General features: G+C 64.7%; 54 protein-coding genes, 1 tRNA gene and 1 pseudogene. 22 read left to right on the top strand and 34 right to left on the bottom strand.

The window, feature by feature from the left end; all coding sequences use genetic code 11:
* From CXY80_RS03720 to CXY80_RS03700, 5 genes are all read right to left on the bottom strand, one after another.
* On the bottom strand, nt 1–853 hold an 853-nt coding region (locus CXY80_RS03720; protein WP_146070666.1), incomplete at its 3' end, for a biotin/lipoyl-binding protein.
* Nucleotides 846–1,712, bottom strand: coding sequence for a DUF5666 domain-containing protein (locus CXY80_RS03715; protein ID WP_104131651.1), 867 nt, complete (start codon nt 1,710–1,712; stop codon nt 846–848). The genes CXY80_RS03715 and CXY80_RS03720, both read right to left, overlap by 8 nt.
* A gap of 34 nt (nt 1,713–1,746) precedes the next feature.
* Entirely contained in the window at nt 1,747–2,979 is a 1,233-nt protein-coding gene (locus tag CXY80_RS03710; RefSeq protein ID WP_104131650.1) for an ABC transporter permease, read from the bottom strand.
* The gene (locus CXY80_RS03705) at nt 2,976–3,695 is read right to left on the bottom strand and encodes an ABC transporter ATP-binding protein (protein ID WP_092448415.1); all 720 of its coding nucleotides are present in this window, start codon (nt 3,693–3,695) and stop codon (nt 2,976–2,978) included. The genes CXY80_RS03710 and CXY80_RS03705 overlap by 4 nt, the downstream gene beginning before the upstream one ends.
* Nucleotides 3,688–4,902: an efflux RND transporter periplasmic adaptor subunit gene (locus tag CXY80_RS03700; protein WP_104131649.1), complete on the bottom strand. Its 1,215-nt coding sequence runs from the start codon at nt 4,900–4,902 to the stop codon at nt 3,688–3,690. Before CXY80_RS03700 ends, CXY80_RS03705 begins: the two co-directional genes overlap by 8 nt.
* 181 nt (nt 4,903–5,083) lie before the next feature.
* Between CXY80_RS03700 and CXY80_RS03695 the strand changes: the two genes are divergently transcribed.
* Nucleotides 5,084–5,572 carry a YajQ family cyclic di-GMP-binding protein gene (locus CXY80_RS03695; protein WP_092448417.1) on the top strand — a complete coding sequence of 163 codons (489 nt, stop codon included), beginning with the start codon at nt 5,084–5,086 and terminating at the stop codon, nt 5,570–5,572.
* A gap of 141 nt (nt 5,573–5,713) precedes the next feature.
* Here the strand turns inward: CXY80_RS03695 and CXY80_RS03690 are convergent, their stop codons facing one another.
* From CXY80_RS03690 to ubiE, 3 genes are read right to left on the bottom strand one after another with little or no spacing between them, the layout of a single operon-like run.
* Nucleotides 5,714–7,096 (bottom strand): FAD-dependent oxidoreductase, encoded by a 1,383-nt coding sequence (locus CXY80_RS03690; RefSeq protein ID WP_092448418.1) that lies wholly within the window; start codon nt 7,094–7,096, stop codon nt 5,714–5,716.
* Nucleotides 7,097–7,143: 47 nt separating this feature from the next.
* On the bottom strand, nt 7,144–8,214 hold the full coding sequence (locus CXY80_RS03685; RefSeq protein WP_233194921.1) for a polyprenyl synthetase family protein: 1,071 nt from the start codon (nt 8,212–8,214) through the stop codon (nt 7,144–7,146).
* A gap of 22 nt (nt 8,215–8,236) precedes the next feature.
* Entirely contained in the window at nt 8,237–8,938 is a 702-nt protein-coding gene (ubiE, locus tag CXY80_RS03680) for a bifunctional demethylmenaquinone methyltransferase/2-methoxy-6-polyprenyl-1,4-benzoquinol methylase UbiE (protein WP_104131648.1), read from the bottom strand.
* Nucleotides 8,939–9,032: 94 nt separating this feature from the next.
* Between ubiE and CXY80_RS03675 the strand changes: the two genes are divergently transcribed.
* Nucleotides 9,033–10,265 carry an isochorismate synthase MenF gene (locus CXY80_RS03675; protein WP_233194919.1) on the top strand — a complete coding sequence of 411 codons (1,233 nt, stop codon included), beginning with the start codon at nt 9,033–9,035 and terminating at the stop codon, nt 10,263–10,265.
* Nucleotides 10,266–10,297: 32 nt separating this feature from the next.
* Here the strand turns inward: CXY80_RS03675 and menD are convergent, their stop codons facing one another.
* Both menD and CXY80_RS03665 read right to left on the bottom strand, forming a co-directional pair.
* Complete coding sequence (gene menD, locus CXY80_RS03670; protein ID WP_104131647.1) at nt 10,298–12,001, bottom strand: 2-succinyl-5-enolpyruvyl-6-hydroxy-3-cyclohexene-1-carboxylic-acid synthase; 1,704 nt, start codon at nt 11,999–12,001, stop codon at nt 10,298–10,300.
* Entirely contained in the window at nt 11,994–12,452 is a 459-nt protein-coding gene (locus CXY80_RS03665; RefSeq protein ID WP_104131646.1) for a PLD nuclease N-terminal domain-containing protein, read from the bottom strand. Before CXY80_RS03665 ends, menD begins: the two co-directional genes overlap by 8 nt.
* Nucleotides 12,453–12,524: 72 nt before the next feature.
* On the opposite strand from CXY80_RS03665, the gene CXY80_RS03660 reads away from it, so the two are divergent.
* A complete protein-coding gene (locus CXY80_RS03660) occupies nt 12,525–12,824 on the top strand; it encodes a DUF4229 domain-containing protein (RefSeq protein WP_092448422.1) in 300 nt (99 codons plus the stop codon).
* Here CXY80_RS03660 and CXY80_RS03655 read toward each other — a convergent pair.
* The 3 genes from CXY80_RS03655 to CXY80_RS03645 are packed head-to-tail and all read right to left on the bottom strand — an operon-like array spanning nt 12,798 to nt 15,941.
* The gene (locus CXY80_RS03655) at nt 12,798–13,829 is read right to left on the bottom strand and encodes a 1,4-dihydroxy-2-naphthoate polyprenyltransferase (protein ID WP_369828613.1); all 1,032 of its coding nucleotides are present in this window, start codon (nt 13,827–13,829) and stop codon (nt 12,798–12,800) included. The two genes, CXY80_RS03660 and CXY80_RS03655, sit on opposite strands and share 27 nt — an antisense overlap.
* The gene (locus tag CXY80_RS03650) at nt 13,784–15,028 is read right to left on the bottom strand and encodes an AMP-binding protein (protein ID WP_233194917.1); all 1,245 of its coding nucleotides are present in this window, start codon (nt 15,026–15,028) and stop codon (nt 13,784–13,786) included. The genes CXY80_RS03655 and CXY80_RS03650 overlap by 46 nt, the downstream gene beginning before the upstream one ends.
* 1 nt (nt 15,029) lies before the next feature.
* On the bottom strand, nt 15,030–15,941 hold the full coding sequence (locus tag CXY80_RS03645; protein WP_104131645.1) for a 1,4-dihydroxy-2-naphthoyl-CoA synthase: 912 nt from the start codon (nt 15,939–15,941) through the stop codon (nt 15,030–15,032).
* Nucleotides 15,942–16,158: 217 nt separating this feature from the next.
* Between CXY80_RS03645 and CXY80_RS03640 the strand changes: the two genes are divergently transcribed.
* From CXY80_RS03640 to CXY80_RS03625, 4 genes are read left to right on the top strand one after another with little or no spacing between them, the layout of a single operon-like run.
* Nucleotides 16,159–17,166, top strand: coding sequence for an RNA polymerase sigma factor RpoD/SigA (locus tag CXY80_RS03640; RefSeq protein ID WP_092448424.1), 1,008 nt, complete (start codon nt 16,159–16,161; stop codon nt 17,164–17,166).
* Between the two features lie 42 nt (nt 17,167–17,208).
* On the top strand, nt 17,209–17,541 hold the full coding sequence (locus tag CXY80_RS03635) for an ATP-dependent DNA ligase (protein ID WP_104131644.1): 333 nt from the start codon (nt 17,209–17,211) through the stop codon (nt 17,539–17,541).
* A complete protein-coding gene (locus CXY80_RS03630) occupies nt 17,538–17,795 on the top strand; it encodes a hypothetical protein (RefSeq protein ID WP_104131643.1) in 258 nt (85 codons plus the stop codon). Before CXY80_RS03635 ends, CXY80_RS03630 begins: the two co-directional genes overlap by 4 nt.
* A 35-nt stretch (nt 17,796–17,830) precedes the next feature.
* The gene (locus tag CXY80_RS03625) at nt 17,831–18,835 is read left to right on the top strand and encodes an o-succinylbenzoate synthase (RefSeq protein ID WP_233194915.1); all 1,005 of its coding nucleotides are present in this window, start codon (nt 17,831–17,833) and stop codon (nt 18,833–18,835) included.
* An 84-nt stretch (nt 18,836–18,919) separates the two neighbouring features.
* On the opposite strand, the gene ccsB is transcribed toward CXY80_RS03625, so the two are convergent.
* The 5 genes from ccsB to CXY80_RS03600 all read right to left on the bottom strand — a co-directional run bounded on the left by ccsB (nt 18,920) and on the right by CXY80_RS03600 (nt 23,694).
* Complete coding sequence (gene ccsB / locus CXY80_RS03620) at nt 18,920–19,936, bottom strand: c-type cytochrome biogenesis protein CcsB (RefSeq protein ID WP_104131653.1); 1,017 nt, start codon at nt 19,934–19,936, stop codon at nt 18,920–18,922.
* A 69-nt stretch (nt 19,937–20,005) separates the two neighbouring features.
* Nucleotides 20,006–21,676, bottom strand: a complete 1,671-nt coding sequence (locus CXY80_RS03615; protein WP_104131642.1) for a cytochrome c biogenesis protein ResB — start codon at nt 21,674–21,676, stop codon at nt 20,006–20,008.
* Nucleotides 21,660–22,421 (bottom strand): cytochrome c biogenesis CcdA family protein, encoded by a 762-nt coding sequence (locus CXY80_RS03610; RefSeq protein ID WP_092448428.1) that lies wholly within the window; start codon nt 22,419–22,421, stop codon nt 21,660–21,662. Before CXY80_RS03610 ends, CXY80_RS03615 begins: the two co-directional genes overlap by 17 nt.
* Nucleotides 22,418–23,053: a TlpA disulfide reductase family protein gene (locus CXY80_RS03605; RefSeq protein WP_092448429.1), complete on the bottom strand. Its 636-nt coding sequence runs from the start codon at nt 23,051–23,053 to the stop codon at nt 22,418–22,420. Before CXY80_RS03605 ends, CXY80_RS03610 begins: the two co-directional genes overlap by 4 nt.
* The gene (locus CXY80_RS03600) at nt 23,050–23,694 is read right to left on the bottom strand and encodes a histidine phosphatase family protein (protein ID WP_104131641.1); all 645 of its coding nucleotides are present in this window, start codon (nt 23,692–23,694) and stop codon (nt 23,050–23,052) included. Before CXY80_RS03600 ends, CXY80_RS03605 begins: the two co-directional genes overlap by 4 nt.
* Nucleotides 23,695–23,861: 167 nt before the next feature.
* On the opposite strand from CXY80_RS03600, the gene aspS reads away from it, so the two are divergent.
* Nucleotides 23,862–25,190, top strand: coding sequence for an aspartate--tRNA(Asn) ligase (aspS, locus tag CXY80_RS03595; RefSeq protein WP_104131640.1), 1,329 nt, complete (start codon nt 23,862–23,864; stop codon nt 25,188–25,190).
* Between the two features lie 7 nt (nt 25,191–25,197).
* Here aspS and CXY80_RS03590 read toward each other — a convergent pair whose 3' ends face one another.
* From CXY80_RS03590 to CXY80_RS03570, 5 genes are all read right to left on the bottom strand, one after another.
* Nucleotides 25,198–25,497, bottom strand: coding sequence for a Dabb family protein (locus CXY80_RS03590; protein ID WP_104131639.1), 300 nt, complete (start codon nt 25,495–25,497; stop codon nt 25,198–25,200).
* Nucleotides 25,494–25,763, bottom strand: a complete 270-nt coding sequence (locus CXY80_RS03585; protein ID WP_104131638.1) for a glutaredoxin family protein — start codon at nt 25,761–25,763, stop codon at nt 25,494–25,496. The genes CXY80_RS03590 and CXY80_RS03585 overlap by 4 nt, the downstream gene beginning before the upstream one ends.
* Before the next feature lie 46 nt (nt 25,764–25,809).
* Nucleotides 25,810–27,840, bottom strand: a complete 2,031-nt coding sequence (locus CXY80_RS03580) for an Ig-like domain-containing protein (RefSeq protein WP_158251557.1) — start codon at nt 27,838–27,840, stop codon at nt 25,810–25,812.
* A 372-nt stretch (nt 27,841–28,212) separates the two neighbouring features.
* Nucleotides 28,213–28,311, bottom strand: a complete 99-nt coding sequence (locus CXY80_RS03575) for a 30S ribosomal protein bS22 (protein WP_003792170.1) — start codon at nt 28,309–28,311, stop codon at nt 28,213–28,215.
* A 132-nt stretch (nt 28,312–28,443) separates the two neighbouring features.
* Nucleotides 28,444–28,899, bottom strand: a complete 456-nt coding sequence (locus CXY80_RS03570; protein WP_092448435.1) for a helix-turn-helix transcriptional regulator — start codon at nt 28,897–28,899, stop codon at nt 28,444–28,446.
* Nucleotides 28,900–29,312: 413 nt separating this feature from the next.
* Between CXY80_RS03570 and CXY80_RS03565 the strand changes: the two genes are divergently transcribed.
* The 3 genes from CXY80_RS03565 to CXY80_RS03555 all read left to right on the top strand — a co-directional run bounded on the left by CXY80_RS03565 (nt 29,313) and on the right by CXY80_RS03555 (nt 33,284).
* A complete protein-coding gene (locus tag CXY80_RS03565) occupies nt 29,313–30,632 on the top strand; it encodes a TrkH family potassium uptake protein (protein ID WP_233194913.1) in 1,320 nt (439 codons plus the stop codon).
* Nucleotides 30,633–30,842: 210 nt separating this feature from the next.
* Nucleotides 30,843–31,514, top strand: a complete 672-nt coding sequence (locus CXY80_RS03560; RefSeq protein WP_092448437.1) for a TrkA family potassium uptake protein — start codon at nt 30,843–30,845, stop codon at nt 31,512–31,514.
* A gap of 156 nt (nt 31,515–31,670) precedes the next feature.
* Nucleotides 31,671–33,284, top strand: coding sequence for a chromosome partitioning protein (locus CXY80_RS03555; RefSeq protein WP_233194911.1), 1,614 nt, complete (start codon nt 31,671–31,673; stop codon nt 33,282–33,284).
* A gap of 3 nt (nt 33,285–33,287) precedes the next feature.
* Here the strand turns inward: CXY80_RS03555 and proC are convergent, their stop codons facing one another.
* On the bottom strand, nt 33,288–34,136 hold the full coding sequence (gene proC / locus CXY80_RS03550; protein WP_104131636.1) for a pyrroline-5-carboxylate reductase: 849 nt from the start codon (nt 34,134–34,136) through the stop codon (nt 33,288–33,290).
* A gap of 92 nt (nt 34,137–34,228) precedes the next feature.
* Here proC and CXY80_RS03545 point away from each other — a divergent pair, with 92 nt between their 5' ends.
* Nucleotides 34,229–35,191, top strand: coding sequence for a cation diffusion facilitator family transporter (locus CXY80_RS03545; RefSeq protein ID WP_092448439.1), 963 nt, complete (start codon nt 34,229–34,231; stop codon nt 35,189–35,191).
* Between the two features lie 3 nt (nt 35,192–35,194).
* Here CXY80_RS03545 and tadA read toward each other — a convergent pair whose 3' ends face one another.
* Nucleotides 35,195–35,671: a tRNA adenosine(34) deaminase TadA gene (tadA, locus tag CXY80_RS03540; protein WP_206750280.1), complete on the bottom strand. Its 477-nt coding sequence runs from the start codon at nt 35,669–35,671 to the stop codon at nt 35,195–35,197.
* A gap of 34 nt (nt 35,672–35,705) precedes the next feature.
* On the opposite strand from tadA, the gene upp reads away from it, so the two are divergent.
* The 4 genes from upp to CXY80_RS03520 all read left to right on the top strand — a co-directional run bounded on the left by upp (nt 35,706) and on the right by CXY80_RS03520 (nt 39,281).
* Nucleotides 35,706–36,338 (top strand): uracil phosphoribosyltransferase, encoded by a 633-nt coding sequence (upp, locus tag CXY80_RS03535; RefSeq protein ID WP_104131635.1) that lies wholly within the window; start codon nt 35,706–35,708, stop codon nt 36,336–36,338.
* A 493-nt stretch (nt 36,339–36,831) separates the two neighbouring features.
* On the top strand, nt 36,832–37,533 hold the full coding sequence (locus tag CXY80_RS03530) for a winged helix-turn-helix domain-containing protein (RefSeq protein WP_104131634.1): 702 nt from the start codon (nt 36,832–36,834) through the stop codon (nt 37,531–37,533).
* A gap of 376 nt (nt 37,534–37,909) precedes the next feature.
* Nucleotides 37,910–38,317: a MarR family winged helix-turn-helix transcriptional regulator gene (locus CXY80_RS03525; protein ID WP_092448488.1), complete on the top strand. Its 408-nt coding sequence runs from the start codon at nt 37,910–37,912 to the stop codon at nt 38,315–38,317.
* 265 nt (nt 38,318–38,582) lie between these two features.
* Nucleotides 38,583–39,281, top strand: a complete 699-nt coding sequence (locus CXY80_RS03520) for an SDR family oxidoreductase (RefSeq protein ID WP_104131633.1) — start codon at nt 38,583–38,585, stop codon at nt 39,279–39,281.
* 3 nt (nt 39,282–39,284) lie between these two features.
* On the opposite strand, the gene CXY80_RS03515 is transcribed toward CXY80_RS03520, so the two are convergent.
* The 4 genes from CXY80_RS03515 to CXY80_RS03500 all read right to left on the bottom strand — a co-directional run bounded on the left by CXY80_RS03515 (nt 39,285) and on the right by CXY80_RS03500 (nt 44,452).
* A complete protein-coding gene (locus tag CXY80_RS03515) occupies nt 39,285–40,748 on the bottom strand; it encodes a cryptochrome/photolyase family protein (protein ID WP_092448444.1) in 1,464 nt (487 codons plus the stop codon).
* A gap of 855 nt (nt 40,749–41,603) precedes the next feature.
* Entirely contained in the window at nt 41,604–41,765 is a 162-nt protein-coding gene (locus CXY80_RS03510) for a methionine/alanine import family NSS transporter small subunit (RefSeq protein ID WP_092448445.1), read from the bottom strand.
* Entirely contained in the window at nt 41,762–43,372 is a 1,611-nt protein-coding gene (locus tag CXY80_RS03505) for a sodium-dependent transporter (protein WP_104131632.1), read from the bottom strand. The genes CXY80_RS03510 and CXY80_RS03505 overlap by 4 nt, the downstream gene beginning before the upstream one ends.
* 486 nt (nt 43,373–43,858) lie before the next feature.
* Entirely contained in the window at nt 43,859–44,452 is a 594-nt protein-coding gene (locus tag CXY80_RS03500; protein WP_146070664.1) for a putative transposase, read from the bottom strand.
* A gap of 171 nt (nt 44,453–44,623) precedes the next feature.
* Here CXY80_RS03500 and CXY80_RS20415 point away from each other — a divergent pair, with 171 nt between their 5' ends.
* From CXY80_RS20415 to CXY80_RS03490, 3 genes are all read left to right on the top strand, one after another.
* A complete protein-coding gene (locus tag CXY80_RS20415) occupies nt 44,624–45,205 on the top strand; it encodes a transposase (protein ID WP_255411825.1) in 582 nt (193 codons plus the stop codon).
* Nucleotides 45,206–45,364: 159 nt separating this feature from the next.
* Complete coding sequence (locus tag CXY80_RS20405) at nt 45,365–45,916, top strand: transposase (RefSeq protein WP_369828614.1); 552 nt, start codon at nt 45,365–45,367, stop codon at nt 45,914–45,916.
* A 69-nt stretch (nt 45,917–45,985) separates the two neighbouring features.
* Entirely contained in the window at nt 45,986–46,180 is a 195-nt protein-coding gene (locus CXY80_RS03490) for a hypothetical protein (RefSeq protein ID WP_104131630.1), read from the top strand.
* Between the two features lie 319 nt (nt 46,181–46,499).
* Here CXY80_RS03490 and CXY80_RS03485 read toward each other — a convergent pair.
* A tRNA-Arg gene (locus CXY80_RS03485) sits at nt 46,500–46,572 on the bottom strand.
* 373 nt (nt 46,573–46,945) lie between these two features.
* On the opposite strand from CXY80_RS03485, the gene CXY80_RS19380 reads away from it, so the two are divergent.
* Nucleotides 46,946–47,110, top strand: a complete 165-nt coding sequence (locus CXY80_RS19380) for a hypothetical protein (protein WP_158251556.1) — start codon at nt 46,946–46,948, stop codon at nt 47,108–47,110.
* 137 nt (nt 47,111–47,247) lie between these two features.
* On the opposite strand, the gene CXY80_RS03475 is transcribed toward CXY80_RS19380, so the two are convergent.
* Nucleotides 47,248–47,451, bottom strand: a complete 204-nt coding sequence (locus tag CXY80_RS03475; protein WP_092453201.1) for a hypothetical protein — start codon at nt 47,449–47,451, stop codon at nt 47,248–47,250.
* A 266-nt stretch (nt 47,452–47,717) separates the two neighbouring features.
* On the opposite strand from CXY80_RS03475, the gene CXY80_RS03470 reads away from it, so the two are divergent.
* Together CXY80_RS03470 and CXY80_RS03465 are read left to right on the top strand one after the other, a co-directional pair.
* Nucleotides 47,718–48,455 (top strand): flavodoxin family protein, encoded by a 738-nt coding sequence (locus CXY80_RS03470; RefSeq protein ID WP_092453204.1) that lies wholly within the window; start codon nt 47,718–47,720, stop codon nt 48,453–48,455.
* Between the two features lie 53 nt (nt 48,456–48,508).
* Complete coding sequence (locus tag CXY80_RS03465; RefSeq protein WP_104131629.1) at nt 48,509–48,907, top strand: DUF1294 domain-containing protein; 399 nt, start codon at nt 48,509–48,511, stop codon at nt 48,905–48,907.
* On the opposite strand, the gene CXY80_RS03460 is transcribed toward CXY80_RS03465, so the two are convergent.
* The 3 genes and pseudogenes from CXY80_RS03460 to CXY80_RS20005 all read right to left on the bottom strand — a co-directional run.
* Entirely contained in the window at nt 48,894–49,463 is a 570-nt protein-coding gene (locus CXY80_RS03460; RefSeq protein ID WP_104131628.1) for a hypothetical protein, read from the bottom strand. The genes CXY80_RS03465 and CXY80_RS03460 overlap by 14 nt on opposite strands.
* A gap of 364 nt (nt 49,464–49,827) precedes the next feature.
* Nucleotides 49,828–51,360, bottom strand: coding sequence for a plasmid pRiA4b ORF-3 family protein (locus CXY80_RS03455; RefSeq protein WP_104131627.1), 1,533 nt, complete (start codon nt 51,358–51,360; stop codon nt 49,828–49,830).
* 31 nt (nt 51,361–51,391) lie between these two features.
* A pseudogene (locus CXY80_RS20005) lies at nt 51,392–51,599 on the bottom strand (hypothetical protein); the annotation flags it as partial.

Genomic DNA, 51,599 nt, shown 5'->3' with positions numbered 1-51,599 from the left:
CGGTCGTGTCGGCGGTCGTGTCGGCGGTCGTGTCGGCGGTCGTGTCCGTCGTCGTATCCACCGTTGTGTCAGCATTCGTATCCGCGGTCGCTTCCGCGGTCTCATCCGCCGCAGCCTCGTCGAACGCGGCCTCTAGGAAGGGCAGGCAAACGTCGGTCGTCCACGCGATGGCGGCGTCGGTCGCGGCGAGCGCGGTCACGGCCACGTCGTACTGGGCAAGCAGGGCGGCTTGCGCGGCGCCGACCGCCGTGACGGCTTCCGCCATAGCGGCCGAGACCTCGCCGGTCGAAGCAGAGGTCGAAGCAGAGGAGGCCCCCGAGGTAGCGCCGGCACCCGACGCAGCAGACGTCGTCGAGGTGGCCACAGCATCCGTTGTCACTGTGCTCGTCGTGCTCGTCGCCGTCTGCGAGTCGAGGTCACTCTCGAGAGTGAGCTGGGCGCTCGCGATATTCGCCTCTGCCTCGGCGATCGCGTCGTTCAGGCTAGCAACGTCGAGGGTGGCGAGGGTCTGCCCGGCGGTCACCGTATCGCGCAGGCTCACGGCCACGCTGCTCACCGTGCCGGCGACCGAAAACGATGCGTCGCTGCGGCTGGCTGAGGCCAGGGTCCCGACCAGGTCGAGCGATTCGCTGACCGAACCGAGCGCGGCTGCGACCGTTCGGTAGTCGCCGCCCTCGGCACGGGTCAGGGCGTAAGCGACGCCGCCGCCGGAGGCGACGAGCACGGCCGTGACCGTTCCCACAGCGAGCAAGCGCCGGTGCTTCTGCCGGGCTGCCCGCAGCTTCTTCGCGGATGGCTGGTGCTGTACAGCGGATGCCGCCGCGCTCGTGTTGGTCGCGGTGCGCTTACTCATTTGCGTCGCCACCCATTCGGCCACCGGGGCCGGCCATGGCGCTCACGCAGCCGTCGTCGCCGGTCACCGAGAGTGCGACAGCACTAGCTGCAAAGCTTCCGGTGTCGTCGGCCTCGCCCTGGGCGCTCGCGCACAGTCCGACCGCAAGCGCCGACGCATCAGAAGCGGATGTCTTGGTGTAGCTGGTCGAGTCGTCGACCGTCACCGTTTCGCTCGCCACCACACCGTCAACGTCGGTCGAAGCGACCGTGATGGCGGTTGCGGTGACCGCGGTGACGAGGCCGGTCGTGCGGGTACCGAAGCCGCCGGCATCCGCTGGCAGATCGGTCGGGATACCAGTCGGGGCGGTCCCGTCGGCACCCATCGGCATATCCTCGGGCAGATCGGTTGGCATATCGGTCGGCATATCGGTCGGTGGCGTGCCACCGGGCATGCCACCGCCACCCAGTTCGCCCAGGCCCGACGCGCATGCGCCGTCGACCGCGTCGGTGACGGCGACGCTCGTCGGGACGGTTGCGGCATCCGTGCCGTCGGCCGCTGCCGCACTCGACAGATTCACGCACTGGCCAACGCTGACGTCGGCCAGTGTCGCGGCGAGCGTCGAGGTGAAGGTCGTGGCGTCGGAATAGGTCACCGCGGTCTGGGAATCACTGTCCTGCAGCTGAAAGGTTTGCCCGGTCAGAGCCGCGATCTCGCCGGTAAGGCCGGGCGCGACCCTGGCTTGCTGTTCCGTTGACGTGTCCGTCGTGCTGGCCGCGGCCGCCGTGCCGTCGGTGCCGGCGCAGCCCGAGAGCAGCAGCACGCCGCCGAGGGCGAGCGCCCCGCCCGCGAATGCCGCCCGGCGCTTGAGTTTCATCATGTCAGTGGTCTCATTTCGTTCGAAAGCATGGAAGTTATTCACTGCGCAGGGCGTCAATGGGAGCGAGGCGGGCGGCCCGAGCTGCGGGGTAGACGCCGAAGCTCAGGCCGATCACGATGGCGACGCCGATGGAGAGCCCGACCGCGGCCGGCGAGACGACGATCGAGCTGCCGATCACACCCGGCAACAGCAGGGCCGCGGTGACCCCGAGTATCGCGCCGAGCAGTCCGCCGCTGAGGCCGAGAATGGCCGCCTCGATCAGAAACTGCCGGCGGATGGCGCCCGGCGGCGCCCCGAGGGCCTTGCGGAGGCCGATCTCGCGGGTGCGCTCCGAGACCGAGACGAGCATAATGTTCATGACGCCGATGCCGCCGACCAGCAAGGACAGCGCCGCGACGCCGGTGAGCAGAATCGTGAGCGTCTCGTAAACGGCCATTGCGGTGCTCACCAGGGCGTCCGGGCTGCTGATGGTGAAGTCGGCGGCCGTGCTGTCGGTGATCGAGTGCAGGTTCAGCAACAGGGTTTCGGCCTCCTGATACGCGGCGGAAAGCTGAGTGTCGCTGGCGGCCTGCAGGTAGATGGTCGACACGGCGGAACTTTCGGTGCCGCCGACCAGCGCGCTCGCCGCGGTCGAGAACGGCACGATGGCCATATCGTCGAGGTTGCCCGAGGAATCCGACCCGGCGGAGTCGAGCACCCCGATCACCTGGAACGTTTTGTCGCTGATCACCACGGACTGGCCGACCACCCGCTGGGTGCCGAATAGTTCGTCGGCGGTCTCAGGGCCGAGCACCACGACCGCGGCCGAGGTTTCCTCGTCGTCGTCACTGATGAACGCGCCCATGCTGAGAGTGCGGGCGCGCACGTCCAGCCACGAGGTGGTCGTGCCGGTAACGGATGTCGTCCAGTTCGTATCATTCGCTTCGAGCGACAGCGACAGGGTCTTTTCGGCGGCGACCGCGGAAATATCGGGAGCGTTAACGCTCGACGTAAGCGCCTGCGCATCCGCTATGGTCAGCGTCGAAGTCGAGCCGAAGCCGCCGCGCAGGCCGGCGGTGTCGGTGCTGCTGCCGGGGGCGATGATCAGCAGGTTGCTGCCGAGCGAACTGATCTGCGCGCTGACGTCTTTCTGGGTGCCGAGGCCGAGGCCGACGGTGAGGATGACGGCGGCGATTCCGATCAGAATTCCGAGCACCGTAAGGATCGACCGCAGTGCGTGCGAGTAGACAGCGCTCCAGCTGGTGCGGAAGGATTCGAGCCAGCTCATGCGGCAACCTCCTCGGTCAGTTCGTCCCGGAGAATTTCGCCGTCGCGCACCCAGACAATGCGGGCGGCCCGGCGGGCGACCTCGAGCTCGTGCGTGATGAGCACGATGGTGCGGCCGCGGGCGTGCAGTTCGTCGAATAGGGCGAGCACGTCCTGGGTCGACACCGAGTCGAGGTTTCCGGTCGGTTCATCGGCCAGAATCATGGTCGGCTCACCGACCAGGGCGCGGGCCACGGCCACGCGCTGCTGCTGTCCGCCGGAGAGCTCGCCCGGCCGGTTCTCGAACCGGTCACCGAGACCGACCCGGTCGAGCGCCTGCTCGGCGCGGGCTTTGCGCTCGTGCCGCGGCACTCCCCCATAGATCAGCGGCAATTCCACGTTGCGCCAGGCCGTCAGCGACGACAGCAGATTAAAGCCCTGAAACACGAACCCGATCTGGCGGTTGCGAATCTCGGCGAGTTCGACCTCGTCGAGATCGTTCACGTCGGTGCCGCCGAGGCGGTATTCGCCGCGGCTGAGGGTGTCGAGGCAGCCGAGAATGTTCATGATCGTGGACTTTCCCGACCCCGATGGCCCCATGATGGCGACGTATTCGCCCTCATGAATGGCGAGGTCGATGCCCGTGAGCGCTTCGAATTCGATGCTGCCGGAGCGGTAGGTCTTGCCGGCGTTACGCAATTCGATGACCGGGGTATCCGATTTCGACTGCTCACCCATTGTCGGGACCTCCGGGCATCTGACCGGCCGGAAAGTCGCCGGGGGGCATCATGCCGGTGCGGTCGGTGCCGGTGTTGCCGCTGCCGCTGCCGGGGGTGAAGGATGCCATGACGACCTCGTCGCCCTCGGCGAGTCCCTCGGTGATCTCGGTGAGGTCGCCGATCGTGGCCCCGACGGTGACCGGCGTCGAGACCTCGTTACCGTCGGCGTCCAGTACGGTCACAACGGATGCCCCATCCACGCTGGTCACAGCGGCGCTGGCCACAGTCAGCACGTCGGTGCGGCGTTCGTACACGATGTCCGCGGTCACCGCGACGCCGTCATAGAGGCCCTCAGTGGATCCGGTGACCACGACGACGACCGGGTAGGCGGCCACACCGGTGCTCGTTGCGGGCAGCAGGCCGACCTCGGAGACGGTGCCGAAAAACTCAGTGCCGTCATCGAGCGCCAATTCGACCTGGTTATCGGCCGCGATGAGGGCGGCATCCGTTTCACCGACGGTGAAGTCGACGGTCCAGGAGTCGGTGCCGACGATGGTGAAGGCGGCGCTGCTGGCGGTGGTCGTCGCGCCGGCGCCGGTTTCCGCCGTTCCGGCCGCTGCGCCGCCGCCCGCTGCGCCGTCGGTCGTGCTTCCGCCCGAGACGGCCTCGCCGACGGCGACGTTGACCACGGTGATGAGTCCGGCGACCGGCGCGGTGAGTGTGACGGCAGCTTGCGCGGCCAGGGCCTCATCGACACCGTTCTGTGCCGTGGTCACGCTGGCCTCGTTGGCGGCGATCTGGGCCAGGTCGGCCGTGCTTGTGTCACTCGCATCCTCGCTGTCGGCCAGTTTCGCTGCAGCGGAGGCGAGGGTGGCGCGGGCCGCGAGCAGCTCGGCGTCGACGGTGAGGGTGTCGACGGTAGCGAGCACGTCGCCCGCCGAGACCACCGTTCCGGCGGCCACGTTCACCCCGGTGACGTTTCCGGATGCCGCGAAGGACACCTCCTCCTGCACGGTCGGGGTGAGGGTGCCGCTCACCGTGACGCTCTGTTGCATGGTCTCGAGACTCGCGGCAACGGTCTGGGTGGCCGGGGTGGCCTCGGCGCTGGTCGGCTGGGCGGCAATGAACCACCAGGCCCCGCCGCCGATCAGGGCGAGCACGATGACGCCGCCGCTGAGCACCCACCACCAGGCTTTCATTTGACGGATGCGTGTGCGCAGCTTCATTGTTCTCCTCAGATATTCACCTTCGGCACGTTGTTCCCTGTGCCGCTACAACGAACCTAAGGACGCTGTCTATGCCCGAGGCATCCGTGGCCTATCAAACGCCTATCAGTAACGCGAGAGCGCGTTTGGAGTGCCTAATCGCGCACTTCGTGCGCTCTCGCGGGTCAGATACCATGGGGGAATGGCAGATTCAACGTTCGACATCGTCAGCAAGGTCGACCCGATGGAGGTCGACAACGCCCTCAACCAGGCGCACAAGGAAGTCGCGCAGCGCTACGACTTCAAGAACGTGGGGGCCTCGATCGCGATGAGCGGCGAGAAGGTGCTCATGAAGGCGAACACCGAGGAGCGCGTCAAGGCGATCCTCGAGGTGTTCGAGTCCAAGCTGATCAAGCGCGGCATCTCCCTGCGCAGCCTCGATGCCGGCGAGCCGTTCGCCTCCGGCAAGGAGTACCGCATCGAGACGTCGATGAAGGCCGGGATCGACCAGGAGAACGCGAAGAAGATCAGCAAGATCATTCGCGATGAGGGGCCCAAGGGCGTCAAGAGTCAGATTCAGGGCGACGAACTGCGGGTCAGCTCGAAGAGCCGCGACGACCTGCAAGCGGTCATGGCCCTACTCAAGGGCAAGGACCTCGACGTGGCCCTGCAGTTCACGAACTTCCGCTAGCCGCGCGCCCACACCTCCCGCACCTCCCGCACCTCCCGCACCATTTTGGTCGCCGGGCCCACCTTATGGAACCGGGCCCATGATGGATCATGGGCCCGGTTTCCGGGCCCGGGCCCGGTCAGAAGAGAGGGGCGGCGCGGGCTACTCCGCGCGGGAGACCGCGACCATTTCGTCGCGATCGACGACCTTAATGCGGATGCGGCCGGCCGCCTCACCGAGCGCGAGCTCGTGCTGGTCCAGGTTGTGCCAGCCGTCAAGTCCGGTGTAGCGCACGCCGCGATCGGAGAGCAGCGCCACGATGCTCTCCTCCGACGGCGACTCGGGCCGCCACCAGTTCCCGAGGTCATTGATCAGGTGCTTGATGGTTTCCATCGCGTCGCTTTTGGTATGGCCGATCAGGCCGACGGGCCCGCGCTTGATCCAGCCGGTCGCGTAGACGCCGTACATCTGCTGGTTGAACAGCCCGCCGGTCCCGGCCGAGGGGTCACGCCGCAGCACCTGACCCTCGCGGTTGGGAATCACACCGCGCTTCTTGTCGAACGGCACGTCGGCCAGCTCCGACCCGAAGTAGCCGACCGCCCGGTACACGGCCTGAACCGGGATCTCGCGAATCTCACCGGTGCCGACGACGCCGCCGGCGGCATCCGTTATGGTGCGTTCCCAGCGAAACGCAGCCACCCGGCCGGTGCCGTCATCGACGACCTCGACCGGCTTGGCGAAGAAGTGCAGGTGCAGGCGGCGGCTGGCCGTGCCGGTCTCGCGGGCGCGCCACGCGTTCAGCGTCTTGTCGATCACGAAAACCTGCTTGTTGCTCGCGACGGCATCCTTGGCGGCTTCGTCGTAGTCGAAGTCCTCGTCGTAGACGATCATGTCGACGTCGTTCAACTCGCCGATCTCGCGCAGCTCAAGCGGCGTGAATTTAACGGATGTCGGCCCGCGGCGCCCAAACACGTGCACGTCGGTCACCGGTGACGCCGCGAGCCCGTCGTACACATTTCCGGGAATCTCGGTCGGAAGCAGGTCCTCGGCGTGCTTGATCAGCATGCGGGACACGTCGAGGGCCACGTTGCCGTTGCCGATCACGGCGATCTCGCGCGCCTCGAGCGGCCAGGTGCGCGGCACATCGGGGTGACCGTCGAACCAGCTGACGAAGTCGGCTGCGCCGTAGGAACCGTCGAGCGAGGCGCCGGGAATGTTGAGGTCGGCGTCCTGCACGGCCCCGGTCGCGAAGATGACCGCGTTGTAGTGCTTCTTGAGGTCGTCGAGGGTGATATCGACACCGAACCGCACGTTGCCAAACACGCGAATATCGCCGCTGTCGAGCACCCCGCGCAGGGCGGTGATGATGCCCTTGATGCGCGGGTGGTCGGGCGCGACGCCGTAGCGCACCAGCCCATACGGCGCGGGAAGGTGGTCGAACAGGTCGATCGAGACCTCAAAGTTGCGCTCAGCCTTGAGCAGAATATCGGCGGCGTAGATGCCGGCCGGGCCTGCGCCGACGATAGCCAGTCTCAATTTGGTCACGGAAGTTTCCTTACTGCGCGAGCAGTCGGGGCAAGCCCCAACACGCTCTAGCTGGAGCGCTCGACGATGGTCTCGGCGAATCGGGTGAGAGCTTTCTTAACCGAGCCCTTCGGCAGCGGGGCGAGGGCAGCTACCGCGTCGCGGGCCCAGCCGTGCGCCTCGGCGAGGGTTTCGGCGGTGACGGCGTGCTCGCGCAGCGCGGTGATGGCCGCATCGGCAGCCTCACCCTGTTCAGCGCCGGCCGACATGACGTCGCGTTCGAGTCGCTGCAGCAGATCAGCGGATGCCCCATCGCTCACGGCGCGTTCCCGCAACCGAAGCAGCGGCAACGTCACCACTCCCGCCCGGAGGTCCGTTCCCGGCACCTTGCCGGTCTCCTGCGGCTGCGGCGACAGGTCGAGCACATCGTCGATGAGCTGAAAGGCCACGCCGATCTTCTCGCCGAAGTCGACGACGGGCTGCTCGAACTCGGCCGGAGCGTTGGAAAACACCACCCCGCCCTGCGCGGCTGCCGCGATGAGCGAGCCGGTTTTGCCGGCGAGCACCTGAATGTAATGCTCGACCGGGTCGTCGCCGGCGCGCGGGCCGACCGTCTCCTGAAACTGGCCCATCACGAGGCGCTCGAAGGTGGTCGCCTGCAGCTTGATGGCGCGCTCACCGAGCCGGGCCATCAGCTGACTGGCACGGGCAAACAACAGGTCCCCGGTGAGGATAGCGATGGAGTTGCCCCACACCGTTTGGGCGCTCGGTACGCCGCGACGTTTGTCGGCATCGTCCATTACGTCGTCGTGGTAGAGCGAGGCGAGGTGAGTCAGTTCGATGGCCGTCGAAGCGGTGACCACGTCGGGCACAATGCCCTCGCCCAGGTGCGCGGTGAGCAGCGCAAGCATGGGACGCACCCGTTTGCCGCCCGCGTTGAGCAGGTAGCGGCTGGTGACCGTGGCGATCTCGTTGGCGTAGACCAGTTCGGCGAGCAGGGCGTCTTCGACCTGTTCAATGCCGGAATCGATGTTCGCGGCCAGGCCACGATCGGCGGAAGTCGAGAAGATACGATCGCCGAGGCCCGCCTGGCTAGTCACCGACGCGCTGCGTCGGATCACGGGGGCTCTGGATTTCACGTAAGTCAGCCTATCGAGTTGATCAGGATTTGGTTCCACGGTGCAGCGCCACGATGCCGAGCGTGAGATTGCGGTAGGCGACGCTGGAGTAGCCGGCCGAGCGCAGCCATCCGCTTAATACCGGCTGGGTCGGCCAGGCCGCGATGGACTCCCCCAGGTAGTCGTAGGCCTCGGCGTTCGACGAGGCGAGCCGCACGACCCGCGGCATCACGTGGTTGAGGTAGGCGAAATAGCTCTGGCGCACGAGCGTGAGCGGCGGGGTCGAGAACTCGCAGATGACGACGCGACCGCCGGGCTTGGTCACCCGGTAGAACTCGGCGAGCGCCTTCTTCGGTTCGACCACGTTTCGCAGCCCGAAGGAGATGGTGACGGCGTCGAATTCGTTGTCTTTGAAGGGAAGCGCCGTGGCGTCGGCCTGCACGAATTCGATGTTCGGGTTGTGCGCGTGACGGGTCTTGCCGACCTCGATCATGCCGGCCGAGAAGTCGGCGGCGACGACGTGGGCGCCACTGTGGGCGAGGGCTGCGCTGGACGTTCCGGTGCCGGCGGCGATGTCCAGAATGCGCTCCCCCGCCTGCGGGTTGACGGCCTTGGTGGTGGCGAGGCGCCAGAGCGACGCGTTGCCGACCGACAGCAACGCATTTGTGCGGTCATAGTGGGCGGCCACCTCGTCGAACATGGCAGCCACCTGCGCGGGCCGTTTGTTCAGGTCTGCTCTATTCACCCCATCATTCTAGGTCGCGCGGGCGGGGCGAAACTGCATGGTTGCCGGGGTACGCGTTCGTATAGGAGCAGCGGCGCGGGCGTAGGCTACAGAAGTGAATGTGCAGGCCTTGACGGTCGAAACCTCCCCGATAGCCGATATCCGCCAACTGATCCTGCTGCTCGATGGCCGCACGCCCCTGCTCTGGATGCGTCGCAACCAGGGTTTGGCCGGCATCGGCTGCGCGCTGCGGCTCGAATTCTCCGGCCCGACCCGCATGACGGATGCTGCGGCGGCGTGGAAACAAGTCGTCGCGCTGGCCACCGTGACCGACCCGCTGGCCCGCACCGGCACCGGGCTGCTGGCATTCGGTGCGTTCGCCTTCGACGAGTCCTCCGCGCAGACCAGCGTGCTGATCGTGCCCGAGATCATCGTCGGCCGCGAAGACGGCCAGTGCTGGGTGACGCGCATTCACGTGACCGGCCAGAGCGCCGGCGCGAACCCGCTCGCGCTGCATCCGCTCGGCGACGAGTATCGCATCGCGCTGCTCCCGGGAGCGTTACCCCCCGCAGACTTTCGCACCGCGGTCAGCTCCGGCATCGAACGCATTCGCGCGCAACAGGTCAACAAGGTCGTGCTCGCCCGCGACCTGGTCGGGCGAGTGCCGGCCGAGTCCGACCTGCGTCGCGCCATCAGCAAGCTCGCGCTCGGCTACCCGGACTGCTGGACCTACGCCGTCGACGGCCTCATCGGGTCGAGCCCGGAAACCCTCATTCGCGCCGACCACGGCTCGGTCAATGCCCGGGTGCTGGCCGGCACGATCTCGCGGGGAGCGGATGCCGAAGACGACCGCGAGGCGGCCCTGACCCTGGCGACCTCGTCGAAGGACGGCGACGAGCACGAGTTCGCCGTGCAGAGCGTGCTCAAGTCGCTGCGCCCGCACACCTCGGTGCTCGCGACCAGTGAGATTCCGTTCACGGTGAAGCTGCCGAACCTGTGGCATCTCGCGACCGACCTCGAGGGCACGCTGAGCGACGGGTCGACCTCGCTCGACCTGATCGCTGCGTTGCATCCGACGGCCGCGGTCGCCGGAACGCCGACTCTCGAAGCCCTGAACCTCATTCGCGAGCTCGAACCGTTCGACCGCGGCCGCTACGCCGGGCCGGTCGGCTGGGTCGGCGCCGACGGCGACGGTGAATGGGCGATCGCCCTGCGCTGCGCCCAAGTCGCCCCCGAGGGCGGCATTACCGCCTACGCCGGCTGCGGCATCGTGCTGGACTCCGACCCCGACCGCGAGCTTGCCGAGACGAAGATGAAGTTTCGACCGATCGTCGAGGCCTTCGGCTAGCTCGCGGCAGCCGAGCCCCGCGCGACACAGACTCAGCGAACGAGCGGAACCTTGAGGATGGCCGGACCGGTCGGGGCACCGGTGAGGGCGCGCTCCAGGTCGGCCCGCGTGGCTGCGACCTCGTACTCCCAGCCATAGGCAGCAGCGAGGGCTTGAAGGTCGACGCTGCGCGGCGTGTACAGCACCCGTTCCATCGCCTCGACCGGGGCCGTTGCCGCGACCTCGAGGCCGTCGAAGATGCTGCCGCCGCCGTCGACTCCGACAATGACCTGCAGCCGCGGCCGCGGTTCGCCGGGAGCGAGCAACAGCGAGCCAACGTCGTGCAGAAACGTCAGGTCGCCCATTAGCACCCGTGTCACTCCGACCGAACGCGGTTCCGGTTCGGCCTGGCTGGCCAGCGCCACTCCGAGCGCCGTCGCAATGGTGCCGTCGATTCCGGCCAGCCCGCGGTTCGCCAGCACGGTGATCTTCTTGCCGGGAACGCGCTTGTCCGCCTCCCGAATGAGCCGGGAGGCACCGAGTACGAGCCGGTCGTGCGGCCACGACGCCCGCCACACCGCGTCGACGAGCAGCGCCCGGGTCAGCGGTGCCCGCAGCACGGCCAGCTCGGCGCGGGTGATGCCGCGTTTGTCGATCGGGGCCCGGCCCTCATCGGCCGCCGCCTCGGCGAGGGCCCGGCTGGTCATCACCCAGCGCCCCAGCCACGCCCGACCGGCCGGGGTGCGCGCGGCCGCAGCGCACGAAGCATCCGGTCCAATCGAGCGGGTGAAGGCGCGCGCGGAGCGGCCGGGATTACACCACTCGATTCCGGTCGGGGCGACCACAATTGTCTCCACACCGGGGCGTTCAATGAGGGCGGGAATTTCTCGACTGAGCGTGGGGTGGCCGAACACGATCACGCGCTCGACCTCGCCGCCCAGATCCACGGCGCCAAGCAGCTCGCGATAGTGCACAATCAGGTTCGGGCCGAACCGAGCCCCGCTGGACACTTCGGCCAGCAGCGGCCAGCCCCCGGCGTGGGCGAGTTCTTCGGCCTCCGGACCGGCGCCATCGCCGGCAACGACAACCGTGCGTGGTCCAGGGGCGAGCAGCATGGTCGGGCCGTCGGTCGAGACGGCAGGTGCAACGGGGGCAGCCGGAGTCACCCTCGGCAATCCAGCAGGAAGCGCGGCCGACAACGGCTCCCGAAACGCCAGATTCAGTTGCACCGGGCCGGGTGCGGCGGTGCCTTCGCCGGTGGCGGCATCCGTCGCTTGGCGGGCCAACGCTTGGGCAATGCCGGTCTCGTCGGGTTCGCCGACCGGCGCCGGAACGTCAAGGCACAGTCGGGTGGCGACGCCGAAGATGCCGGGCTGCACGGTGGTTTGGTTTGAACGGATGCCGCGCAGCTCGGCCGGACGATCGGCCGTCAGCAGGATCATCGGCACCCCGGCGTGGTGCGCTTCGAGCACGGCCGGGTGCAAATTGGCCACGGCCGTGCCCGACGTCACGACGACAAGGGCGGGCCGACCGGTCTCGAGCGCAAGGCCGAGCGCGAGAAAGCCGGCGCTGCGTTCATCGGTGCGCACATGCAAGTGGATACCGCCGGCCCGTTCCAGCTCGGCCGCGGCCAGCGCGAGCGCCTGCGAACGCGCACCGGGACAGAGCACGAGGTCGCGCAGCCCGAGACGTATAAATTCGTTTAGAAGGGAGAAACTAAAATCGGTCGCCGGGCTACCGTTGAACGGCTCAGGCATCCCGACGGCCAGGCTGCTCGCCTTCGCCCGGTTCCTTCTTCTTCTTCTTCTTCGGGTCTACGCCGGTACCATTGCCCGGTGTCGGATCGTTCTTGTCGAGATCGGCGAGGTCCTGCTCCATCCGACGGATGCGCTCCTGCTGGTCTTTCTCGTTGAATGGCCGGTTTTCGCCGGTTGCTGTGGCAACGCCGCCGCCGTTCAGGCCGCGCAGAAAATCGAGGTCGTCATCGGGAGCGACCGATCGGTACGACCGGGTGGTGGGCGTGGAGCGTCCGTGGCCGACCAGCAGCCAGAGCAGCGGGCCGATCAGCGGTACCAGAACGATGACGAAAATCCACACCCAGCGCGGCAAACCTCGAATGCGTTTGCGGTCGAAGACGGCGCAGTCTACGAGGGTGTAGACCGTGAGAATGACCAGGGCCAGTCCTAGTCCTATCAAGAGCTTGGGCATGTCTTGATTCTATGGCGCTTGGCCGTGAGAGACATGTGCGGATGCTCAGGCGCGGCGTTCTAAACTTGGCTCATGAAATTCGTGGCCCCCTGGCTGTACTACTCCGTGATGCGCGTGCTGATGTTTGCCGTACCGCTGGCGATCCTGCTCTCCCTCGGTTTCTGGCCCTGGGCTGCGGCCGTCATCGCTGCCATGCTCGGCCTGTGCCTGTCCTACCTGTTTCTCGGCAAGTCCCGCGAGAGCGTGGCGCGTGACCTGTACCAGGCGCGGCACCCCGGCAAGGAGCCGGTAAACCCGGATTCTGAGGTCGAGGACCAGGCGCTGAATGCCGAAGAAACCACCAACTCAGAACGCGAAAGCAAGTCCCAGTAGCAGCCCGTAGGCCAGCGCCGCGAGGCTGGTCAGCTTCAGCGCAAGGAGGAGTTCCCTGGCCGACGTCGCGGTGACCGTAATGAGGCAGGCCGGCAGCGCCAGCAGCAGCACGAAGAACGTGAAGATCCCGAGCGGATAAACCAGGCTGAACAGTCCGGCGATCACGAACGGCAGCAGCAGGAAGACGCAGAAGACGACCCGGGAAGCCGTGCGGCCGATGCGCACCGCGAGGGTGCGCTTGCCGGCGGCCTTGTCGGGCACGATGTCCCGCAGGTTGTTGACCATGAGCACGGCACAGGCGATCAGTCCCATCGCCACACCGCCGAGCACGCTCTCGGTCGTGAAGTCGCCGACCTGCACGTAGGTGGTGCCGGCGGTGGCGACGAGCCCGAAGAAGACGAACACGAAGAGTTCGCCGAGGCCGAGGTAGCCGTAGGGCTTCCTGCCACCGGTGTAGAACCAGGCCGCCAACAGGGCGACGACGCCGACGAGCAGCAGCCACCAGTACTGGGTCAGAATGACGAGGGTCAGACCGGCCACGGCGGCGAGGCCGAAGAAGACCAGGGCGACGCGCAGCACGGTACGGGGGTTGGCAACGCCGCCGCCGGTCAGTCGGGCCGGGCCGACCCGAAAAGCGTCGGTGCCGCGAATGCCGTCGGAATAGTCGTTGGCGTAGTTGACGCCGATCTGCAGCAGCAGGGCCACCGCGAGGGCGAGCAGCGCGCGCACCGGGTGGTAGACGCCGGGGCCGGCCGCGACGATGGCGGCTCCGGTGCCGAGCAGCACAGGAGCGATGGCGAGCGGCAGGGTGCGCAGGCGCGCACCGGCGATCCAGTCTACGGCCGTGGCTGGCGTGACCGCGGCGGGCCCCTTGCGCGGTACGTTTTTGAAGGCTGGATGGCCTGACTTGCCGTTGGTCTTACCACCGGAAGCGGCACCCGCCAGCGTCGCCGCAGGGTTCAGTCTTTGTTGTTTGGGCCTGACCGGCCGAGCTCCTTGTGCCACGCCACCATGCTACTTGTTGGCCCAGGACTGGCCAACACAGAACTGGCCAACACAGTACCGGCCAACACAATACTGGCCAACGCCACCCGGTCGGGCTTACCCGAGGCCAGCAGCGGGATCCGCTCCACTCGCACGACGCGCGCGGGCCTGGCGGCACGCCCCAGCAGCGTCACAACGGATGCCCCCACGACAGCCAGATCCGCCGCCGCGCCTTCCGGCCCGGCCACCACCAGAACCGGCACCTGGCCCCATTGGGCATCATCGCCACCGAGCACAATCGCCGTCTCGAAGCCCACACAGGACCGCACGATCCGTTCGACGGCATCGAGGGACACCTTCTCGCCGCCGGAGATGATCACGTTGTCGGCCCGGCCGAGCACCGTGACGCGACCGCTCAGGGGATCGACCTCGCCGAGGTCGCCGGTGCGGTACCAGCGCACCCCCTGCTCCACGATGAACCGGTCAGCGGTGCGCGCGGCATCGTCGAGGTACCCCTCGGCGAGCACCGCGCCCGACAGCTCGAGCTGCCCGTCGACGAGACGCACAAGGGTGTCCCCGATCGGAACCCCGTCGTAGACGCACCCACCGGCCGTCTCCGACGATCCATAGGTGCGCACGACCCGCACCTCCAGTTCGGCCGCCCGCGCGATGAGCTCGGGTCGGATGGCCTGCCCGCCGACCAAAATCGCGGTGAAGCGCCGCAGCACGGCCAGCAGGGCCGGGTCCTCCGATGCGTCGAGCAGCCGGGCCAACTGCACCGGAACCAGCGCGGTGTAGCGCAGCGGCTCGGTCATGGTCTCGGCCAGACGAAGAAAATTCTGCGGATCGAAGTGGCCAGGCGGTAGCACGATCGGGGTGGTCTCGGCGGCGATCGAGCGCACCAGCACCTGCACCCCAGCGATGTAGTGCACCGGAAGGGCCAGCAGCCACTGCCCCGGTCCACCGAGGGCGACCGCCGACGCCGCGGCACCGGCCAGCAGCGCATTGGTGGCGAGCATGGCCCGTTTCGGCGCCCCCGTCGACCCGGAGGTCTCGATCACCACGGCGACCCGCTTCGGCACGTCGCCGAGGACCGGCATTCCCGCAGCCCGATCGGTCGACAGCGGCAGCACGGCCGGCCCGCTGCCGGCGAGCGCGTTTCGCAGCACGGCCAAAAAGTCGAGCGGATGCTCCGGCGCGACCGCGAGCAGCGGCCTCACGTCAGTACTGCCACGGGTACGGCGACCAGTCCGGTTCACGCTTCTCCAGGAAGGAGTCCCGGCCCTCGACGGCTTCATCGGTGCCATAAGCGAGGCGGGTGGCCTCGCCGGCGAACACCTGCTGGCCGACCAGCCCGTCGTCGACGGCGTTGAAGGCGAACTTGAGCATGCGAATCGCGGTGGGCGACTTGGTCAGAATCTCTCGAGCCCAGTCCAGTGCCACGGTTTCGAGTTCGGTGTGCGGCACGACGGCGTTGATCGCGCCCATCTCGAGCGCACGCTGGGCCGAGTATTCGCGAGCCAGAAAGAACACCTCGCGGGCGGCTTTCTGGCCGACCTGGCGGGCGAAGTAGGCGCTGCCGTAACCGGCGTCGAAGGAGCCGACATCGGCATCCGTTTGCTTGAATTTGCCGTGTTCGGCGCTGGCGATACTGAGGTCGCAGACCACGTGCAGGGAGTGCCCGCCGCCAGCCGCCCAGCCGGGTATGACCGCGATGACGACCTTGGGCATGAAGCGGATGAGACGCTGCACTTCCAGAATATGCAGGCGTCCGGCGCGTCCGCGGTCGATGCCCGCTGCCGTCTCGCCCTCGGAGTATTTGTAGCCGTCCCGGCCGCGGATGCGCTGATCGCCACCGGAGCAGAAGGCCCAGCCGCCGTCCTTGGCACTCGGGCCATTGCCGGTGAGCAGAACGACGCCGATTTTCGAGTTCAGCCGGGCGTCTTCCAAAGCGCTGAACAACTCGTCGACCGTGCGGGGGCGAAAGGCGTTGCGCACCTCGGGCCGGTCAAAGGCGATGCGGGCGATTCGGCCGCTCAGATCCTGGTGGTAGGTCAGATCGGTGAGGTCTTCAAAGCCGGCAACGGCCTTCCATCGGCTCGCATCGAAGATTTCGGATACCTGTTCGCTCATGCTGTCAGCCTACGGGGGCGGACGCGCAGCTTGCGGCTTCACCAACTCGTAATACCCACGGTTGTAAAGACGAAATAACCTCAGGTAATCTTTACCAAACAATATGTCAAGCCCTTGATCGCCACCCCTCTTCGGGGGTGTACTAAAGACTTGGAATACACGGGGAGGTGGCCATGAATATCACAGACAGCAGCAGCCAGTGCGGGGGCAAGCGCTCATGACGACGACTGTTGAGAGAAACACCAACGCCGCTTCGCTGCCGCGCCCGGCAGCGAATGCCGCGCCGCGCCGCGCCGCGGCATCGGCCAGCTACAGCGCCGCATCAACGGATGCCTTCGGCGATTACCTGCGCCGCATCGGCAAGGGGACTCTGCTCAACGCCGAGCAGGAGGTTGATCTGGCGCGCCGCATCGAGGTGGGTCTGTTCGCTGAGGCTCGACTGCTGCGGGACGGCGATGCCATCCCGCGCGATTCGGTGGAGCATCGGGACCTGGCCTGGCTCGGGCAAGACGGGCGCCGCGCCAAGAACCAGTTCATCGAGGCCAACCTGCGCTTGGTCGTCAGCATCGCCAAACACTATTCCGGTCGCGGGGTGCCCATCATGGACCTCGTTCAGGACGGCAATATGGGTCTGGTGCGTGCGGTCGAAAAGTATGACTTCATGACCGGCTACAAGTTCTCCACCTACGCCACCTGGTGGATCCGCCAGGCCATCCACCGCGGCATGGCCGACAAATCGCGCATGATCCGCATCCCGGTGCACACGGCCGAGAAGCTGAATAAGATCAAGCGGATCCGTCGTGATCTCACGAGCGTGCTCGACCGCGACCCGACAGCACGCGAGATCGGTGAGGCCGCGCAGCTTCCAGTGCGCGATGTGCTGCGGCTGCTGCAGTACGACAACGAACCGATCTCCCTGCACACCCCGGTCGGTGATGGCGCCGGCGATATGGCTGAACTCATCATCGACGACGACTTGCCCCAGCCCGACGAGCACGCCACCCTGACCCTGCGTGCCGCGGACATCCGCTTCTTTCTGGAAACACTGCCGCCCCGAGAACGCTCCATTCTGCGGGCCCGGTTCGGCCTCGACGGCAACGAGCCCCGTACCCTCGACCAGATCGCCCACATCGAGGGCGTCACCCGGGAACGCGTGCGGCAAATCGAGAAACGCGCCCTGGCTCTTCTGCACGTGCCCCGGCTGGAGCACTACCTGCGCGACTAGCGGGGTCAGGATCAACCGAATGCACGCGAGCTGGAGCGAGACATGGGAAAGCTGACCTACGACTCGATCCTCACCGCGGACTTCGACGATCGAGTTCTGGCGCATATCCAGGTGGTCGTCGGAGCCAAGCTTCGGCGCAGCGAATCGTTCTATTTCACCTGGCGCGATGACCCGCAGGCGGGCAACGGGCGGAGCACCATCTGGCTGCACCCCGGCATCCCAATCGCATACAAATATTTCGGCAGCCGCTCCCCCACCCTGAACCGCGAGTGGATCGAGGCGCTCATGGCCACGGCCAACTCCTCCGGCGGCCTGCAAATCGTTCCAAAACCTCGCTCCCCGTTCGCGCCACTGAGCTCGAAGGACGAACCATGAACCGCATCGACATCGTCTATGGCGGCAAGCCCTATTCCCTCGGCGGCCGTTCGGTCGAGTCGATCCAGGTGGAGATCGACGGCGCCATCGCTGCCGGGCTGCCGTACTGGTTGCGGGTAAACAGCGGGGAGGGCCGGTTCGAAGACGCCTATCTGCTCATCGCCCCCGGAATCGCGGTCGCCCTGGTCAATGTCAAGCCGAACGGCATCGACCACGATCAGGAGGGCGATGACCTCTATCAGGATTCGCTCTGACCAACTACCCAGCCGGAGGCTGCCAGACTGGATCCATGATGACCTCACTGGATGCCACGGTCCCCCCCTTGGAAGAGCTTCTCGGTTCCGCGCACGTCGTCTCCCTGAAACTGTTCGACCGGTTTCGAGGCCTGGACAGCCGGGAAGCGCTGCTGTTCGAGGGGCCGCAGGGCTGGACGGAGTTTTCTCCCTTCGTCGAATACGACGACGCTGAGGCAGTCAACTGGCTGCGGGCCGCGATTGATTTCGGCTGGCAGGACTCGCCGCACCCGCTGCGCACGAGCATTCCGGTCAACGCCACCGTGCCCGCCGTCTCCGCCGACAAGGTCGCCGAAGTGCTCGCCCGTTTTCCCGGCTGCCGCACAGCCAAGGTGAAGGTGGCCAGCCCCGATCAGACTCTGGCCGACGATGTCGCCCGGGTCGCCGAGGTGCGCCGCGTGCTCGGCCCGGAGGGACGCATCCGGATCGATGCGAACGGACTGTGGAACGTGGATGAGGCTGAGCATGCCATTCACGCCCTGAGCGCCTTTGATCTCGAATACGTCGAGCAGCCCTGCCTGACCGTGCCGGAACTGGCTGAGATTCGCCAGCGCACGACATACCTGAGCGTGCCGATCGCCGCCGACGAGAGCGTGCGCAAGAGCAGCGACCCACTCGCCGTGGCGAGGGCCGGCGCCGCCGACATCCTGGTGATCAAGGCGCAGCCACTCGGCGGCATTCGCGCCGCCCTGTCGATCATCGGCCAGACCGGCCTTCCGGTCGTCGTCTCCAGCGCCCTCGACACCTCGGTCGGGCTGTCCATGGGCGCCCACCTGGCCGCATCCGTTCCCGGCTTGTACTTCGACTGCGGGCTGGGCACGGCCTCGCTGCTGGCCGAGGACGTCACGACCCACCCTCTGCTCCCGGTCGACGGCGCGATTCCGGTGCGCCGGGTCGCCCCCGACCCTGCTCTGCTTACGCAGCACGCGGCCAGTCCGGAGCGCCGTGACTGGTGGCTGGCGCGCCTCGCGCACACCCACGCGCTCCTCGCCGCCGGATAGCGCGCAACCGAATGGCGAAAGCGGGTGAAAGGTTGATTCAGACGGGCTGAAGCAACCGTTTACCCGCTTTCGAATGACTGCGGGCTACAGGCCGGAGTAGGCGTGCAGGCCCTTGAAGAACACGTTGACGATGCCGAAGTTGAACATGACGGCGCTGAAGCCGATGATCGACAGCCAGGCCGAGCGTGATCCGCGCCAGCCGCGGGTCGCACGGGCGTGGATGTAGCCGGCGTAGATGACCCAGATGATGAAAGTCCAGACCTCTTTGGTGTCCCAGCCCCAGTAGCGGCCCCAGGCCTGTTCGGCCCAGATCGAGCCGGCCATCAGGGTGAAGGTCCACAAAATGAAGCCGACGATATTGATGCGGTAGGACAGATTCTCCAGCGTCACTGACGACGGCAGCGTGGCCAGAAAACGCAGGCGCAGAGCGGATGCGATCGCCCCGCGCGGCGCGGCAGCTCCCTCGAGCACGTGGTTCTCCCGCCGCGACTGCAACAGCTGAACGGTCGACAGGGCGAAACCGAGCGCGAACATTCCGGTGCCGAGGGACGCCACGAAAACGTGGATCACCAGCCAGGCCGACTGCAGCGCCGGCGGCAGCGGGGCGACCTCGACGTAGAACTGCAGGGCGGCAATTCCGAGCAGCACGAGCACGAGGCCGGTGACGAAGGTTCCCAGAAAACGCAGGTCCGAGCGCACCAGCACGAGCAGAAACACCGTCATGATGAGCAGGGTTCCGGTCATGGCGAATTCGTACATGTTCGCCCACGGCACCCGGTCGGCGGCGAAACCGCGCATAACGGTTGCCACGAGGTGGAGTGCCCAGGCGAGCACGGTGAGCGAGACGCCCACTCGTAGGCTCGACGAGCGACCGTAGGGCATGGCCGCATCGTTGTCCATCCGCGCGCTGAGGCGGGACAGCACCGGCCGTTTCAGGGCCGGTCGCTCAAGGGTGCGGGTACCGCCAGCGGATGCTGCGGCGCCGGCCGAAGCAGCGGCATCCGTTTCCACCAGGTCGGTCGCCTCGATCACGCCGACCGCGCTCGAGCGGCGGGCGAGGTCGATCGCGAAGGCGATGAAAGCGAGGGCGTAGACGCCCATCGCCGAATACAGCGCGTAGAGCGAGTACGAGTTGAGCAGTGCGGGGTCAGTCAGATTCACGATCTAAGCCTAAGTCGTTTCGGGGGTGGCGACGATGGGTTGGTGGGACTTGAGCAGTTTCAGATGTCGGTCGGCCAGGGCCGTGACGGCGCTGCCGAGGGCTGGGTCGTCACCACGGGCGAGGCCGGCATATTCGAGGTGAACCGTTCCATCGGCACGCGTGGTCGCCTTCACCCAGACTCGGCGACGCGGCACGAGCAGTCCGGTGAACAGGCCGAACAGCACGAGTGCGGAGAAGGAGATCAGCCAGATCTGGGTCGGATCGTGGTGAATGTCGAAGCTGGCAAAGCGCGGAACCGACTGCTTGAGATCGCCGGCAGCCGAGGCTGCCGGGTCGTTGTCGATGAAGCTGACCGTGCCGAGGTCATTCGGCAGCTCGGTGGACTCGCCCGGCTTGAGTTCGATCGAGTCGACACCGGTGGTGCCGCCGTTCTGCTGGGTCAGATCGTCGGTGACGAGGGCATAAACGGATGTCGGTACGCCGTCATCGAGACCGAGGTCGCCGGTGTACACGTTCAGGGTGAGCAACGGATACTCGAGGTCGGGGTAGCTGGAGAAGTTCGCCCCGGACTCGGCCTTGTCCTGGGTGGGATAGAAGAAACCGATCATGCCGAGCTGTTCGGCCAGACCGTCTGGCACCTTGACGATGCCGAGCGAGGTGAGGTTGGCGTCCTGCGGCAGAAACGGTACCGAATCGGAGAACACCACGGTGCCGTCGGGGGCCGTGACCTGAATGGTCGGTGCGTAGCCGTTGCCGAGCAGGTAGATGCTCGTGCCATTCGTGCGCAGCGGCCCATTGACCTTAACCACGCTGGGCTCCGCTTCTGCGCCCTTGGGAGTAACGGTCACGTCGGCGGTGAAGTCGATCGGCTGGCCGTAGGCCTGCAGGTTGAGCTGCTCGTAGGCCACCGCGAAGTCGTCGAGGCTCAGGGTGTAGGGGTCGAGGGTTCCGTCGTCGAAGAAACGTCCAGGGTTGAAGGAGTCGTACGCGAGCAGCGTGTTCACGAAAGTCTGGCCTTCGACCAGCACGCGCTGGCCGCTGAAGCCGTAGCCGCCGCCGAATCCGACGGTGACCAGAACGCCTACCAGGGCGCCGTGAAAGATCAGGTTCCCGGTCTCGCGCAGGTAGCCGCGTTCGGCCGAGACCGATGACTCCCCCTCAGCCTCGAACCGAGCGACGCGGTAGCCGCTGGATTTCAGAAGGGTGCGGGCGTGGGTGATGGCGGCGGAGGCATCCGTTTCAGCCGGCGCGTCATGCTCGATGAAACCCGACAGGCGGGAGAGCCGGGCCGGAGTGGTCGGCGGCTTCGCGCGCAGGGCCAGAAAATGGTGTTTGGTGCGCGGAATGACGCAGCCGATGAGCGAGATGAACAGCAGCAGGTAGATCGCCGAGAACCAGGCCGAGGTGTACACGTCGAAGGCTTGCAGCTGGTCGAGGACCGGTGCCAGGTCGGGGTTGTCGGCAAAGTACTGGGTGACGCCGTTCGGGTCTGAGCTGCGCTGCGGCACTAGCGATCCGGGAATGGCGGCGATGGCGAGCATCAGCAGCAGAAACAGGGCGGTGCGCATACTCGTGAGCTGACGCCAGAACCAGCGCAGCCAGCCGGTCAGGCCGAGCTTGGGCTGCACGACCCCCGGTGTCTGCGGGCGGGAATCGTAGTGGTCAGATGGCCGGGACAAAGCTGCCAATCACCCCTTGCAGGTCGAGGAGCCAGGCATTCCAGATGCCGGTCACCATGAGGACTCCGATAACGACGAGCAAAACGCCGCCGAACAGGTTGATGGCACGTATATGCCGTTTCAGGAATGCGACCGATCCGGTGGCCCAGTTGAGGCCGAGGGCGATCAACAGGAACGGAATACCGAGGCCGAGGGAATAGAACAACGCGAGCAGACCGCCCTGCCAGGGTGAGCCGGTGCCAAGGCTGAGGGAGTTGATGGCGGTGAGGGTCGGGCCGGTGCACGGCGTCCAGCCGACCGCGAACACCGCGCCGAGCAGGGGCGCTCCGGCCAGGCCCATCTTGGGGCGCCAACTGGTTTTGATGGTGCGCTGCATCGCACCGAACTGGCCGACGAAGACCAGGCCGAGCAGAATGACCACGACGCCGGCGATCCGGGTGATCAGGTCGCGGTAGGAGTTGAGCCAGAATCCGGCCGCGCCGAAAACGACGCCGGTGAGCACGAACACCACGGTGAAGCCGAGCACGAACAGGCCGACCCCGGCCAGCAGCCGGTTGCGGCCGCGCCGATCCCGTTTGGAGGTTCCGGTGCGCCCGTCGGTGAAGCCGCCGATGTAGGCGAGGTAGCCGGGTACGAGCGGCAAAATGCACGGGGAGGCGAACGACACCAGCCCGGCCAGGAGCGCGATGGGAATAGCGAAGAGCAGCTGCCCGCTGAAGACGATCTCTCCGAAGGGATTGTTCACTCGCCGGTGCCGCTATCAATGATCGCGCCAGTCTCCGCGATCGTGTCGCGAATCAGGGTTTCCAGAATGGAGGGCGAGGTGACCTGGCCGAGAATGCGGGCGGCAACCCGGCCTTCGGCGTCGAGCACGAGTGTGGTGGGCACCGCGTTCGGCGGGATGCTGCCGCTGAAGGCGAGCTGCATGGCGCCGGTGTCGACGTCGAGCACCGAGGGGTACGTCACGCTGTAGGTCTCGTTGAACGCGATCGCGTTTGGCGCCTGGTCCCGCACGTTGACTCCGAGAAAACTCGCGCCCTCATTTTCGAATTGCGCGTTGATGCTTTGCAGATCGGATGCCTCGGCCCGGCACGGCGCGCAGCTCGCGTACCAGAAATTGACGACCAGAACCTCGCCAAGCTTGTCGGCGCTGGTGACTGTTTCACCGGTCTCGGTCACGCCGGAGAACTCGATGGCCTCGCCGCGGCTTTCGAGGGGGATCTCGGTGACGCTGCCGTCGCCGGCGATGAAGCCCTTGCTCGAGCCCTCGCGGTACTGCTCGGCGAGCGGGTCAGAGGAGCAGCCGGCGAGCAACAATGCGGCTGCGGCGAGACCGGCCAACAGCGGGGCGACCCGGCGACTCTTCACGCGGCTCATACGGCACCCACGTCGTTGCTCGGATCGAGAAGTTCTGCGGCCGGGCTGGCATAACCGGTTTCAGCGAAGTGGTCGCCGCGCCATGACAGCGTCGTGATGCTCGACAGATCGCACCGCCGGTTGCGCGGGTCGTGGGCGAGTCGTTCATGGGCGAGGGAGCGGTGCACCATCCAGATCGGCAGCTGGTGGCTGACCAGCACAACATCGCCCTCGTCGACCGAGTTCCAGGCGTCATCGATCGCCGCGAGCATCCGCTTCGAGACAGCCCGAAACGGTTCGCCCCAGCTCGGCCGGAGCGGGTTGACCAAAGCCGGCCAGTTGCGGGGGTCGCGCAGCGCGCCGTCTGAACCGCGCATCCGCTTGCCTTCGAATGCGTTGGTCGGTTCGATAATGCGTTCCTCGCTGTCGACCGGCAGCCCAAAGGCGGCGGCGATCGGTGCGGCCGATTCCTGCGCTCGCTGCAGCGGCGAAGCGATCACGCGCACAACCGGGCGGCCGCGCTCGACCAGTTCGGCGGCGGCGGTGGCGGCCATGAGCACACCCTGCTCGGACAACCGGTAGTTCGGCAGCCGTCCGTAGAGCACGCGTTCGGGGTTAAAGACCTCACCGTGACGCACGAGATGCACTTGACTGGCTACCACCCGACCAGTCTACGGAGGCCCCAGCCTTGAAACCGCCGTGAGAGCGCTCAGACGTCAACGATGCTGATGCTCCGGGCGAGGTCATCCACGATCGGCAGCAACTTCAATACTTCTACACCGGGCTCCCCTCGGCGGGGACCTTGGGCGGCTCCGGCTAAGCTCGAACAGTGACTTCGCGCGTATTAATCAAGAACCTGTCCGCTCTCGACGACGGCCCCGTATCGGTGTCCGGTTGGGTCGATACCGTTCGAGACCAGAAAAAAGTGCAATTCGTCGTGCTGCGCGACGAATCCGGCGCCGTGCAGCTGGTCAATCCCCGCACAACGGATGCCGATGGCCAGGTCGTCGCCGACGAGCCGGCGACCAGTATCTCGGGTCTCGCCCAGGGCACCTTCGTGACGGTGACCGGTGCGCTCAAGCACGACGAGCGGGTCAAGCTCGGCGGCATCGAAATCAAGCTGGCCACCCTCACCGTCGTGTCCGCCGCCATCCCCGAGACGCCGATCGCGGCCGACTCGAGCCTCGACAAGCGCATGGACTGGCGCTTCCTCGACCTGCGCAACCCGAAGCAGAACCTCATCTTCCGCATTCAGACCACGTTCGAGCACGCGCTGCGCACGTACTGGATCGAGCACGACTTCATCGAGCTGCACACCCCCAAACTCATGGCCAGCGCGAGCGAGAGTCGCGCCGAACTGTTCGAGGTGGGCTACTTCGAGACGAAGGCGTACCTCGCGCAGAGCCCGCAGTTCTTCAAGCAGATGGCGCAGTCGGCCGGCTTCGGCAAGATCTTCGAGGTCGGCCCGGCATTCCGCGCCGACCCCTCGTTCACGAGCCGCCACGCCACCGAGTTCACCAGTGTTGACTCCGAGATCAGCTGGATCAACAGCCACGACGACGTCATGCAGCTGCACGAAGACCTCATGGTCGCCGGCTTCACCGCCGTCAAGGCCCGGCACGGCGACGAGGTCAAGGCCCTGTTCGACGTCGAGGTGACCGTTCCGAGCACGCCGTTCCCGCGCATCCCGCTGGCCGAGGCCAAGGAGATCGTGAAGAGCCGTGGCTACGAGGTTCCCCGCGACGACGACGACATGGACCCGGAGGGCGAGCGCCAGATCGCCGCCTACGTGGCCGAGAAGTACGGACACGAATTCGTGTTCCTCACCGACTACGCCTCGAGCATTCGCCCGTTTTATCACATGCGTCACGAGGGCGACGCGTCGATTACCAAGAGCTACGACCTCATCTTCAACGGCACCGAGATCTCGACCGGAGCCCAGCGCGAGCACCGCATCGAGGTACTCGAAGCGCAGGCGATCGAGAAGGGCCTCGACCCGAAGGAGATTGAGGGCTACCTGGACTTCTTCCGCTACGGCGTGCCCTCGCACGGAGGGTTCGGCATGGGCCTCGCGCGCGTACTGATGCTCATGCTGCACCAGGCGTCGATTCGCGAGGTCACCTACCTGTTCCGCGGCCCGACCCGCCTCGAGCCGTAAGGATCAACTAGACCTCGAGGTCGACCGCCAGGCGGTCGGCGACGACGGTACGGATGAACGCACCAGCCTTCTTGTGCTCCGGGTGCTTCTGGTAGCGGTCGAGGGCCTCGAGGTCGTCGAAGTCGGCGATCAGCGCGACGTCCCAGTTCTCGTTGCCGGCAACATCCGGCCCCACCGTCAACGCGCGAATCTCGGGCACAACCCCGACGAGGGCGTTCAAGCCGGCAGCGATCTGGGCCGCGTCGTCGGCCTTCTTGCGCGGGGTGAGAGCGCTGAGTTTCCAGCAGACGATGTGACGAATGGTCATGAGACCTCCAGTAGGGCGGTGCGCAGGCGCACCGGATCGATGCGCCAGTAATTGTGCACCTGGCCGTTAATGAGGAGCACCGGGATGTCCTCCAGGTAGAGGTCGTGCAACTCGCCGTCATCGAGAATGGAACGTTCCTCGAGCGTGATAGTGAGGGCCGATGCGTCATCGGCGAGCTTGGCCACAACGCTGCCGACCACGTCGCGTGCGTCGTCGCAGAGGTGACAACCGGGCTTGCCGATCAGGGTGAGGTGTGCGGTGGGCATGGGTCTAGCCTACGAGGCCGCGGTTACTCGACTAGACCATGCTCTGTTAGATGGAACTGCCGGTTCGGAACGTCCAGGTTTTCGTTGCAAGGGGGTTGCCGGCCGCATCCCGCACCGCACTGGTACCGCCCGTAATCGTCACCCGGTACAGCGTGTTGGACGCGAGCGTCACGGAGGGATTGATCGTGAGAACTTTCGTCGTCGAATTGAAGTTCCTCACTGCCGTAATAACCGTGCCGGTCGAAGCATTCGTCAATTTTACCGTTGACGAACTCACGCCGATGATCGCTTCGCTGAAGGTCGCCGTCGCGTTGGCGGTACGGCTAACGGATGTCGCCCCCGATGCCGGGCTGACACTGGTAATAGTGGGTACCGGCCCCGACGTGAACGACCAGGAGGTGGGCACTAACGGGTTGCCGACGGCGTCCAGCAGGCCAGACACGTTGACCGAGAAGAGCCTGTCGGCGCCGAGGGTGGCTGTGGGGTTGAGGGTCGCCGTGCGGGTTGTCGCGTCATACGTGACGGCCGCTGGCACGAGCGTCGTTCCCGTCTTCATCGTGATCGTGGTCGTCGAAACCTTCGTCACCGGCTCACTGAAGGTGACCGTGACGTTGGCGGTCCGGCTGATTGCGCGGGCATCCGTTCTGGGGACCGCCGCGATGATCGTGGGTGCCGGACCCGACTGAAACGACCAGCTCGTGCCGGCGATCACGTTGCCGGCAATGTCACGCACACCGGTCACGGTCACGGTATAGAGCGTGTCCGCTGCGAGGGTCGACGACGGGTTGAGCGTGGCGACGTTTGTCCCCGAGGCGTAGGTCACGGCCGCAGCTACCGTTGCCGTTTGGGAGCGCAGTGAGAACGAGCTCGCCGTCACATTGATGACCGGTTCGCTAAACGTCGCCGAGATGTTCGCCGTCTGGCTGATCGACCGTGCATTGACGACCGGCACCCGGCTAGTCACGGTCGGCGGGGTGACGTCGCTGTTCCCCAGCGAGACGTCGCTGTTCCCCGGCGAGACGTAGAGCAGATAGTTGCTCGTTGACCGAGCGTCGAAGACCACCCCCTGCGTTGCCTGTGCGGAAAGAAAGTCGTCGATTTGCGCGGGAGTTGACGACGCGTTGACCTGTAGGTACCGCGCTACGGCACCAGCAACATGGGGCGCTGCCATGGATGTACCGCTCATCAGCGTACTGTCAGTATCCGACCCGATGAAGCTGGAGCGAACCCCGCTACCGGGGGCAAACAGGTCGACGCACTCCCCGAAATTGGAGTAGCTCGACCGGTAGTCGCCCTCGTCGGTTGCGCCGACGGTGATCGCCGCGGGCGTCTCGGCCGGAGAGGCGGTACCGCACGAGTCTTGCGACCTGTTGCCCGCAGCGACGACGACCGGCACGCCGGCTGCCGAGGCGTTTTCCACTGCCTCGTCCAGCAGGGTGTTGGACTCGCCGCCGCCGCTAATGTTAATGACCGAGGGGCCTGACCGGTAGGTAACGACCCAGTCAACGGCAGCGATCAGGTCCGAGACGTAGCCGCTCCCTCCGCAGTCGAAGACGCGGAGGGCGACCATGCTCACGGACTTCGCAATACCGTAGGTCGTACCGCCAATGGTGCCGCTGACATGCGTGCCGTGGCCGTTGCAATCGCCGGCGTCGCTGTCATCATCGACGAAGTCATAGCCGCTCGTCGCACGGCCACCGAACTCGGTGTGGGTAAGCCGGATTCCCGAGTCGATCACATAGACCGTCACGCCAGCCCCTGACGTTCCGTAGTCGTAGGTGCCAGAAAGAGCCGAAGAACGCTGGTCGATGCGGTCTAGTCCCCATGGGGCATCCGGCTGCAACGTGTCGATGTGAGTTTCGGTATCCAGCTCGACCCGCTCGACCAGGGGGCTGCTGCGCAAGTGCGCGATTTGGGCCGCGGTGAGCTTGGCCGAGAAACCAGCGAATGCCGCGCGGTAGCGGTTGTCAATCCTGACGCCCGCCCGGCTCTGAGCCTCGGCGAGGGCGACGCCGGCAGCGGATGACGCCGCCTGCACGATCACTGATTGGCGGGGATCAGCGGGATCCGCAGCCATGGCAGCGCCTTGCGCGCTCGCCGCGAGCGTGGCGGCCGCACTGGCCGCTTGTGCCGTGAAAGTGCTGGCAGGCAGTATAATCCCCGCAAGCACCAGCAGCGGGATGATTATGGCAGCAGTACATCGACGCAAGAGCGCCGAGGGAGCGTAGTTCACGGGTGTAGCCTCTCGGACGCTAACGCCCACGTATTCCATCAATAGTGATGCCGCGCACCATGGCACCGCCACCCCCATTCGGGGTAATGGCACATCGACGCTATGCTACCGGTGCAACGCGCAGGAACACTCCTCCGCCCAGCCGTCTCTCAGGCAAGCAAAAAGCGCCAGTCCCGAAGGGCTAGCGCTTTGCTCACAGAACAACGAGGAGTCGTTCTACTTCTTATTACGACGCTGGTGGCGAGTCTTGCGAAGCAGCTTGCGGTGCTTCTTCTTCGCCATACGCTTGCGTCGCTTCTTAATTACAGAACCCACACGGACCTCACAAGTATTGGTTTAGTCGCGGGGCCCGCGACTGACACGAAAACACCATTCTATCGGACAAAACGCTCTCCAACTACTCAACCGTCGGATCGGGCCGGTCGTGGGAACGCGAAATGCCCGATTTCAACCGTTTCTGCGCCACTTCTTCGCGGTCGCATCCTTGACCACCTGGGACATCTGCGAGGCGTCGGCGAAAGCCTTGCCGATGGCCGAGGCGAAGGCTCGCTGCTCGTCTTTCAACCCCTCACCCTCCAGATCGGCGGTCTTGACGGCCTGATCGAAGTCGACGCTGAGGAACGGGATCAGCCAATCCTCGATCTCCTCGAGCGGCGAATATTCCAGTCGGTAGAAGCGGTGTTGCCCGTCTTCGCGCACGGTGACCAGACCGGCTTCACGCAGCACCTTGAGGTGCTTGGAGACAGTCGGCTGGCTCAGCCCGAGATGACCGACGATGTCGGACACGCTCAGTTCGCTGCGCCCCGCGCTCCCGGGCTCGCCGGCGGGATCAGCCCGCTCCAAGAGGATGCGCAAAATGTCGCGTCGCGCCGAGTCTGCCACCACGGTGAAGATGTCTGCCATACCCTCAGGGTAGTCATTCGTACTGGGTAAAAACCACCGCTGGGTAGTACCATGTCAAACTGGCACAGGTCGCAGGTCAATCGGGGGTTCCAGGTGTTGTCGAGAACCGGGACAGGGCCGTCCCTCCCCCACCCACTCTCTATTTTGGTGCGCATCCGGGACCGCGTGAGGGCGTTATTGTTCACACACGGTATTAATGAGCTTGCCCTGATCGATATCGTTGGCAGTTGCGCACCAAGGTCACGACTCTCGGACCGATGGCGGGCCGGATCGATACCTGCGGCTTAATTTAGTCATTAGAGTGTCGACGAGTTTGGTCAGCGACCCTCATCGTCGAGCGGAGAATCCCCATGCACCACGCCCACTCCGAACCAAGTCAAACGCAGGAGCCTCGGTCCCTGATCCGCGAGTTCGTGAAGCGTTCGCCCTCCCGGGCCGCAGCACTCATCTTCGTCGCGGCCGCTCTTTTCTTCGCCATCGTCTTGTCTCTTCCGATCGCTGCGGCAGATGGGAACCGGACGCCCCTGCCCGATGCCATTTTCACCGCCGTCTCGGCCGTGACAGTGACGGGCCTGACGACGCTGGACACAGCAACTCACTGGTCTTTCTTCGGACAGGCGATGATTCTGCTCGCTATCCAGATTGGTGGGCTCGGCATTGTCACGATTGCCCTGCTCCTGGCGCGGGCGGTTACTCGGCACCTGGGCCTCGGCGACAAGGTCTTCGTTCAGCAGAGCCTCGGCACGTCGAGGCTCGGTGAGGTCGGCAGCCTGCTTCGCACCGTGGTGCTGACCACGCTAGCGATCGAAGCGGCACTCGTGGCAGTCCTGATCCCACGGTTCGTGATGATCGAAGACAACTGGTGGGAAGGCGTCTGGCACGGACTCTTCTACGGAATCTCCTCGTTCAACAACGCCGGCTTCGTCTCGCATGCGGGCGGCCTCGGCCAGTTCGATGGCGACTACTGGATTCTGACCCCGATCATGATTGGAGTATTCGTCGGAAGTTTCGGCTTCCCCGTGTATCTGACCTTGATCCAACACAAGTGGAATAGAAAGCGCTGGACCCTGCACACCAAGCTAACCCTCGGCACGACCACACTTCTGCTCATCGCCGGAGCGGTTGCCTGGGGAGCCATGGAATGGGGAAATGAACGGTCAATCGAACACCTCAGCATCCCGGACAAGCTCTTCCACGCCTTATTCGCCTCGACCATGATGCGTTCCGGCGGATTCGCCATCACGGACACGAGCGAATCGAACCCGATCACCCTCCTCATGACGGACGCATTGATGTTTGTCGGTGGCGGATCCGCATCGACTGCGGGAGGCATCAAAGTGGTCACGCTCGCGGTCCTCTTCCTCGCCATCGTCGCGGAAGCGCGTGGCGATAGGCGCGTCATGATCGGCGGACGGACGATTCCCGACGGCACCCTGCGGCTCGCCATCAGTGTCACATTCCTAGGCGCCACGCTCGTGCTCGTGGCGACCGGGCTCATCATGATGATCAGCGATGAGCCGCTGGATCGCATCCTCTTCGAAGTTATCTCCGCTTTCGCTACCTGCGGCCTGTCTGTTGGGCTCAGCGAAGAGCTGCACCCGGCGGGAAAATACGTGCTTAGCCTCCTCATGCTGGCCGGCCGGATTGGCCCGATCGGTCTGGCTGCTGCCCTTGCGCTCAAACAACGCAATGTTCTCTACTCGCTCCCGGAAGAACGCCCGATCATTGGGTAGTCCGTTCAGTCAGGCAACTTTGGCCAGGCTCGCTGGCCGTCGAACCGCTCGATCGCCCTGTTGATTTTCGGCATGGTGGTTTACCGGAAGGCGTGTACGTGATGGCGGCCACGATGTTCATGGGCCGGGTTGGTACAGTGATTCTCGCGGCAGCATTGGCCGCAAGGCAGAGCAGGCAACTGTTCAAACACCCAAAAGAGAGGCCCATCGTTGGTTGATCGCATCAAACACGACGCTCCCGTACTCATCGTCGGGCTCGGGCGTTTCGGTGCTGCCACAGCCGGCCAGCTCGACCGTCTCGGCCGCGAAGTGCTCGTGGTCGACACGAGTGAGGCGCTGGTGCAGAAATGGTCGGAGCGAGTCACCCACGCTGTGCAAGCGGATGCCCGCTCCCTCGAGGCGCTGCAGCAAATCGGCGCCCAGGACTTCTCCATCGCCGTCTGCGCAACCGGTGCCTCGGTCGAAGCGAGCGTGCTCATCGTGGCGAACCTGGTTGACCTGAAGATCCCGCAGATCTGGGCCAAGGCCATTTCCAAGTCACACGGCAAGATCCTCGAACGCATCGGCGCTAACCACGTGATCTACCCCGAGGCCGAGGCCGGGGAACGCGTTGCCCACCTCGTGTCGGGTCGCATGCTCGACTTCATCGAGTTTGATGATGACTTCGCCCTCGTGAAAATGTACCCGCCGAAGCAGATCCGCGGCCTCAACCTGGTTGACTCCGGCGTGCGTCGCAAGTACAACGTCACGGTGGTCGGCGTGAAGAGTCCGGGAAAGCCGTTCACCTATGCCACCGCTGAGACGGTGGTCTCCAACCACGACCTCATCATCGTGTCGGGCGCCGAAGCCGACATCGAGCGGTTCGCGGCGCTCGGATCTTAACCGATCAGCATCCGTTCTGGCGGAATGCACCCGGATTCGGTGAATAATCCTCCAATTCGTGGACGGCGACCGGCTATTCTCCTACTACGGATATAACTCGTCGCAGCTCGGCGAGGCTGCCTGTGGCGTCATGTCCGAGGACGGAAAGGCTCATCCATGTCACGAAACGTTCCCGCGCTCCCCGATACCGTTGCGCCCGAGGCCGGATTCACGGTGCCTGACACCACCGCTGACATCATCGCCGAAGTGCAAACCGATACGACGGGCGAGGTCACCATCAACGGCGCAACGCGCACGGTGACCGGCAACGATGAGGCCGGCGTGCGCGAGGAGATCATCGGTCTCGTCGTCGAGACTGCCCGCACCCGCGGGCAGTCTGTGCTGCTGCAGGTCAGCGACGAGCAGGGCGACTGGCCGCTGACGGTGCACCCGAACGGACGCGTCGAGTCCGCCGGACCGGTCGTCGTCGGGCGGCATCCCAAGCCCGCGCACACCGTGCCGCTCCCCGTGCAGAACAGTTCGTCGCGGTCTGCCGTGCCGATCGAAGCGGATGCGCGCACCCCGTTTGCTGCGCTGCTGCAGCCGCCCGCCGCAGAAGCCGCCGCCGATGAACCCGACGATGAACCCGTCAGCCTGTTCGAATCCCTGCTCGCTCCTCTGGCTGTTGCCGCGGAGCCGCGGGCATCCGTCGGCGGAGCAGAGCGGACACCGTCGCTGCCAGTCGCGTCAGCGCCGGTCGCGTCAGAGCCGGTCACATCGGTGCCGGTCACATCACGTCCAGCCACCTCGCCATTCGTTACCTCGCCCGCTGCCGCGGCCGCCGCGACATCGACCACCGTCCCGCCCAACCTCGCCGATTTTCTGAGCTCGCGGCCGCCGGCACCGACCGGTCCGGCCGAGCACGGCTGGCAGGGCGCCATGCGCCGCCTCACCGGCGGGCTGGTCTCGCTCGCGCCGAGTCCCGCCGAGCAGATGCAGCGCAGCGCCATCAGCGCCGTGCAGCGCAGTCTGAACGGTCCCCGCACGATCGTGGTCCTCAACCCCAAGGGCGGGGCGCACAAAACAACCGCAACGCTGCTCATTGCGGCAACGTTCGGCATCTATCGCGGCGGCTATACCCTCGCCTGGGACAACAACGAGACCATGGGAACCCTGGGCGTACGCGCCCAGGCCGCTCGGCACACCAATACGGCCGTCGATCTGCTGCGCGACCTGGATCGCTTCGGTGATGCTCGCTCCCGGGTGGGCGACCTCGACAACTATGTACGGTCGCAGGGCGACGCCCAGTTCGATGCGCTCGCCTCCGACCTCGATCCGGCCGGAGCGGCGAGCATCGACGATGTCGCATTCCGCAAACTGCATACAACGCTCAGCCGCTTCTACCGGGTGCTCGTCATCGACACCGGCAACAACATGCGGGCCAGTAACTGGGAGGCGGCCGTGGAGACCTCCGACCAGCTCGTGATCGTCTCGACCATCCGCGAGGACACCGGTTACGGTGCAGCCTCGCTGCTCGACGGCCTGCGCCAGAAGGGGCACGCCGACAAGGTCGCCCAGGCGGTGACCGTACTCGCTTCACCGTCGAAGACCGCGGATGAGCAGTTGTCCGCGCGCCTGCACGACCACTTTCGCCAGCTCACCCGCACCGTCGTCGACGTTCCCTACGACGCTTCGCTGGTCGGCGGCGGACCGCTCAACGTCGACGCGCTGGCGCCCCGCACCCGCTCAGCCTGGCTGCAGGCGACGGCCGCCATCGCCGAGGGGCTGTAGGCGCTAGGAGGCGGCGAGTTCCTTCGCACGCGCCAGGGCGGCATCCGTTGCGGTGTCGAAGAGTTCCTTGAGGCCACCCTTTTCGAGCTCCCAGACGGCGCGCTCGGTGGTGCCGGACGGACTTGTGACCAGGCGGCGCAGTTCGCTCGGCGACTTGTCCGAAACGGCGAGCAGCGAGCTCGCACCGAGGAAGGTTCCGTTGACCATGATGGCCGCTTCTTCGGGCGTGAACCCCTTGGCGATGGCCGTTTCGGTGAGCTGCTCGATCAGGTAGAACACGTACGCGGGGCCGGAGCCGCTGATGGTACTGAGGGCGTCGAGCTTGCTCTCGGGAACGAGCAGAACGTCGCCGACGGTCGCGAACAGGGCACGGGTGAGTTCGAGGTCAGCGTCGGTCGATCGGGTGCCAGCGCTGATGCCGGTGACGGCCATGCCGACGACGGCGGGCGTGTTCGGCATGGTGCGGATGACGTGCACGGTGCTGGGCAGCAGCGATTCGAAGGTGTCGATGGTGACGCCGGCCGCGACGCTCAGCACGAGCGTGCCGGGAGCGAGCGACGTGCCGATTTCCGCCAGCAGATCGGCGACCATGTACGGCTTGACGGCGATGATGACGATCTGGGCGCCGTCGATGGCTTTGAGGTTCGCGTCAGCGTCGATTTCGGTCGCGTAGGCGGTGACACCGTCGGTGTCGGCCAGCTCGGCGGCCTTGACCGCGGTGCGGTTGGTGACGCGAATGCCGCCCTCAACGGTGACGCCGGGCTTCAGCAGGCCGGCCAGAATGGCGCGAGCCATGGAGCCGGCGCCGAGGAAGGCGATCGTGGGCAGAGTCACATTCGGGGAAGAAGTCATCCGATCAGTCTACTTTTTCCGTCATCGAGGTGCCCAAAACGCCCCACCTGAGCGCAGCCTCCGCCAGCTGGCGCCGGTTCTAAGATGATCCCATGAGCGCATCGGGCGGAAACAAGGCAATCGTGGCGGCCTTCGCGGCCAATCTGGGCATTGCCATCACCAAGTTCGTGGCCTGGGCTTTTTCCGGCTCCTCCTCGATGCTGGCGGAGGCGGTGCACTCGGTAGCGGATGCCGGCAACCAGTTGCTCCTGCTGCTCGGTGGTCGCAAGGCGAAAAAGCGGGCCGACCTGGAGCATCCGTTCGGCTATGGGCGCGAACGCTACGTCTACGCCTTCGTGGTGTCGATCATCCTGTTCTCGATCGGCGGTGTGTTCTCGCTCTATGAGGGTTTCGACAAGCTGCAGCACCCGCATCCGCTCGAAAATGTCTGGCTACCGATTCTGGTGCTCACTATCGCCATGGTCCTCGAAGGCTATTCGCTGCGCACCGCGATTCGGGAATCGAACCATGTGCGAGGGAAGCAGAGCTGGGTGCAGTTCGTGCGGCACGCGAAGGCGCCCGAGCTGCCCGTCGTACTGCTCGAAGATGTCGCGGCGCTCACCGGCCTGGCCTTCGCCTTCGTGGGTGTCGGCCTGACCATCATCACCGACGAGCCGATCTGGGATGCGATCGGCACGCTCGCCATTGGCGCGCTGCTCGTGCTGGTCGCGATCATTCTCGGCATTGAGACCAAGAGCCTGCTGGTCGGCGAAGGCGCCAGCAGGAGAGATCTCGATGCCATCGAGGCGGCCATTCTCGACGGCCCGGAGACCAGGCGCATCATTCACCTCAAGACCCTCTATCTCGGCCCGGACGAGATTCTGGTCGGCGCCAAACTCGCCTTTGACGGCGACCACCGCTTTACCGACGTCGCCGCGAATATCAACGCCGTGGAGACCCGCATTCGAGCCGCCGTGCCGTTGGCCCGCACCATCTATCTCGAGCCGGATATCTACTTCGACCCGAACCTGGCCGACCCGCCGACCGACAGCTTCGTGATCAAGGGACTCGAGTAGGACTCAGCGCCGGCTTCTGCGCGCCGGATCCTCGAAGAATTCCCGCAGAATGGTGCCGCACTCGACCTCGTTGACGCCAGCGAAGACCTCGACCCGGTGGTTGAGTCGGCGGTCGCGCAGCACGTCGTAGACCGACCCGGCCGCTCCCGCTTTTTCATCCCAGGCGCCGAAGACGACCGTGGGCAGCCGGGCGGCGAGGATGGCGCCGGAGCACATGACGCAGGGTTCGAGCGTGACGATCAGGGTGCATTCGGTCAGGTGCCAGTCCCCGGTGTGCGCGGCGGCCTGGCGAATGGCGACGACCTCGGCGTGCAGGGTGGGGTCCTGGTGCAGTTCGCGCTCGTTGCGGCCCCGGCCGATCACCTGGCCCGCGCTGTCGACGATGATGGCGCCGACTGGCACGTCGTCGGAAGCCAGGGCGGCGCGCGCCTCGGTCAGGGCCAGCAGCATCCACTCATCGTGTTGATCTCGTGCACCCATGTCTCACCTCAACCCGTCTAGTAGAATCGAGCCTATGCGAGTCCACGTTGCCGACCACCCGCTCATCACGCACAAGCTCACCGTGCTCCGCGACAAGGACACGCCGTCGCCGCTGTTCCGATCGCTGGTCGAAGAGCTCATGACGCTGCTCGCCTATGAAGGTACGCGCGGCGTACGGGTGGAAGCCGTGACCGTGCAGACCCCCGTATCGGCGGCGCAGGGCGTGCGGATCAGCGACCCGAAGCCGCTCGTCGTGCCGATTCTGCGCGCCGGCCTGGGAATGCTGGAAGGTATGGTCAAGCTGTTGCCGACCGCCGAGGTCGGTTTTCTCGGAATGGCCCGCAACGAAGAGACGCTGCAGCCGACGACCTACGCCGAACGCCTGCCCGACGATCTGTCGGATCGGCAGTGTTTCGTACTCGACCCGATGCTCGCCACCGGCGGCTCGCTCATCGCCGCGATCAACTTTTTATTCGACCGCGGCGCGGTCGACGTGACGGCCATTTGCATTCTGGCGGCCCCGGAAGGCCTCGCCGCCGTCGAGGCGGCACTGGCCGGCCGCGAAGTGACGATCGTGCTGGGCGCCGTCGACGAGAAGCTGAACGAGCTGGGCTACATCGTGCCCGGCCTCGGTGATGCGGGCGACCGCTTGTACGGCCTGGTCTGATTTCATGCAGGTCCTGCGACCGACGACACGCTAGGCCCGGGTCACATCAATAATCTTTGATCAATCCACGTTTCGTCATGCAATATTTCACAAAGACGTGATTTTGCACGGAATCGCCTAAACGGGCAGCACGCTGCGAACGTGTTGCACGTCATTCGGTGACTTACCGCGACGCCAAATTGACACGCGGCGTCACATTCCGCTTTACTCACAGTTATGACAACCAGCGCACGCCCCCTGACCTCCCTCGAGGCCCCCGGGACTGCCGCCATGATGATGGCCGGCACCCCCGCCATCCGCTGTTGCCGAATGTGCCGCTAACCGCGACTTTCCCCCTCGCGTTCACTGCCTGACAGTTCAGGCTGACGCCCCGAATGCTTTTCGATGCATTCGCCTTCCGGCCCCACGGGCCACACCTCGAGTCTCAGGCACGGAATAGGCGCTTCGCGCATCCGTCGGGCTCCCGTCGATCGAACAGTCAAGGACCTCTCCCATGTCTCTCGCACACATCCACGCCACTCGCCCCACGCTCAACCGCCCCGACCTGACCCTGGCCCCGCCGGTGGCCACCCCCCGCATTCGCGCCGTGCCCAGCGGCACCGAGGCTCGCGGCTTCGTGCTCTACGTCGGCATCGATGAAGCCAAGGCGGCCGCGGCCGGCACAAGCCTGAACCGCATCGTCGAGGCGCTCAAGGCCCTCGCCGCCGACATCGCCCCCTCGTCCGAGACCTACGCCGCCGTCGCTTTGGCCCCCCAGGGCGCCGGCGGCCGCGACGTTGACGTCGTGCGCCTGGCCCTGCAGGATCCGGCCGCACTCGCCGCCCACCGCGCCGAGCCCGAAGAACTCGACCGAGCCCGCAGCGGTGTCGTCGTCGACATCTCCCGCAAGCGCGTCATTCTCGATAACGAGACGGCAGCACTGACCTACAAGGAGTTCGAGCTGCTGCAGTACCTCGTGCTGCGTGAGGGCCGCACCATTGACCGGGCCGAAATCATTTCGTCGCTGTGGAACTCCGCCGACGAGGAAGACACCCCGAACGAACGCACCATCGACGTGCATGTTCGCCGTCTGCGCTCCAAGCTCGGCCGCTACGAAGACATCGTGCGCACAGTGCGCGGTGTCGGCTACCGCTTCGACCGCCACGCGGACGTCGCTATCCGCCAGTCGACCACGCCGAGCCCCGACCTGTTCTGAACGGCCGCTCACGTGCTGCCGGTTAAAAGGACTGAGGGCCAGTCGCAGAGGCTACGACTGACCCTCTTCCCTTGCACCAAGAGTGTCCTGCAATCACATTTCACGTCGTCCGCCACAGCAAACGGTTGACGCACCTAAAACATATAACGAATAGGTAACGGGCGCCACCTTTGGGCCAGAAAATCACCTGCGAGTTTCATGCACGGCATCCGTTTTTTCTCAGCAAGCGGATGCTCCCGGCCCAGCCACCGACCCTGGCCCGGCCTGCCCCGCCGAGTCTCTATCCTTGATAGAACGAGGTTAGGAGCCGCAGGTGGTGGATCGAACAATCGCGGTGGGCGCGTGGGAATCGCTGTTTCGCGCCCAGGTGGCCATCATGCGCAGCCTGGCCGCGAATTTTCCGTCCAAGGAGATTTCGCTCAACGAGTACGACGTGATGTTCAACCTGTCTCGGCAGCCGGAGCGACGCATCCGCTTGCGTGATCTCAATCAGCACGTGCTGTTGACTCAGCCGAGCGTGAGTCGCCTCGTTGATCGGCTCGTGTCGCGCGGATATCTACACAAGCTCAGCGACCCGAGCGACGGGCGCGGCGCGATCATCGAGCTCACCGAGGCAGGCCTGGCTCTGTTTCGACGGGTCGCTGTTATGCACATGGGCGCGATCACCGAGCGCATTGGCGAGTCTCTGACTCAGGCCGAACTGCTGCAGCTCGCCGCACTGTGCGACAAGCTGCGCGTCGACTGCCCTGGCGAGCGTGACGAGGACCCAACACTCGACGTTTAACCCACGCCGGCCATCGAAAGGTCGGGCGATGGAACGAGGGCCCTACCCCTCGTCCCACCGAGGCAGTCCCTCGCAGGGATGCCTTCCTCACCGTGCGCCCGAACATTGCCCGGCGAGAAAATCGGGTGCAACCACGTACCGGTCCCTGGGAACAAAACGAACGCCGACAAGTTGAGAAATGCTCGCTTTGGTCGATGCTATCCCAGCTTGGGGACGGAAACCCTAATCTTGCGCAAGCACTCAGCATCTCGTTTATCATGAAGCCATGGCTTCCCTCTCCGGTTCATCCGTTCTTATCGTCGGCGCTACCGGTGGCTTGGGCCGCGAAATTGCCCAGCTTCTGAGCGAAGAGGGCGCTCTGCTCACCCTGCACGGGCGCAGCGCTGAGCGTCTCGCCGAACTCGGCATCTTTGGAGCGACGGTCACTGGCGACCTGAGTGATCCGAGCACGGCCGCACAGCTCGTGTCCGCCGCCCTAGCCGCACACGGCCGCCTCGACGGAATCATCAACGCCGCCGGAGTCGTAGCGTTCGGCCCCCTAGCGGATGTCGCTGACGAAACAATAGATACGCTGATGGCGGTGAACGCGACGGCACCGATGCGCCTGCTCCGGGCCGCCCGTCCCGCTCTGACCGAATCATCCGGCGGGCATCGTGATCCGTTCTTTGTCACGCTCAGCGGCATTGTGAGCGAGCGCCCAACCGCGAACATGGCGGCATACTCGGCCTCGAAGGCAGCCCTCGCGGCCTTCGCGCAAGCGGCGGGCCGGGAGATGCGACGGGACGGCATCCGCTTTCTTGATGCACGACCCGGCCATACCGAAACGGGGCTGGCCACCCGACCGATCCAGGGGGCAGCACCGCCACTACCTACCGGCTATCAGCCAGCGGATGTCGCCCGACGCGTCGTCGACGCGATCATCTCCGGCGAACGCGACCTGCCGAGCACCGCCTTCGCCGGATAGCCCCTACCAGTCCGTGCGCGTGCGCTCCTGAGCCACAACCTCGTCGCGGTCCACAAGACGCCTCAGGCCGGCGAGCGGCTGGGCCATGCGGTGATTACCGCGGATGCGCGGCTCCACGCGATCCAGGAATGCCCAATATCCGGCCGTGAACGGGCAGGCCTCCGGACCCAGCCGAATTTTCGGATTGAACCGACAGCCCCCGCAGAAATCAGTCATCTTCGAGATATAGGCGCCACCGGCGGCGTAGGGCTTCGTCGCGACAATGCCGCCGTCGGCGTGCTGCGACATGCCGACAACATTGGCCGGCATGACCCACGGTGTTCCGTCGACGAAGGCATTGATAAACCAATCCGACAGTGCCGACGGTTCGTAGCCTCGCTGCAATGACCAGTTGCCCAGAATCATGAGGCGCTGAATATGATGCGCGTACCCGGTGCGGGAAACCTCATCGAGCACGTGGCTCAAGCACCGCGCTTCGACGGCGGCACCGTTCAATTCCAGAAACGCTGGCGGAAGCGGCTCGTGGGCTCCAAGAAAATTGCTCTCCGCGACGTAGTTCTCACCGAGGTGCCAGTACAGGTGCCAGACCCAGTCCCGCCAGCCCATGATTTGGCGCACCACGGCCTCGGCGCTGGGCAACGGAACCTGACCGGAGTGGTACGCCAGGACGACCGCGTCGATGACTTCCTGCGGATGCAGGAGGCCGAGGTTGAGTGGGACGCTCAACCTAGAGTGGGCCATCGTGCTGTCCCCGATCAGCGAGGCATCCTCGAAGGGCCCGAAGTCCGACAGTCGCGTTTCGACGAAATCATCCAGCGCCGCGAGCGCTTCCTCGCGGGTGGCCGCAAATCGGCGCGGGCCATCCGCTCCGATCAAGTGCACTCGGCCCTCGGCGACGAGGCGGTCAAGGTCTCGGCGCACCTCCTCGTCGATGTCGTCTTCGACCGGGGCCCACGGGTCGGGCAGGCCGAGACTGGCCGCACGTTTCGGTGGCGGCTGTCGATTGTCGTGATCGAAGTTGAAGCGCCCGCCCTCCGGCTCAGGGCCACGCATAAGTGTGCCGGTGGTCGTGCGCACGTGGCGGTAGAACTGCTCCATCACAAGCCGGGATGCGGGCCGGCCGTCGGCCCAACTGGCGAAGTCCTGTTCGCTCGTCACGAAGCCTCGACTCGGCAGAACGGATGCGCCCAATTCTGCGACCAGCGCGCGTGCGCCCCACGAGGTGGGGTTGATCACCTCGAGATTACGGCCCTTGAGCACGTCCCGGTAGTGCTCGGCTCGCAGAAACTCTGCGCGATCACCCAACTCCCGCGCGCGGTGGCGAAGTGCGCTCAGGATGAGGTGGGCTTTAGCCCGGTGATACGTGCGTCGCCCCAGAACGGCAGCCGCCTCGACCAGCACAATGGGCCCACCGTCGTCGTAGTGGGGACCGAGCTGGTCGGCAAACAGAAAGCGCGGCAGGGACATGATGCCGATTCTATCCCCGCCGATAAAAGACACAAAGCACCCCGTCCGACACGTGGCGAACGGGGTTAAGCGGTGCGCCGGAAGGGATTCGAGCAGTGCTCCCGCCAACATCAAGAATCCAAGACCCACTGTCTTCGTCCATGTAAATACCGATACTGCCTTCCGTATTTTTATGAGTATGCGATGACGAACGTGGAGATAGTGTGGCGCACTTTGGCCGATGCCGCGCTGGACGGTCAACGGGACTGGGCCAGCATCCGGATATCGCTGGCGCAGCTTCTGTCGCGCCGTCCACCACAACCTGCGTGCCGACACGATGGTGTCAACGACCCTGCCCGCTACCCAAAACCTCTTTGACGACATCGAGGTCGACTACGTTCAACTCGGCATCTACCTGCTCTACGAATCTCAATTCGGCGCAAACTGCGCCCAAAGGTTGAAGTCTTCGCGGAATACCCCGATGAGCTCTCGTTCGGTGGAATACCCGTTGGGACCATCCTGCTGCCGTGATCCTCTACACGAGCAACGGTCTCTGCCGCGACGGGGACCTCAGCAGCAGGAACCTGTCGTGGCGGAGGGACAAAGCACGCCGCAGTCGAACCGCCCTCCCGGCCACCGAACAACGCAAATTTGTGGCATTGCGAACAGGTGGCTTAGGGGTCCGGGTGCCAAATTTTCGTCGCTTTCAGAAAATCTGCTCCTCACGGCCGTCGTCGCGCGAGCCCGCTTTCTCAAGCTCATACAAAGGTCGCCCGCTCCGGGCAGCGGGGCGTGCTGAAGAACTATCCGCGAACAGCCGATCTGGCGAACCGACTCAGCCGCGGGCAAATCAACGTCACTTTGCGGGTCACGAACCTACCGTCGTGGCGACACGGATGCGCCGTCGTGCAAAACAGCGTCGGCTTCCTCGTCGTCGATGGCTTCCGGATGCCGTTTGAGATTGAGCAGGGCCATCCCCAGCCCTCCCCATACGGCCAACAAAGCGATGATCATCATGACGATCGCGGAGGTACTCATGGGTTCTTCCTTTCCCCCGCTGCGGATCCGGATGCGGCGGTTTCGGGCAGGCGAGTTTCGCGATCCATGGTCTCATCCGCGGCGGATTTATTCGCATCGAGTTCGGCGTCCAGGATCGGTTCATGGATATTTTTCTCATAAGCGGCGGATCGATGACTCCACGGAATCTTCGAGAGCAGGTAGGCGATCAGCACCAAGGCAATCACCATGCCCCAGCCGAAGACGCCGACAAACCAGTCCGGTAAACCGCCGTAGCCCTCGCTGATCCTGGTGGTGACGGTGTCGATCAGGATGTAACCCAGGACCACCGGAGTGACACCGCCGATGAAAATCTGCCAACTGCGGCCCAGCTTAATCGAGGACGTTGCATTGATGTGTTCGCGCAGCCGGGGAAGAGCGCTGAACCCAGCGGACATCGCCACTACGGCCACCAGTGCGACGGCTACAATTCCGAAGCTATTGACAAAGGCATCGGTTACATCGAGCAGGTTCAGGCCCGTCGTCGTTGGAAACAGCAGGATCGATATCAGGGCAATAGGGATGCCGACGACCAGCGCTGCCTTCACCCGCCGCCAGCCTAACTTGTCCTGAACGGCGGCAATGATGACTTCGACGATACTGATCAGCGACGTTAGACCGGCGAACACAAGCGAACCGAAGAACAGCACTCCCAACAGAACACCCGCCGGCGCCTGCGCAATGATGGTCGGGAACGCAATGAATGCCAGACCGATACCGCTGACAGCGACTTCGTCCACACCAACCCCGCTCGATGCCGCCATGAATCCCAAGGCCGCGAAGACCCCGATGCCGGCCAGCAGTTCGAAGCCGGAATTGGCGAAGCCGACGACGAACCCGGAACCGGTCAGATCGGTTTTTCGCCGCAGGTAGGAGGAATACGTGATCATGATCCCGAAGGCCACCGACAGTGAGAAGAAGATCTGCCCATAGGCAGCCACCCAGATAGAACTGTCACCGAGCCGGGTCCAGTCCGGCGTGAAAAACGCGTCCAGTCCGGTCCAGGCACCCTCAAGGAACAGCGCTTGGACGACCAGAATGAGGAACATGATCAACAGCAACGGCATAAACACGATGGAGGAGCGGGCAATTCCCTTTTGCACTCCCAAAGCGAGGATGGCGATAACCACGCCCCACACGAGAATCAGCGGAATGAGCACGGAGGGCACGAAGTCGAAGCCCAGGTTCACCTGATCGCTGACCTGGAGGAACTCGCCGGTAAAGAAACCCGCTGCGTCGTCGCCCCAAGCGGTGGTGAAGGAGAATATGAAGTACATGCCGGCCCAGGCAATGATCACCGCGTAGTACACAGCAATGACGAAACAGATTCCGACTTGCCACCAGCCAATGGCTTCGGCTTTGGGATGCAGTCTCCGCATTGCCAGCGGCGGTGACCCACGAAATCGGTGCCCGATGGCATAATCGAGGAAGAGTAGCGGTATTCCGGCAGTGAGCAAGGCGACCAGGTACGGGATAATGAACGCCCCGCCGCCGTTTTCGTAGGCAACGTAGGGGAAGCGCCAGATATTACCCAGTCCCACGGCGGACCCGATGGCAGCGAGAATGAACACTCTCCGCCCGGACCACATTTCACGTTCCGGCCGCGCACTCACAGTCGAGGGCGGTTGTTGTGTCTTTCCCAATGCACTCACAATTATGATCCTCGCTACAGAAACTCTTGGTAGGTAACCTTCTTCACGGTATCCCCGCCCCAGAAATCATGTCAAGACGCACGGCTACATTGATTCGTAGAATCATTCGAAAGAGAACCTCACATAAGTCGATATCTTCTGATTTCATTTCTCGTTATCGGTGTCACTGGTGCTTGCGAACGCGTAGTAATGCGTCTTTTACGGGAGGCTGAGTGCGAGGTACCGCATGTTTGGGTCGTTGTGGATGTATCCGATAGATAGAAAAGGTGTAGTTCTGAAATATTGAAAGCAGAAACCGGGTGGCCCGGGCACCCGTGAGGTATGCCCGATCAAAATCTTTATCGGTTAACACCAATTGTGCTGCCCTGCCGAGTACCAGGGGTCCTGCCCTGGACGCGTTAGGTCGATATGTTTTGGGACAACTCAGAAGTGCTCTTTGATGGCATATCGCAGGATCAGGTCGGTGCCCGGATATCGGGTCTGAGTTTCGGTGAGGCTCGTGCAGAGCTCGCTGACGGCGGCGGTTCCGCGTTGGGTGGGCATCGGGTTCAGGGTGCTAATGAGGATGCCGGGCTGGGTAGAGTCGATGTCGCCGGGCTGCTTGAGGATTTGCCGAACCAGGTTGTGGGCGTCGCGGTCGGCGCGCTGGAAACCGGTGTTGGTGTGGATCTCTCGGGCGAAGGTCACTGCGGTGTTGAACGCGGCCATCCGAATAGTGTGGGTGAGGCGCTTCATCTCCTGATCCAGGACCTGCTGCCCGGGCCAGCTTTCACCCAGCGGAACCCGTGCGGACAGCTCCCGGTAGGCATCGTCGGCCGTGGCCGCCGTGGTTGCGGCGGCGATCAGGGGTGCGTGGATGTCGTTGTGCATCTGCTTGGTGCTCGTGATCCCGTTGGCACCGGGTTCCGATGTGTTGAAGGCGAGCCTGGCGGCCGATACTGTGCCGGCGACGGCGTCTCGGTAGTTGCGGGCGTTGTCTTGAACCAGTTTGGCTTTCACCTTGGGGGGATTTGGCACGAGTCGTGTCGCGTCGTCGTCGCCGCTGGCGTAGGAATCGTGGGCATCGAGCGCGAAGCGTTCCCGGCCGAACCGGAAGTAGTTCTTCTGCCGCCACCGGGCAGCCTGAACCGTCCCTGNTGAACCGTCCCTGATTTCCTGCCGCTTTCTTTCTGGTGAAAGGATTCGGATATGCCCAAGAAACACCCAACAGAGGTTCGCGAACGAGCGGTCCGTATGACTCTTGATCGTTTGAAGGATTACCCGTCAATGTGGGCCGCGTGCCGCGACCTGGCCCCCAAGCTCAACATCGGCGCCGAGACGCTCCGAAAGTGGGTCACCCAGGCGCAGGCCGACGCCGGCGAACGCACCGGGCCCACGAGCGAAGAGCTCGAGGAAATCAAACGGTTGAAGCGCGAAAACCGTGACCTGCGCGAGACGAACGACATCCTCAAAGCGGCAGCGTCTTTCTTGAGCTCAGGGAGCTCGACCCTCGCAACCGTCCCTAGTCGCTTTCATCCTGGGGATGAAGGTGAACGGCCATGGAGTCGAGTTGACGTGCGGCGTCCTGCGCGAGCAGGGCGTCGTTGTCACTTCACGGTCATGTCGGGCATGGAAGACTCGCGCTGCCGCCGTGCGAGTTCAGAGCGACGCGGTCCTCGTCGACCGTCTCAAAGCATTGAAAGTGCGAGACGTCCAGGGTCGTCAGCAACCCGAGATCCTCTATGGTCGGAGGAAGGTGACGGCGTGGCTTCGCCGGGGCGGGTTCGCTGACGTGTCCAAGCACACGGTCGACCGTTTGATGCGTCTCGAGGGCATGAACGGCCTCGTGCGAGGCCGGAAGCCCTGGGCGTCGGCCTCGACCGGCAAGGACTCACCTCATGCCCCTGACCTACTCAAACGGAACTTCAGTGCACCCCGGCCGAACCACAGCTGGGTAACGGATTTCACGTACGTGCCGACGTGGGCGGCTTCGTCTACGTGGCATTCGCAATCGACCTGTACTCTCGTGCGGTTGTGGGCTGGCATGCTTCAACGGTCAAGGACACACCGTTCGTTGAGGTCTGTTTGAATATGGCTCTCTGGCGCCGCGACCATGCCGGCCACGCCATACGGCCCGGTTTGATACATCACTCCGATGCGGGCTCACAGTATACGTCTATCAAGTTCACAGAGACCCTCGCGCTCGAGGGGCTCGTCGCCTCGAGCGGGACCATCAGAGACGCCTACGATAACGCGGCTGCCGAGACCGTCATGGGGCTCTACAAGAACGAGGCCGTGGCGAAGACCTCACCGTTCGTGACGGGCCCATTGAAGAGCCTCGCTGACGTCGAAAAACTCACCTTCGACTGGCTGGATTGGTACAACAATCGACGCCTGCACAGCGCACTCGGCAACATGCCGCCCGAAGAATATGAACGCAACTACGACGCTGAAACAAACGGCCCGATAAATATCGAAACCGCCAACAAAACGGCGGCATGAAACCCGGGACGGTTCAACACTCAGGAGCGGGAAACAACACAGAGATACTGGATGTGACTCTGGTGCGGGGTGACCCAAATCACTGTCAGCGGAACAGTTATTCAGTTGCCCAAGAGTTTCGATGGCGGCCCCAACGCTCGGCACCAAGGCAAGACGAAGACACCTCGCTCGCGCCGCACCGTCGATGTGCCGGACTGGATTGCGGACAGACTCCTCACGTTGCCGCGCAGCGGCGAACTAATCTTCTCCACGTCGAGCGGCTAGGCGTACAGCCCGAAGAATGTTGCGCGTGCCTGGCGATTCGTTTGCGCGACCGCCGAAATGTCTGGACTCGTCACGCACGAGCTGCGCAAAACTGCCGCCACAGTGACTAGCGAGGATAAGGGCTCGCAAACAGCGGCCGATTTGCCCGGGCATGCCAGTGACACGCTGACCAAGGAGAGTTATATCAGTTGCCCGAAGTCAGTGACGGGGGCCCGCGACGCACTGGCTACGTTATTCAAAGCGGGACAATAGCGGGACCTTACCCAACGAGAAAACCCCGTCCACCAGGCTAAAAGTCTGATGAGACGGGGTTTATCTGTGCGCCCGAAGGGATTCGAACCCCCAACCTTCTGATCCGTAGTCAGATGCTCTATCCGTTGAGCTACGAGCGCATGTCGATTCCGCGAACTTTAACGCCCCGAGATCACTTGAAAACTATACCAGCTATCGAGACCTCCCCGCGCCGCGAAGGCATGCCCGGCCACGCACGAGACACCCTTTTGGAGTTTTTAACGCCTTTTAAGCGGTCATCGCGTTTTGAGATTTCTGGGGATGACACCGATTCGTTGGCGCTTCTCAAATAAGAAAGTAATTACCGAAGTCTCTATCTCCCATAAGGGTGGGTGTGTCTCATGGACGAAATAATTTCGGTACTGCGTGGGCACATCCTGCGACTGGCCCTGCTTCGCACCGGCGTCGCCTTGCTGTGCGCCGCTGTCACCCTGCTGCTCGGCGCTCTGTCGCCAGGCTCCGGCGATACAGCGGATGCCGCACCCGCGCCTCACCTCGATCGCGACAGCGCTGCTTTCCGGGCTTCCCACCGAGATAGACAGCGTGGCGGGCAACGTCGTCGCGTTTCCCGGCGCTGCGCCGGTAACGCCCATCGTGGCTGCGGTCGCCGCTCCTGTCGCGCACGTCACTCTGCCGTAGTTACATCGACCAGCCTCAACTCCGGCGGTGGCCACACGACCGGCGCGGCATCCGATCTTCCGTCGGGAGCCTCTCGCTCATCGGCATCTGCGCGGCCAACGCCGCCGAGGCACACGGCATGCCCGGAGCCGGCTGAATCATCTAGGCAGCCAGATCATCAGCGACGTGTCCGCAACGATCACACTCAGCGACAGTGCCGGGAGAATATTCGGTGATTCCTCAGCCAGCAAACCGTTCTCAACAACCAGCACAATTCCGGCTGCCTCGACATTGGTCTTGTTTCGCGGCACCGATGCAGCCTCGGTGAGCACCGGCAACTCCTCGCCCGCAGCGTTGAACATGACACCGCTCTTCGGCTCGACTCTGGACAGTGCTGGGACCAACGCGTTGCCCCTCTTGGTCCTGATCCTGCTGCTGGACCTGGCCGGTCTCGGCCTAGTCCTGCGACGCGCGGCGGGACGACGCGGGCTACTGACCCAGTAGCGGGCAGCATCCGCTGATATCAGCCGGGCGCTTCGGCTTTCAGGTCGCAGCGCCGGCTGTTGCGCGCCATCGACGGTAAAGTCAACCCCTGTTATCGGCCTCGGCCGGGTGATTTACTCATTGGGTGAATGAAACCAGCCGCGCCGACACGGCAGCCTTTGACTACTCCGACCTGCGCGCCATCTTCATCAATTGCACCCTGAAACGCAGTCCCGAGGTGAGCAACACCCAGGGCATCGTCGATCTCAGCGCTCGAATCATGCGGGAGCAGGGCGTGCAGGTCAACCTGATTCGCGCCATCGACCATGACATTGCCACCGGAGTTTACCCGGACATGACCGAACACGGCTGGCCAACGGATGCCTGGCCGTCCCTGTTCGAGGCGGTGCAGGCCGCCGACATTCTCGTGCTGGCCGGGCCGATCTGGCTCGGCGACAACGGCTCGGTGACCAAACGCATCGTGGAACGACTCTACGCCCACTCGGGCGAATTCAACGAGAAGGGCCAGTACATCTTCTATGGCAAGGTCGGCGGCGCCATCATCACCGGCAACGAAGACGGCGTGAAACACTGCACGTCGAACCTGCTCTACAGCCTGCAGCACATTGGCTATTCGATTCCGCCCGCCGCCGATTCCGGCTGGATCGGCGAAATCGGTCCAGGCCCGAGTTACCTCGACGAGGGGTCTGGCGGTCCGCAGAACGACTTCACCAACCGCAACACAACGTTCATGAGCTGGAACCTCATGCACCTCGCCTCGATCCTGAAGCAGAACGGCGGCATCCCGGCGTACGGCAACCTGCGCCAGGACTGGGACAGCGGCGAACGCTTCGGATTTGAACCGAATCCGGAATATCGGTAGCCGTCAATTCGAAAACTCGATAGTTCCGGAAACCGGGTTGGTAAAATGAGGTCATGGTTGCCGCCTGCTCTCGCCGGGACCGCGGCAGCTATCTCGCGATTGCCGGCTTCGCGGTGGTCTGCCTGGGCGTCGGCTGGTACTGGTCGCTGCCGCTGTGGGTGGCCGGTCTGTATCTGGCGGCGAGCCTGGTCTGCTTCGTGCTCTACCTCGTGGACAAACGCCGGGCCCGCACCGCACGCCGGCGGGTATCGGAGCGAACGCTTCTGCTCTGGGGATTGGTCGGCGGTTGGCCGGGCGCAATCGTGGCACAGCAAATTGTTCGGCACAAGACGCAGAAGACGCGTTTTCGCCGCGCGTTCTGGCTCACGGTCGTCGTCAACGTTGGGCTGTTCGTCACACTGAGCTCACCGGCATTCGACGAAGTGCTCGGCCAGCTGTTCAGTATTCGTTGAATTCTTCCCCGGTTTCAGCCTCGTGCTTGGCCTTCAAAATGGCCAGGTTGATCAGCACAAACGCTTCCAGGCGCTCGTTACGATGCTCGGCGTAGTCGGGTTCACGTTGATCGACGGCCAGTTCGATGAGCTTCGATGAGACGGCCGAGCTGACCTCTTCACTCGCCGACCGTTGAGCACTCGCAACGATGCGTCCCACCTGGTCGTCATCATCGGCCACGGCGTCGAGGGCCAGAGCCAGCCGCTCGTGCACCCGCAAGCGCAGGGCGAACTGCTTGAGGTCGTGTCGTTGGTCGTCGGTCAGGCTCAGCCGCCATTTCATTGACGCGAGGTCCTTGCTCATCCGGCTGACCCGCCGGGCGTACTCCTCGTTTTGCCGGGCCAGGTGGCGCAGCTCACTGCGGGCATCGGCGGCGTACCGCGCGGCGTCGTAGTCGTCGTGCTCGCGGAGCGCGCCAACGATGATGTCGTTCTTCACCGCCATGCGCACGGCCGACACCGCGATCAGCAGGCCCTCATCGACGGTGCGTTCGAGGTCGGGCAGCTCAGCGTTCACGTCGGGTTCTCTGACGTTCGCGTGAGCGTCAGCACGACGCCGGGACCGGTTCCAAATGATTGCGCCACCACTTCCTCGTGCAGGTGACTTCCATTTTATCGAAGGAACTGGTTCGTGCCGTGCGCGGATTGTGTGAGTCCTACCGTCCATCTGGTCGATGCTCTCGGTGCTGACGTGAGCCGCACACCGATGCGTGGGGCCGTCATTCACCCTGAACGAAGGGGCGATGCGTGCGGTGGAGTGCGGTGAACGCATGGGAATCCGGTTAGGCATGAGTGTCGCCCTCAGCCTTGCAACGCTCCTCCTGGCCGGGCTGGGTCGTTCCAGACGGTGTTGAGCAGGTCCATTCGCGAGAATCTCGGGCTCACGTCCAGCGGGTGAGCGCGGCACGCGCAAGCTGCCGTGCGGCATCCGTTTCGAGTCCGTGCGAGACCGACCCGCTCGGCGGAAGCAGGCTGCCCGTTCCAGCCCAGCCGAGCACCCGTCGGGTGTCTGACGCGTCGCTTAGCGCGGAGTCGTTGCCGTAGCGCCCTCGCCCGCCAAAAGTCCAGCCCACCATTGAGGTGAGCAGATCGAGCGACTCGCGGAGGCGATCCCAAGAGCGGGCTTCACCGGCGGCCACGAGCATCAGGAGGAGCAATGCGCTGTCCCGGCCGTCATCACTGCGCTCGAGCGGAAGGCGGGCCGCGAGGTAATGCCACAGCTCCACCGGAGCATCGCGCAGCTGCGCACCCCGCTTGGTCAGCAGCAGGTCGCCCCGGAATTTGCGCACCAAGCCGAGCTGCGCAGCCGTCTCCCGCAGAAACAGCAGCGGGTAGGTTTGCAACTCCCGGTTCGCCTCGCCCCGCCAGATCTTCTCTGTATCGAGCTCTTCCATCAGCGCCCGGACGCGCGCGGGAGGGAGATACCCGGCACTGGTCAAACGGATTCCGCCGCCCACGTTCCCCAGGAATGTCCGGATCACCGCGGTGGCCGTCGCGGCCTCGGCCTCATCGATCGGCGTCGGCTCCACCACGTCTGCGGACGCGAGGTAGCCAGCGAGGTGACGCTGCGCGTCCGGACTCACTCCCGCGAAGAGGATGTCCAGCTTGGAAGGCGTGCCGCCCGAGGAAGTGTGGCGGCGCAGCCAGCCGAGTGCGGCGTCCGACCCCGCCAGCCGTTCCAGACCCCGGTTGATTTCGGCGAGATCGATCTCGTCGACGAACCGGTGCAAGCCCATCTCGAAGGCGATCTCCCGTTGCTCCGGGTAGTCAGGTGGCGTCGTTCCCGCAGCCACGGCAAGAAGGTGTTCCCAGCCGTAAATCCCGCCCACGTCTTCGACCGGCCCCCGGCGGCGACCGTCGACACAGCGCACGGCGGCATCCGTCACCGCCTGCTGCGGCAGGACGTCTTCAAGTTTGATGGTGTGGTCCCAGTCGTCACCGAAATCATAGGTATAGCGGAGCCAGTCATTCTTCTTCGCCAAGAGCTGATCGAGACGCAGCTCGCTTTCCAGCACGCCCTCGTCGCCCTCCTCAACGTCGTAAGGGGTGAGGATCCCCTGCGTCTCGTGACTGTGGCGGTCTGTGGCGAGCGCGAATCGGTGCAAGTGGCTGTTGGTCCAGCCGAACGCGGTCTGCAGCACGTCGTGCAGAACGTCGAGGGTCAGGTTCGACGGCAACGTGAGTCGCCGCCAGATCGGCGGGTGTGAATCGGCGAGGTCGACGCGGAGGCGGAACAGAACCGGAGTGTCAGGTGGTGTCAGCAGTGGGAGCGGCTTGAGCGGTGCATCCACGAACGCAAGGGCTGAGTCGTCGGGCGAACCCGAGCCGGCCGTGAAGGCGTCAAACCGCGCCTTGAAGTCAGCGAAGTCGGTCACGTTCTCGGAACTCTCGTCATGGTTGGGCGGTGTCGTCATATCGACAGGATATTTGAACTTGCTCAGGACCCTAAAACGGTTGGGGGTTGGTCCCGTCGGTGTTCCAGGTGGTGTTCCAGGGGTCACTCAGGGGTTCGTCTGGTGGGGATGGTGCCGGTGGTGGCGTTTCGGTTTGCTGCAGGTGCGGACTGATGCGGGTGGCGGGGTCGGTGGCGTAGTGCTTGCCGGCGGGGCTGGTCCAGTGGACGGTGCCGTCGGGATCCGCGACGGCTTTCCAA

The organism is Cryobacterium sp. M91 (genome assembly GCF_002929615.1).
Classification (GTDB): Bacteria; Actinomycetota; Actinomycetes; order Actinomycetales; family Microbacteriaceae; genus Cryobacterium; species Cryobacterium levicorallinum.
The sequence above is the reverse complement of the archived record's forward strand: the minus strand, read 5'-3'. Positions and strand labels throughout refer to the sequence as shown.

Coding starts and splice junctions, on each gene's coding strand:
- CXY80_RS03715 (WP_104131651.1), bottom strand. CDS start 1,712: ATGATGAAACTCAAGCGCCGGGCGGCATTCGCGGGCGGGGCGCTCGCC.
- CXY80_RS03710 (WP_104131650.1), bottom strand. CDS start 2,979: ATGAGCTGGCTCGAATCCTTCCGCACCAGCTGGAGCGCTGTCTACTCG.
- CXY80_RS03705 (WP_092448415.1), bottom strand. CDS start 3,695: ATGGGTGAGCAGTCGAAATCGGATACCCCGGTCATCGAATTGCGTAAC.
- CXY80_RS03700 (WP_104131649.1), bottom strand. CDS start 4,902: ATGAAGCTGCGCACACGCATCCGTCAAATGAAAGCCTGGTGGTGGGTG.
- CXY80_RS03695 (WP_092448417.1), top strand. CDS start 5,084: ATGGCAGATTCAACGTTCGACATCGTCAGCAAGGTCGACCCGATGGAG.
- menD (WP_104131647.1), bottom strand. CDS start 12,001: ATGCCTGAGCCGTTCAACGGTAGCCCGGCGACCGATTTTAGTTTCTCC.
- CXY80_RS03665 (WP_104131646.1), bottom strand. CDS start 12,452: ATGCCCAAGCTCTTGATAGGACTAGGACTGGCCCTGGTCATTCTCACG.
- CXY80_RS03660 (WP_092448422.1), top strand. CDS start 12,525: ATGAAATTCGTGGCCCCCTGGCTGTACTACTCCGTGATGCGCGTGCTG.
- CXY80_RS03645 (WP_104131645.1), bottom strand. CDS start 15,941: ATGAGCGAACAGGTATCCGAAATCTTCGATGCGAGCCGATGGAAGGCC.
- CXY80_RS03640 (WP_092448424.1), top strand. CDS start 16,159: ATGACGACGACTGTTGAGAGAAACACCAACGCCGCTTCGCTGCCGCGC.
- CXY80_RS03635 (WP_104131644.1), top strand. CDS start 17,209: ATGGGAAAGCTGACCTACGACTCGATCCTCACCGCGGACTTCGACGAT.
- CXY80_RS03630 (WP_104131643.1), top strand. CDS start 17,538: ATGAACCGCATCGACATCGTCTATGGCGGCAAGCCCTATTCCCTCGGC.
- CXY80_RS03625 (WP_233194915.1), top strand. CDS start 17,831: ATGATGACCTCACTGGATGCCACGGTCCCCCCCTTGGAAGAGCTTCTC.
- ccsB (WP_104131653.1), bottom strand. CDS start 19,936: ATGGGCGTCTACGCCCTCGCTTTCATCGCCTTCGCGATCGACCTCGCC.
- CXY80_RS03605 (WP_092448429.1), bottom strand. CDS start 23,053: ATGAGCCGCGTGAAGAGTCGCCGGGTCGCCCCGCTGTTGGCCGGTCTC.
- CXY80_RS03590 (WP_104131639.1), bottom strand. CDS start 25,497: ATGACCATTCGTCACATCGTCTGCTGGAAACTCAGCGCTCTCACCCCG.
- CXY80_RS03585 (WP_104131638.1), bottom strand. CDS start 25,763: ATGCCCACCGCACACCTCACCCTGATCGGCAAGCCCGGTTGTCACCTC.
- CXY80_RS03580 (WP_158251557.1), bottom strand. CDS start 27,840: ATGGCTGCGGATCCCGCTGATCCCCGCCAATCAGTGATCGTGCAGGCG.
- CXY80_RS03570 (WP_092448435.1), bottom strand. CDS start 28,899: ATGGCAGACATCTTCACCGTGGTGGCAGACTCGGCGCGACGCGACATT.
- CXY80_RS03555 (WP_233194911.1), top strand. CDS start 31,671: ATGTCACGAAACGTTCCCGCGCTCCCCGATACCGTTGCGCCCGAGGCC.
- proC (WP_104131636.1), bottom strand. CDS start 34,136: ATGACTTCTTCCCCGAATGTGACTCTGCCCACGATCGCCTTCCTCGGC.
- CXY80_RS03545 (WP_092448439.1), top strand. CDS start 34,229: ATGAGCGCATCGGGCGGAAACAAGGCAATCGTGGCGGCCTTCGCGGCC.
- tadA (WP_206750280.1), bottom strand. CDS start 35,671: ATGGGTGCACGAGATCAACACGATGAGTGGATGCTGCTGGCCCTGACC.
- upp (WP_104131635.1), top strand. CDS start 35,706: ATGCGAGTCCACGTTGCCGACCACCCGCTCATCACGCACAAGCTCACC.
- CXY80_RS03530 (WP_104131634.1), top strand. CDS start 36,832: ATGTCTCTCGCACACATCCACGCCACTCGCCCCACGCTCAACCGCCCC.
- CXY80_RS03525 (WP_092448488.1), top strand. CDS start 37,910: ATGCGCAGCCTGGCCGCGAATTTTCCGTCCAAGGAGATTTCGCTCAAC.
- CXY80_RS03520 (WP_104131633.1), top strand. CDS start 38,583: ATGGCTTCCCTCTCCGGTTCATCCGTTCTTATCGTCGGCGCTACCGGT.
- CXY80_RS03515 (WP_092448444.1), bottom strand. CDS start 40,748: ATGTCCCTGCCGCGCTTTCTGTTTGCCGACCAGCTCGGTCCCCACTAC.
- CXY80_RS03510 (WP_092448445.1), bottom strand. CDS start 41,765: ATGAGTACCTCCGCGATCGTCATGATGATCATCGCTTTGTTGGCCGTA.
- CXY80_RS03505 (WP_104131632.1), bottom strand. CDS start 43,372: ATGTGGTCCGGGCGGAGAGTGTTCATTCTCGCTGCCATCGGGTCCGCC.
- CXY80_RS20415 (WP_255411825.1), top strand. CDS start 44,624: ATGCCCAAGAAACACCCAACAGAGGTTCGCGAACGAGCGGTCCGTATG.
- CXY80_RS19380 (WP_158251556.1), top strand. CDS start 46,946: ATGCCGCACCCGCGCCTCACCTCGATCGCGACAGCGCTGCTTTCCGGG.
- CXY80_RS03475 (WP_092453201.1), bottom strand. CDS start 47,451: ATGTTCAACGCTGCGGGCGAGGAGTTGCCGGTGCTCACCGAGGCTGCA.
- CXY80_RS03465 (WP_104131629.1), top strand. CDS start 48,509: ATGGTTGCCGCCTGCTCTCGCCGGGACCGCGGCAGCTATCTCGCGATT.
- CXY80_RS03455 (WP_104131627.1), bottom strand. CDS start 51,360: ATGACGACACCGCCCAACCATGACGAGAGTTCCGAGAACGTGACCGAC.